General features: G+C 72.4%; 44 protein-coding genes (2 of these 44 running past the window's edge). 9 read left to right on the forward strand and 35 right to left on the reverse strand.

The window, feature by feature from the left end:
- The 9 genes from dxs to acnA all read right to left on the reverse strand — a co-directional run.
- On the reverse strand, positions 1 to 357 hold the start of the coding sequence (dxs, locus tag AMK16_RS06345) for a 1-deoxy-D-xylulose-5-phosphate synthase (RefSeq protein ID WP_073909547.1). 1560 nt of this gene lie to the left of the window's left edge; only the first 357 of its 1917 coding nucleotides appear in the window; the start codon lies at positions 355 to 357; its stop codon lies beyond the left edge, outside the window.
- A 253-nt stretch (positions 358 to 610) separates the two neighbouring features.
- The gene (locus tag AMK16_RS06350) at positions 611 to 1900 is read right to left on the reverse strand and encodes a sugar ABC transporter permease (protein ID WP_073910656.1); all 1290 of its coding nucleotides are present in this window, start codon (positions 1898 to 1900) and stop codon (positions 611 to 613) included.
- Between the two features lie 26 nt (positions 1901 to 1926).
- Positions 1927 to 2715, reverse strand: coding sequence for an ATP-binding cassette domain-containing protein (locus AMK16_RS06355; protein WP_073909549.1), 789 nt, complete (start codon positions 2713 to 2715; stop codon positions 1927 to 1929).
- Between the two features lie 161 nt (positions 2716 to 2876).
- Positions 2877 to 3977: a sugar ABC transporter substrate-binding protein gene (locus AMK16_RS06360; protein ID WP_242438611.1), complete on the reverse strand. Its 1101-nt coding sequence runs from the start codon at positions 3975 to 3977 to the stop codon at positions 2877 to 2879.
- 129 nt (positions 3978 to 4106) lie between these two features.
- The gene (locus AMK16_RS06365) at positions 4107 to 5321 is read right to left on the reverse strand and encodes an ROK family transcriptional regulator (RefSeq protein WP_073909554.1); all 1215 of its coding nucleotides are present in this window, start codon (positions 5319 to 5321) and stop codon (positions 4107 to 4109) included.
- A 424-nt stretch (positions 5322 to 5745) separates the two neighbouring features.
- Positions 5746 to 6681 (reverse strand): carbohydrate ABC transporter permease, encoded by a 936-nt coding sequence (locus AMK16_RS06370; RefSeq protein WP_079191344.1) that lies wholly within the window; start codon positions 6679 to 6681, stop codon positions 5746 to 5748.
- Positions 6682 to 6693: 12 nt separating this feature from the next.
- A complete protein-coding gene (locus tag AMK16_RS06375) occupies positions 6694 to 7638 on the reverse strand; it encodes a carbohydrate ABC transporter permease (RefSeq protein ID WP_073909556.1) in 945 nt (314 codons plus the stop codon).
- A 69-nt stretch (positions 7639 to 7707) separates the two neighbouring features.
- The gene (ngcE, locus tag AMK16_RS06380; protein ID WP_073909558.1) at positions 7708 to 9159 is read right to left on the reverse strand and encodes an N-acetylglucosamine/diacetylchitobiose ABC transporter substrate-binding protein; all 1452 of its coding nucleotides are present in this window, start codon (positions 9157 to 9159) and stop codon (positions 7708 to 7710) included.
- A 331-nt stretch (positions 9160 to 9490) separates the two neighbouring features.
- Positions 9491 to 12208, reverse strand: a complete 2718-nt coding sequence (gene acnA / locus AMK16_RS06385; protein WP_073910664.1) for an aconitate hydratase AcnA — start codon at positions 12206 to 12208, stop codon at positions 9491 to 9493.
- Between the two features lie 428 nt (positions 12209 to 12636).
- Here acnA and AMK16_RS06390 point away from each other — a divergent pair, with 428 nt between their 5' ends.
- A complete protein-coding gene (locus AMK16_RS06390) occupies positions 12637 to 14166 on the forward strand; it encodes a helix-turn-helix domain-containing protein (RefSeq protein ID WP_073909560.1) in 1530 nt (509 codons plus the stop codon).
- Between the two features lie 163 nt (positions 14167 to 14329).
- Here AMK16_RS06390 and AMK16_RS06395 read toward each other — a convergent pair whose 3' ends face one another.
- Positions 14330 to 15394 carry an aldo/keto reductase gene (locus tag AMK16_RS06395; RefSeq protein WP_073909562.1) on the reverse strand — a complete coding sequence of 355 codons (1065 nt, stop codon included), beginning with the start codon at positions 15392 to 15394 and terminating at the stop codon, positions 14330 to 14332.
- A gap of 117 nt (positions 15395 to 15511) precedes the next feature.
- Here AMK16_RS06395 and AMK16_RS06400 point away from each other — a divergent pair, with 117 nt between their 5' ends.
- Both AMK16_RS06400 and AMK16_RS06405 read left to right on the forward strand, forming a co-directional pair.
- On the forward strand, positions 15512 to 16336 hold the full coding sequence (locus tag AMK16_RS06400; protein ID WP_073909564.1) for a helix-turn-helix transcriptional regulator: 825 nt from the start codon (positions 15512 to 15514) through the stop codon (positions 16334 to 16336).
- A gap of 334 nt (positions 16337 to 16670) precedes the next feature.
- On the forward strand, positions 16671 to 18086 hold the full coding sequence (locus tag AMK16_RS06405) for a cytochrome P450 (protein ID WP_073909566.1): 1416 nt from the start codon (positions 16671 to 16673) through the stop codon (positions 18084 to 18086).
- A gap of 32 nt (positions 18087 to 18118) precedes the next feature.
- On the opposite strand, the gene AMK16_RS06410 is transcribed toward AMK16_RS06405, so the two are convergent.
- Complete coding sequence (locus AMK16_RS06410) at positions 18119 to 19594, reverse strand: MFS transporter (RefSeq protein WP_443333539.1); 1476 nt, start codon at positions 19592 to 19594, stop codon at positions 18119 to 18121.
- A gap of 155 nt (positions 19595 to 19749) precedes the next feature.
- Here AMK16_RS06410 and AMK16_RS06415 point away from each other — a divergent pair, with 155 nt between their 5' ends.
- Positions 19750 to 21807, forward strand: coding sequence for a S9 family peptidase (locus tag AMK16_RS06415; RefSeq protein WP_073909568.1), 2058 nt, complete (start codon positions 19750 to 19752; stop codon positions 21805 to 21807).
- A gap of 83 nt (positions 21808 to 21890) precedes the next feature.
- Here the strand turns inward: AMK16_RS06415 and AMK16_RS06420 are convergent, their stop codons facing one another.
- From AMK16_RS06420 to AMK16_RS06490, 14 genes are all read right to left on the reverse strand, one after another.
- Positions 21891 to 22868: an ABC transporter ATP-binding protein gene (locus AMK16_RS06420; RefSeq protein ID WP_073909570.1), complete on the reverse strand. Its 978-nt coding sequence runs from the start codon at positions 22866 to 22868 to the stop codon at positions 21891 to 21893.
- Positions 22865 to 23914 carry an ABC transporter ATP-binding protein gene (locus AMK16_RS06425; RefSeq protein ID WP_073909572.1) on the reverse strand — a complete coding sequence of 350 codons (1050 nt, stop codon included), beginning with the start codon at positions 23912 to 23914 and terminating at the stop codon, positions 22865 to 22867. Before AMK16_RS06425 ends, AMK16_RS06420 begins: the two co-directional genes overlap by 4 nt.
- Positions 23914 to 24900, reverse strand: a complete 987-nt coding sequence (locus AMK16_RS06430; protein ID WP_073909575.1) for an ABC transporter permease — start codon at positions 24898 to 24900, stop codon at positions 23914 to 23916. The genes AMK16_RS06425 and AMK16_RS06430 overlap by 1 nt, the downstream gene beginning before the upstream one ends.
- Positions 24897 to 25901 carry an ABC transporter permease gene (locus tag AMK16_RS06435; RefSeq protein WP_073909577.1) on the reverse strand — a complete coding sequence of 335 codons (1005 nt, stop codon included), beginning with the start codon at positions 25899 to 25901 and terminating at the stop codon, positions 24897 to 24899. The genes AMK16_RS06430 and AMK16_RS06435 overlap by 4 nt, the downstream gene beginning before the upstream one ends.
- 22 nt (positions 25902 to 25923) lie before the next feature.
- The gene (locus tag AMK16_RS06440; protein WP_073909580.1) at positions 25924 to 27666 is read right to left on the reverse strand and encodes an ABC transporter substrate-binding protein; all 1743 of its coding nucleotides are present in this window, start codon (positions 27664 to 27666) and stop codon (positions 25924 to 25926) included.
- Positions 27667 to 27912: 246 nt separating this feature from the next.
- Positions 27913 to 28632 carry a GntR family transcriptional regulator gene (locus tag AMK16_RS06445; protein WP_073909582.1) on the reverse strand — a complete coding sequence of 240 codons (720 nt, stop codon included), beginning with the start codon at positions 28630 to 28632 and terminating at the stop codon, positions 27913 to 27915.
- 55 nt (positions 28633 to 28687) lie between these two features.
- On the reverse strand, positions 28688 to 29635 hold the full coding sequence (locus tag AMK16_RS06450; RefSeq protein ID WP_338014416.1) for an ornithine cyclodeaminase family protein: 948 nt from the start codon (positions 29633 to 29635) through the stop codon (positions 28688 to 28690).
- Positions 29632 to 30669, reverse strand: a complete 1038-nt coding sequence (locus tag AMK16_RS06455; protein ID WP_073909584.1) for a proline racemase family protein — start codon at positions 30667 to 30669, stop codon at positions 29632 to 29634. The genes AMK16_RS06450 and AMK16_RS06455 overlap by 4 nt, the downstream gene beginning before the upstream one ends.
- Complete coding sequence (locus AMK16_RS06460) at positions 30666 to 31670, reverse strand: proline racemase family protein (RefSeq protein ID WP_073909586.1); 1005 nt, start codon at positions 31668 to 31670, stop codon at positions 30666 to 30668. Before AMK16_RS06460 ends, AMK16_RS06455 begins: the two co-directional genes overlap by 4 nt.
- A gap of 11 nt (positions 31671 to 31681) precedes the next feature.
- A complete protein-coding gene (locus AMK16_RS06465) occupies positions 31682 to 32620 on the reverse strand; it encodes a dihydrodipicolinate synthase family protein (RefSeq protein ID WP_073909588.1) in 939 nt (312 codons plus the stop codon).
- A 78-nt stretch (positions 32621 to 32698) separates the two neighbouring features.
- Positions 32699 to 34435, reverse strand: coding sequence for an FAD/NAD(P)-dependent oxidoreductase (locus tag AMK16_RS06470; protein ID WP_079191345.1), 1737 nt, complete (start codon positions 34433 to 34435; stop codon positions 32699 to 32701).
- Positions 34416 to 34727 carry a (2Fe-2S)-binding protein gene (locus AMK16_RS06480; RefSeq protein WP_073909595.1) on the reverse strand — a complete coding sequence of 104 codons (312 nt, stop codon included), beginning with the start codon at positions 34725 to 34727 and terminating at the stop codon, positions 34416 to 34418. Before AMK16_RS06480 ends, AMK16_RS06470 begins: the two co-directional genes overlap by 20 nt.
- Positions 34728 to 34865: 138 nt before the next feature.
- Complete coding sequence (locus tag AMK16_RS06485) at positions 34866 to 36041, reverse strand: NAD(P)/FAD-dependent oxidoreductase (protein WP_073909598.1); 1176 nt, start codon at positions 36039 to 36041, stop codon at positions 34866 to 34868.
- Between the two features lie 80 nt (positions 36042 to 36121).
- Positions 36122 to 38515, reverse strand: a complete 2394-nt coding sequence (locus tag AMK16_RS06490) for a collagenase (protein WP_073909599.1) — start codon at positions 38513 to 38515, stop codon at positions 36122 to 36124.
- A 240-nt stretch (positions 38516 to 38755) separates the two neighbouring features.
- Between AMK16_RS06490 and AMK16_RS06495 the strand changes: the two genes are divergently transcribed.
- Positions 38756 to 40141, forward strand: coding sequence for an aminopeptidase P family protein (locus AMK16_RS06495; protein ID WP_073909602.1), 1386 nt, complete (start codon positions 38756 to 38758; stop codon positions 40139 to 40141).
- A gap of 414 nt (positions 40142 to 40555) precedes the next feature.
- Here AMK16_RS06495 and AMK16_RS06500 read toward each other — a convergent pair whose 3' ends face one another.
- Together AMK16_RS06500 and AMK16_RS06505 are read right to left on the reverse strand one after the other, a co-directional pair.
- Positions 40556 to 40954: a RidA family protein gene (locus AMK16_RS06500; RefSeq protein ID WP_073909604.1), complete on the reverse strand. Its 399-nt coding sequence runs from the start codon at positions 40952 to 40954 to the stop codon at positions 40556 to 40558.
- Complete coding sequence (locus tag AMK16_RS06505; RefSeq protein WP_073909606.1) at positions 40951 to 42102, reverse strand: acyl-CoA dehydrogenase family protein; 1152 nt, start codon at positions 42100 to 42102, stop codon at positions 40951 to 40953. The genes AMK16_RS06500 and AMK16_RS06505 overlap by 4 nt, the downstream gene beginning before the upstream one ends.
- Before the next feature lie 146 nt (positions 42103 to 42248).
- On the opposite strand from AMK16_RS06505, the gene AMK16_RS06510 reads away from it, so the two are divergent.
- From AMK16_RS06510 to AMK16_RS06520, 3 genes are all read left to right on the forward strand, one after another.
- Complete coding sequence (locus tag AMK16_RS06510) at positions 42249 to 43934, forward strand: AMP-binding protein (RefSeq protein ID WP_073909608.1); 1686 nt, start codon at positions 42249 to 42251, stop codon at positions 43932 to 43934.
- A 4-nt stretch (positions 43935 to 43938) separates the two neighbouring features.
- Positions 43939 to 44739 carry a PaaX family transcriptional regulator gene (locus tag AMK16_RS06515; protein ID WP_073909611.1) on the forward strand — a complete coding sequence of 267 codons (801 nt, stop codon included), beginning with the start codon at positions 43939 to 43941 and terminating at the stop codon, positions 44737 to 44739.
- 205 nt (positions 44740 to 44944) lie between these two features.
- Positions 44945 to 45784: a GNAT family N-acetyltransferase gene (locus tag AMK16_RS06520; RefSeq protein WP_073909613.1), complete on the forward strand. Its 840-nt coding sequence runs from the start codon at positions 44945 to 44947 to the stop codon at positions 45782 to 45784.
- A gap of 79 nt (positions 45785 to 45863) precedes the next feature.
- Here the strand turns inward: AMK16_RS06520 and AMK16_RS06525 are convergent, their stop codons facing one another.
- Complete coding sequence (locus AMK16_RS06525; RefSeq protein ID WP_073909615.1) at positions 45864 to 48116, reverse strand: bifunctional salicylyl-CoA 5-hydroxylase/oxidoreductase; 2253 nt, start codon at positions 48114 to 48116, stop codon at positions 45864 to 45866.
- Positions 48117 to 48120: 4 nt separating this feature from the next.
- Entirely contained in the window at positions 48121 to 48948 is an 828-nt protein-coding gene (locus tag AMK16_RS06530; RefSeq protein WP_073909618.1) for an enoyl-CoA hydratase family protein, read from the reverse strand.
- A 211-nt stretch (positions 48949 to 49159) separates the two neighbouring features.
- On the opposite strand from AMK16_RS06530, the gene AMK16_RS06535 reads away from it, so the two are divergent.
- Entirely contained in the window at positions 49160 to 49648 is a 489-nt protein-coding gene (locus AMK16_RS06535) for an ATP-binding protein (RefSeq protein WP_073909620.1), read from the forward strand.
- 69 nt (positions 49649 to 49717) lie between these two features.
- On the opposite strand, the gene argF is transcribed toward AMK16_RS06535, so the two are convergent.
- From argF to mmuM, 6 genes are all read right to left on the reverse strand, one after another.
- On the reverse strand, positions 49718 to 50737 hold the full coding sequence (gene argF, locus AMK16_RS06540) for an ornithine carbamoyltransferase (RefSeq protein ID WP_073909622.1): 1020 nt from the start codon (positions 50735 to 50737) through the stop codon (positions 49718 to 49720).
- A gap of 101 nt (positions 50738 to 50838) precedes the next feature.
- Positions 50839 to 52068 (reverse strand): arginine deiminase, encoded by a 1230-nt coding sequence (locus AMK16_RS06545; protein ID WP_073909647.1) that lies wholly within the window; start codon positions 52066 to 52068, stop codon positions 50839 to 50841.
- A gap of 46 nt (positions 52069 to 52114) precedes the next feature.
- Positions 52115 to 52627, reverse strand: a complete 513-nt coding sequence (locus AMK16_RS06550; protein ID WP_073909649.1) for a hypothetical protein — start codon at positions 52625 to 52627, stop codon at positions 52115 to 52117.
- A 152-nt stretch (positions 52628 to 52779) separates the two neighbouring features.
- Positions 52780 to 55470, reverse strand: coding sequence for a polynucleotide kinase-phosphatase (locus AMK16_RS06555; RefSeq protein WP_079191346.1), 2691 nt, complete (start codon positions 55468 to 55470; stop codon positions 52780 to 52782).
- Positions 55467 to 56945 carry a 3' terminal RNA ribose 2'-O-methyltransferase Hen1 gene (locus AMK16_RS06560; protein WP_073909651.1) on the reverse strand — a complete coding sequence of 493 codons (1479 nt, stop codon included), beginning with the start codon at positions 56943 to 56945 and terminating at the stop codon, positions 55467 to 55469. Before AMK16_RS06560 ends, AMK16_RS06555 begins: the two co-directional genes overlap by 4 nt.
- 38 nt (positions 56946 to 56983) lie before the next feature.
- Positions 56984 to 57671, reverse strand: the 3' portion of a protein-coding gene (mmuM, locus tag AMK16_RS06565; RefSeq protein ID WP_073909653.1) for a homocysteine S-methyltransferase. The gene runs 236 nt beyond the window's last position; only the last 688 of its 924 coding nucleotides appear in the window; its start codon lies off the right edge, out of view; the stop codon is at positions 56984 to 56986.

Raw genomic sequence — 57671 nt, forward strand, 5'->3', positions numbered from 1 at the left:
GCCCAGCACGGTGGAGGCGTGCGAATTCTCGATCACGTCGTGGTCGGACTCGGCGCGCGAGGGGTAGCCCGAAAGGCCTCCCTTGGTGCGCAGGCCGGCGAAGTCCTGGCGGCCCGTGAGCAGCTTGTGGACGTAGGCCTGGTGGCCGGTGTCGAAGAGGACCTTGTCCTTGGGCGAGTCGAAGACCCGGTGCAGGGCGATCGTCAGTTCGACCACCCCGAGGTTGGGGCCGAGGTGCCCGCCGGTCTTGGAGACGGCGTCGACGAGGAAGGACCTGATCTCGGCGGCGAGCTGTTCGAGCTCCTCCTGGCTGAGCCGGTCCAGATCGCGCGGTCCCTTGATGCGGGTCAGCAGCACCCGTGCCTCCTTGCAGTTGCTCGCTGGTCTGTCGAGTCTAATGTTCCGCTCGCGGGTGCGGTCATCGGGCCGTCCCCGGTGGGTCACACCTTTGTCATACATGTGCGCACCACGGCGGGCCCACACCTCACAAACGGGCGTATACCCGCACAGCTGTGCGCACGGATGCACGCACGGATGCCCGGCGCCACACGAAGTGGCGCCGGGCACTGTGACCGGTCTTACCGCCGGATGAAGCCGCTCGGGCGCGCGGTCAGGCGCGTCCGGCCGTCTTCTGGGTCTTGCGGGTGACGGAGTCGATCACCACGGTGGCGAGCAGGACGGCACCGGTGATCATGTACTGGATGGGGGTCGCGATCCCTTCCAGGGCCAGACCGTACTGGATCGAGGTGATGACCATGACGCCGAGGAGGGCGTTCCAGGTCCGGCCCCGGCCGCCGAAGAGGCTGGTGCCGCCGATGACGGCCGCCGCGATCACGTTCATCAGCAGGTCGCCGGCGCCGGCGCTCTGGTTGGCCGCCGCGATCTTGGAGGCCCAGAAGAGGCCGCCGACGGCCGCGAAGGTGCCGGCGATCGAGAAGACCGTGATCCGGACCCGGTTGACGTTGATGCCGGCCCGGCGGGACGCCTCGACGCTGCCGCCGAGCGCGAAGACCTGGCGGCCGAAGGAGGTGCGGCGCAGGAGGAAGTCCGTACCGACCAGGGCCAGCAGGAAGAGCACCACCGCGAGCGGCAGGCCCTTGTACTGGTTGAACACCACGGCGGGACCGAAGGTGAACAGGGCGAGCCCGCCGGTGCGCAGCAGGATCTCGCCGAGCGGCCGGGAGGGGACCCCGGCGGCCTCGCGGCGGCGGGCGTCGAAGAAGGTGGCGAGGAAGTACCCGGCCACCGCGACCGCGGCCAGGCCGTAACCGACGGCCACGTCCGAGAAGAAGTACGTGGTCAGCTGACCGACGACGCCGTCCGAGTCGAGGTTGATCGTGCCGTTGCTGCCGAGGATCTGCAGCATGGCGCCGGACCAGAAGAGCAGGCCCGACAGGGTCACGGCGAAGGCGGGGGCGCCGATCCGGGCGAAGAAGAAGCCGTGGATCGCTCCGATCAGCGCGCCGCCGGCGACGGCGGCGAGGATGGCCAGCCATTCGTTGACGCCGTGCGTGACGGCCAGGACCGCGACGATCGCGCCGGAGACACCGCTGACGGAGCCGACCGAGAGGTCGATCTCGCCGAGCAGCAGCACGAAGATGATGCCGACGGCCATCATGCCGGTCGCGGTCATCGTGATCGCGATGTTGGTGAGGTTCTCCGGGGAGAGGAAGTTCGAGTTCAGCCCCTGGAAGATGCTCCAGATGATGACCAGGCCGATGACGACCGGCAGGGAGCCGAGGTCGCCGGCCTTCATCTTGCGCCCGAACTCGCTGAGGTAGCCCGCGAGGCCCTGCTCGCGCACGAGCAGGCGGGGGTCGACGGCGGGGATGGCGTTCGGCGCGGCGGCCGGGTTCACCGGGTCCACGTGCTCCGCCTGGCCGGCGGCGCTCTTGTCCAGCGGACCGGCGGCAGGGTTGTGGGTGCTCACTTGCGGGCCTCCCCGGTGCGGGCCGCCCGGCGGGTCACGGCGTTGTCCGTGGCACCGGTGATGGCGGAGATGATCTCTTCCTGCGAGGTGTCGGCGACGGTGAAGACGCCGTTGTTGCGGCCGAGCCGCAGGACCGCCACCTTGTCGGCGACGGCCTTCACATCGGCCATGTTGTGGCTGATGAGGATGACGGCGTGGCCGCGCTCGCGCAGCCGCTCGACGAGGTCGAGGACCTGTGCGGTCTGCTCGACGCCGAGGGCGGCGGTGGGCTCGTCGAGGATGACGAGCTGGGGCTCGCCCAGCATGGAGCGGGCGATCGCCACGGTCTGGCGCTGGCCGCCGGAGAGCGAGGCGATCGGGATACGGACGCTGGGGATCCGGATCGACAGGGTGGTCAGGAGCTCGCGGGCGCGGCGCTCCATCTCCACCTCGTCGAGGATGCCGCGGCGCTTGATCTCACGGCCGAGGAAGAGGTTGCCGACGACATCGATGTTGTCGCAGAGCGCCAGGTCCTGGTAGACCGTCGCGATGCCCAGGTTCTGGGCGTCGTGGGGCTTGCCTATGGAGACCGGCCGGCCCTCCCACTCGATGACACCGTCATCGATGGGGTGCACGCCGGCAATCGTCTTGACCAGCGTGGACTTGCCGGCGCCGTTGTCGCCCACGAGGGCGACCACCTCACCGGAGTGGATCTCGAGTTCTACGTCGGTCAGGGCCTGAACGGCGCCGAACCGCTTCGAGACCCCTCGCAACGCCAGCACGGGCGCAGCGGACACATGAACCATCTCCTTCGCCGCCTGACCGGCGGGGATGTCGTGCAAAAGAGCAGGAGCGGGGCGAATGGGGGAAACGTTTCTGCCCGGCGCCGCGCGCATGGCGGGGTGAGAAGGCGCGGAGCGCCGGGCAGGGAACGGGGGGCCGCCTCGCAGCGAGGCGGCGGGGGCCGCTACTTCAGGCCGAGGGTGGTGCAGGCCGCCGCGTACTTCTCGGAGCAGATCTCGTCGGCCGTGTAGACGCCGTCCTTGATGACGGTGTCCTTGATGTTGTTCTTGGTCAGCGAGACCACCGGGATCAGCACGGAGGGCACGGCCTTGGCGGACGGGCTGTCGACCGTCGAGGTGGTGACGCCGTCGAGCTTCTCACCCTTGGCGAGGGCGACGGCCATCTTCGCGGCGGCCTCGGCCTCGGGGGCGTAGGGCTTGTAGACGCTCATGAACTGCTCGCCCGCGACGATGCGCTGCACACCGGCGAGTTCGGCGTCCTGGCCGGTGACGGGGGGCAGGGTGGACAGGCCGGCCGCCTTGAGGGCGGTGATGATGCCGCCGGCCATGCCGTCGTTGGCGGAGTAGACGCCGACGATCTTGTCCTTGCCGAGCGCCGAGAGGGCGGCCGCCATGTTGGTGTTGGCGTTCTCCGGCTTCCACTCGACGGTGTCGTACTCCTTGCCGACGTTCACCTTGCCGTCGAGGACGGAGTGCGCGCCGGACTTGAAGAGCTTGGCGTTCGGGTCGGTGACCGAACCGTTCATCATGACGATCTGGCCGTCCTTGGCCTTGTCGCCCAGCGCCTCCAGCAGCGCCTTGCCCTGGACCTTGCCGACCTCTTCGTTGTCGAAGGAGGTGTAGGCGTCGATCGGGCCTTCGGCCAGGCGGTCGTAGGCCACGACCGGGATGCCGGCGTCCTTGGCCCGCTTGACCGAGCCGGCAATCGCCTTGGAGTCCACCGCGTCGACGATCAGGACGTTCACCTTGTTGGTGATCATCGTGTCGACCTGGGAGTTCTGGGTGGTGGCGTCCTGCTTGGCGTTTGCGTAGACGACCTCGCCCTTGCCGCCGGTGAGCTCGGCGACCTTCTTCTCGATCAGCGGCTTGTCGAACTTCTCGTACCGCGCCGTCTGGTTCTCCGGCAGCAGCAGGCCGACCTTGATCGCGTCGCCCTTGGCGGCGCCGGACTCCTTGGCCTTGTCGCCGGACTCCTTGGCGCTGCCACAGGCGGCGAGGGATACGGCCACGGCGCCGGCGGCAACGGCTACGGCGGCTCTACGCATACGAGTGTTCATTACTTGAACCTCCCTGACGAGGCCGCAACACTGCGGCCGAGGTGGATGTGAGTCAACCCCGGCCGCGTTTTGCCGTCAAGGAGTGAATCCTTAACGAGATGACAACGGTGCCATCCGTTATCTACCTGAAGGCAAGACGGCGGGCATCCGCACTCCACTCCCATGGTCCGACAAAAGCGTCGAATCGCCCATCTCACTGAGCACCAGGGCCAGCGCTCCCAGGACCTCCGCGCGCCCGCCGAGGGACCCCGTGAGGACCGACAACTGCCGGGCCGCGCTCGGGATCGCGTACCTCCCGACTGATTCACGGATGGGGGCCAGCACGAGTTCACCGGCTTCGGCCAGCGAGCCGCCCAGCACCACCCGGCTCGGGTTCAGGACGTTGCAGAGGCTGGCCACGCCGCTGCCGATGTGACGGCCCACGTCCGTGATCACCCGGCGGCAGCCCGGGTCCCCGCCGCGGGCCAGCTCGACCACCCGCTCCATCGTCAACTCCGGCCCGTGCGTGCCCTGGAGCAGGGGCAGGACGTAGCGGGCGGCCGCGAAGGTCTCCAGGCACCCGCGGTTGCCGCAGCGGCAGACCGGGCCCGATTCGTCCAGCGTGATGTGTCCGATCTCGCCCGCGGTGCCACCCGGGCCGCGGTAGATCTGGCCGTTGATCACCAGCCCGGCACCGACACCGCTGGCCACCTTGATGTAGGCCAGGTCCTTGACCCCCCGGCCGCTCCCCCACACGAGTTCGCCGAGGGCGCCGAGGTTCGCGTCGTTGTCCACGTACACGGGCACACCGAGGCGCTGCGAGAGCTCCTGGCGGGGGTTGATGCCCGCCCAGCCCGGCAGGATCGCGGTGGAGCCGAGGGTCCCGGACTCCACGTCGATCGGACCGGGGACACCGAGGCCGACGCCGATGATCTTCTCGCGCTCCACGCCGATGCCCGCGACCAGCCGCCCGACCAGGACTTCTGCCCGGTCGAAGCCGTCCGTCCAGGAGGCGTCGACGTCCAGCGGCTCGGCCTCCTCGGCCAGGACCTGGTGGGCGAGGTTGCCGACCGCCACCCGCAGGTGCGTGTGGCCGAAGTCCACGCCGATGACGATGCCGGCGTCCCCGCTGAGCGAGACGCTGCGGGCCCGCCGGCCGCCCGCCGAGGTGTCGGTGACCTCGACGGTCCCGCCGTCCTTGAGCTCGCGGACGATGTTGGAGACCGTGGCCGCCGACAGTCCGGTGGTGCGGGCGATCTCCGCCTGGGTCAGCGAACCCGAGAGCCGCACCGCCCGCACGACCCGTTCGAGGTTCGCGCGATGCAGCGAAGACTGCGATCCGGGAGTCTGCACGACTCATCCACTCCTGCCCATAAGCGACGGCACGCCGTCGCCCCCCGGCCGGGACATCGCGGTGCCGCGTTGCGAGACCCCGGCGTCTCTCCAACTTGTGAACCTTAAGTCGAGCCTTTGTCCCTCCAGACGTCAAGAGGCTGACGCAGCACGAATCGGCCACTACCGGCCACAAGGGGGAGACAACGGTCGCGGGGATCGTGTCACGGACGCCGGGGCGTCGGTCCTGTGCGGCCTTTCCGGCCGGATCCGGTGCCTTGTGAATGCGGCGCTGCGCCGAGGGGGTGTTCCGGGACGGGTCCCGGTCGGCGACCTCCCGGCGCTCCCGTCGGGTGAGCGTCCGCAGGTTCGGGAGCGGGCCGTGAAAAGCGGCCGAGGGGGGCGGGCATCCGCCCGCCCCCCTCGGCCGCCGGCCGCACCCGCGCTACTTGAGGGTGGCCGAGGTCAGGCCGGCCTGGATCTGGCGCTGGAAGGAGAGGTAGACCGCCAGCATCGGGATGATCGCGATGGTGGCGCCGGCGAACAGCACCGGAAGGTCCGTCTCGTACCCCATCTGCTGCTGGAGCTGGATGAGGCCCTGGGTGAGCATGTAGCGCTCCGGTTCGCCGCTGGTCTGCGGCTGCATGAGCACGGCGGGCAGGATGTACTGGTTCCACTGGCCCAGGACATTGAATATCCCGACGCTGATCAGGCCGGGCTTGGCCATCGGCAGCATCACCTGGAAGAAGATCCGGGTGTCGGAGGCCCCGTCGATGACCGCCGCCTCGTGGATCGCCGTCGGCAGCGTCCGGAAGAAGGAGTGCATGAAGAAGACGGTGAAGGGCATCGAGTAGGCGACGTACACCAGGATCAGGCCCTGGTAGGTGTTCAGCATGTCGAAGCGCTTGACCATGAAGAACAGCGGGACGAGCGCCAGGAAGACGGGGAACATCGCCCCGCTGACGAAGAAGTAGTAGACGGGCCGGTTGCCCTTGAAGGGGTAGCGGGCCAGCACGTACGCGGCCATCGAGCCGAGCAGCATGGTCAGCGGCACCGAGAACACCAGCACGGTCAGCGTGTGTGCGAAGTACCCGCCGATCCCCTTGGTCCAGGCCCGCTCGAAGGCGTCTACGTGCCAGTTGGAGGGCCAGCTCAGGGCCGAGCCGCCGATCTGCGCGTCCGTCTTGAAGGAACCGAGGACGAGCCAGATCAGGGGCAGCACGATCATTATCGCCCAGAGGGCGAGGAAGCCGTGCGAGAAGACGTTGAGGACCGTGCCCTGGGAGCTGCGCCCGTCACGCCCCTTCGCCCCTCCGGGTCCTGCGGACCGCTCCGCGGCCGCTTCGCCCGGAGCCTTGATCACTGTGGTCTCTGCAGCCATCGTGGACTCCGCTCAGAACTCGATGCGCTCGCGGCGGGTGGCGCGCAGCGTGATGACGGAGAGGGTCATGGTCAGGACGAGCATGACCACGCCCATGGCGCAGGCGTACCCGCTCTTGCCGAAGTAGAGGAAGTTGCGCATCAGCACCGTCGCCATGACCTCGCTGTGGTGGTCGGGTCCGCCGCCGAACTGCCCCGATGTCATGGTCGACACCAGGACGAACATGTCCATCGCGGCGATGCCCAGGTAGACCGCGGCGGTCTGCACAGAATCCCACAGCAGGGGCAGGGTGACCTTGAAGAAGGTCTGGGCGCGTCCGGCGCCGTCCAGCAGCGCGGCCTCGTAGATGTCCTTGGGGACGGACTGCATGGCCGCGGAGAACAGGACGAGGTAGAAGCCGACGCCGGACCAGACGACGACGAACAGCAGGCACCAGACGACGAAGCTGGGCTCGTTGAGCCATTCGACGGGGTGCTGCGCGTCGATCGCGCCGAATTTGATCAGGAAGCCGTTGAGCAGGCCGCCCTCGTCACTGCGGTAGACGGCGCCGAAGAGCACCGCGAGGATCGCGAGGGAGAGGACCTGCGGGAAGAAGTAGACGATCTTGTAGAGGCGTGAGCCGGCGACGCCCCGCACCCCGCCGGCCCCGCTGCGCCCTCCCGCGTTCACCATGAAGGCGAAGAAGAGGGCGAGCAGGATGGTGATGACCGGGACGAACACCAGGAGCAGCAGGTTGTGCCACAGGGCGCCGCGGAAGACCTCGTCCTTCAGCAGCGCCGTGTAGTTGTCCAGGCCCACGAAGTCGAAGGTCGGGGACTGGCCGCTCCAGTTGGTGAAGGAGTAGCCGAATGTCTGGATGTACGGCCAGATCACAAAGGTCAGGTACAACGCGAGGGGGGCGATGAGGAAGCCGGCGATGAAGCCGCCCTTCCCCCTCCCCCGGGCTACGTGGCTCATGGTGTCCGTCCCTGGTTCCCCCGGCTACCGCCGGGCGGGGCCCCCACCGGATGACCGGTGGGCGCGGTGTCAGCTGCGCTTGTTGTTCTTGGCGTTCGGGTCCTTCGCAGCCTTGTCTACCGCAGCCTGGGCACGCTTGATCCATTCCTTGGGCTGGATGCGCTGGGCCATCAGCTCATTGGACGCGTTCTCGATCTCGGTGCCCATCTCGCTGTACCACTCGGTGTACAGGTAGTTGAAGGTGTTGTCACCGGCGCCCTTGAGGGCCTCGACCGCCGACTGGGTGCCCGGGCGCAGCTTGACGTTCGGGTCGACGCCGTCCTTGACGACGGTGAGCGAGTTCGCCTGCTGGGCGAAGACCGTGGACCATTCGCGGGACAGCATCGAGCGGAGGAACTCCATGCCCCCGGCCTTGTTGGCGGCCTTCTCCGGGACGATGAAGGGCTCGCCTGCGCCCGCGCGGATGGCCTCGAAGGGGAGCTTGCTGTCGGCCAGCAGCGGTACCGGCAGGAACTTCATGTCGAAGTCCTCCGGGGTCTGCTTCAGCTGCTCGTTCTCCAGCCACGAGCCGGAGGGGATAAAGGCGGCCTTGTACTGGTTCCAGGCGGTCTGGGACTCCGTGTGGGTGAGGCCGTTGGTGCCCGGCATCAGCAGGCCCTTCTCGACGACCTCGTAGACCGCCTCGACGGCGGCGAGGGCCGTCGCGTTGCCCTCGAAGGCGTTCGGCTCCAGGTTGTCGATCGCCTTCATGGCGTCCAGACCGCCCTTCTTGGCGATCAGGTCCATGATGACGACGTTGATGTAGTACGGGAACTTGCCCTGGTGGGCGAGGCCGCCGATGCCCGCCTCCTTGGCCTTGGCGCAGACGGCCAGGAACTCGTCCCAGGTCTTCGGCGCCGTCCAGCCCTTCTCCTTGAAGAGCTTGCCGGAGTACCAGAGCCCGAAGACGGTGTACACGTAGTTGAGGGCGACGAACTTGCCGCCCTGGGTGCCCTGTTGGACGGTTCCCGCGATCAGTGTGTCGCGCACCTTCTTGGCCGGGTCGTCCGGCGAGGGCGCGTCGAGCACGGCGGTGAGGTCGGCGAGCTGGCCGCCCTTGAACAGCACGTCCAGCTTGATCATCTGGGCACCGGCGTCGTCGACGACGTCCGGCGGGTTGCCGCCGTTGAAGCGGGGCTGCAGCTTGGCGGTGATCTCCTGGGTGCCCAGGTGGGAGCTGGTGGTGCCCCACTTCTTGTCGAAGGCCGCTTCCCATGCCTTCGCGTAGTCGTCGCCGAAGCCACCCTTGAAGACGACGACGTCGAGCTTGCCCCCCTTCGTGACGCCGAAGGGGTTCTCGGGGCTCTTCGCCGCCTGGGCGGGGCCGTTCGCGGTCTTCTCCTCGCCGCCGGAGGCGCACGCGGACAGGACGCCCATCGTAGGCACGGTGATGAGGCCGAGTGCCGCGGAGCGCTTGATCAGATCGCGGCGGCCGAGGCCCGCGCCGTCGCTGTTCTCGCCGTGGGCGGAGGTGGATCCCATGCTCAAGTCCTCGCCTTCGTCAGGAGTGTGAAGGAGGCAGGAAGACACGGCAGTTGCCGTACGTGCGGGCAACACCGCAGGTCCCCACCGTCCCCCCGTCCGGGGCCGCTCGTCTCGCGGTGGTCCGGACGGGCACAGGTATAGTCCACTTCCGCTCGCCTGAGCAAGATCGTGCACAAGGATGGACCCCGGCTTTTCCGAGTTGAGACCTCCCTGTCACCTGACCCCGTCCGCGGCGGACACCCCGGACGAGCGAAAGGGCCGTATCCCCTTGATGGGGATACGGCCCTATGGTGCCGATAAGCGGAGCGAGGCTCGGCTTGGCGCGCCCTTAGCCGCGGATGAGGTTGCGGAGCACGTACTGCATGATGCCGCCGTTGCGGTAGTAGTCCGCCTCACCCGGCGTGTCGATGCGGACGACCGCGTCGAACTCCACGCCCGTGTCGGTGGTCACCTTGACGGTGCGCGGCGTGGTGCCGTTGTTCAGCTCCTCCACACCGGTGAAGGCGAAGGTCTCCTCGCCGGTCAGGCCCAGGGAGACGGCGGTGGCGCCCTCCGGGAACTGGAGCGGCAGGACGCCCATGCCGATCAGGTTCGAGCGGTGGATGCGCTCGTAGGACTCGGCGATGACGGCCTTGACGCCGAGCAGCGCGGTGCCCTTGGCGGCCCAGTCGCGGGACGAGCCCGAGCCGTACTCCTTGCCCGCCAGGATGACCAGCGGGATGCCGGCGGCCTGGTAGTTCTGCGAGGCGTCGTAGATGAAGGAGACCGGCGCGTCGGCCTGCGTGAAGTCGCGGGTGAAGCCGCCCTCGGTGCCCGGCGCGATCTGGTTGCGCAGGCGGATGTTGGCGAAGGTGCCGCGGATCATGACCTCGTGGTTGCCGCGGCGGGAACCGTAGGAGTTGAAGTCGCGGCGCTCGACGCCGTGCTCCGTGAGGTACTTGCCGGCCGGGGTGTCGGCCTTGATCGCACCGGCCGGGGAGATGTGGTCGGTGGTGACCGAGTCGCCCAGCTTCGCCAGGACGCGGGCGCCGGTGATGTCGGAGACCGGGGTGGTCTCCATCGTCATGCCCTCGAAGTAGGGGGGCTTGCGCACGTAGGTGGACTGCGGGTCCCACTCGAAGGTGTTGCCGGTGGGGATCGACAGCGCCTGCCACTGGGCGTCGCCCGCGAAGACGTCCTGGTAGGACTTGTTGAACATGTCCTCGCCGATGGCGTTGGCCACGACGTCGTTGACCTCGGCCTCGGAGGGCCAGATGTCCTGGAGGAAGACCGGCTTGCCGTCGGTGTCGGTGCCGATGGCGTCCTTGGTGATGTCCACCTTCATGGAGCCCGCGATGGCGTACGCGACGACCAGCGGCGGGGAGGCCAGGTAGTTCATCTTGACGTCGGGGTTGATCCGGCCCTCGAAGTTGCGGTTGCCGGAGAGCACCGAGGTGACCGCGAGGTCGTGCTCGTTGATCGCCTTCGAGATCTCCTCGTCCAGCGGACCGGAGTTGCCGATGCAGGTGGTGCAGCCGTACCCGACGAGGTTGAAGCCCATCTTGTCCAGGTACGGGGTCAGGCCGGCCTTGTCGAAGTAGTCGGTGACGACCTTCGAGCCCGGGGCCAGGGTGGTCTTGACCCACGGCTTGCGGGTCAGGCCCTTCTCGACCGCCTTCTTGGCCACGAGCGCCGCGGCGACCATGACGTAGGGGTTCGAGGTGTTGGTGCAGGAGGTGATCGCGGCGACGGTGACGGCGCCGTGGTCGATCTCGAAGGAGGAGCCGTCGGCCAGGGTGACCGGCGTCGGCTTCGACGGGGAGCCGTTCGGGTGGTTCGCCGGGGCGTCGGAGGCCGGGAAGGACTCCTTGCCCGCCTCGTCCACGTCGTCGACGTAGTTGCAGACGTCCTGGGCGAACTGCTGAGCGGCGTTCGCGAGGACGATGCGGTCCTGCGGGCGCTTGGGGCCGGCGATGGAGGGGACGACCGTGGAGAGGTCGAGCTCCAGCTTCTCGGAGAAGTCCGGCTCGGCGGCCGGGTCCAGCCACAGGCCCTGGGCCTTGGCGTACGCCTCGACGAGCGCGACCTGCTGGGCGTCGCGGCCGGTCAGGCGCAGGTACTTCAGGGTCTCGTCGTCGATCGGGAAGATCGCGGCGGTGGAGCCGAACTCCGGAGACATGTTGCCGATGGTGGCGCGGTTCGCGAGGGAGGTGGCGGCGACGCCCTCACCGTAGAACTCGACGAACTTGCCGACGACGCCGTGCTTGCGCAGCATCTCGGTGATGGTCAGCACGAGGTCGGTGGCGGTGGTGCCGGCCGGCAGCTCGCCGGTCAGCTTGAAGCCCACCACGCGCGGGATCAGCATGGAAACGGGCTGGCCGAGCATCGCGGCCTCGGCCTCGATGCCGCCGACGCCCCAGCCCAGCACGCCGAGGCCGTTGACCATGGTGGTGTGCGAGTCGGTGCCGACGAGGGTGTCGGGGTAGGCCTGGCCGCCGCGGACCATGACCGTGCGGGCCAGGTGCTCGATGTTGACCTGGTGGACGATGCCGGTGCCCGGGGGCACGACCTTGAACTCGTCGAAGGCGGTCTGGCCCCAGCGCAGGAACTGGTAGCGCTCCTTGTTGCGGCCGTACTCCAGCTCCACGTTCTGGGCGAACGCCTCGTGGGTGCCGAACTTGTCGGCGATGACCGAGTGGTCGATGACCAGCTCGGCCGGGGCCAGCGGGTTGATCTTGGACGGGTCGCCGCCGAGGGCCTTCACGGCCTCACGCATGGTGGCGAGGTCCACGACACAGGGCACACCGGTGAAGTCCTGCATGATCACGCGGGCCGGCGTGAACTGGATCTCCTCGCTGGGCTGGGCCTGCGAGTCCCAGTTGCCGAGCGACCGGATGTGGTCGGCGGTGATGTTCGCGCCGTCCTCGGTGCGGAGCAGGTTCTCCAGCAGGACCTTCAGGCTGTAGGGAAGGCGGGCGGAGCCCTCGACCTTGTCCAGCTTGAAGATCTCGTACGACTCGTCGCCCACCTGCAGCGTGCTGCGGGCGTCGAAGCTGTTCGCCGACACGACAGTCTCCTTCATGCATGAATTCGCGCGTAGTACCGCAATCCTGCCGCGTGGCGCTCTCGCCAATCCGCTGAGGTGAGGCTAAGTTAGGTTACCCTTACCAGCGGGACGGCTGCGGTACGCCTTTGGCAGATATCTCGATGTCGAGATAACTCTAGTACATGTCCGCGCGCGGGGACGAGGCGCGCATGTCCGCTGTGATCCAATCGAGGCGTTCTCGTCGGCCCAGGTCCGCGCGAGGGACCGGACCGCGGCCATTGGCGCCCGCGTACGGACCGAAGCCCTCGCGGGCCCCCGTCTGCGCCGTCTTCGCCGCCTCGCCGGGCATCACCCGCCTACAGGGCCCACCATGGGAGCTGACGGTCGATAACACCCGTATGGCGCACCCCGACGCGATCAACATCTCATATCTGAGATACGGTGCAGCCATGGCAGACGACTACCTCGTACGCATCGGCAAGCTCATCCGTGACGCCCGTCAGCACCGGGGCTGGACACAGAGTCAGCTTGCCGAGGCACTCGGCACCAGCCAGAGCGCAGTGAACCGGATCGAGCGCGGCAACCAAAACATCAGCCTTGAGATGATCGCGCGCATCGGTGAAGCACTCGACAGTGAAATCGTGTCGCTCGGCTACGCCGGTCCGATGCATCTGCGGGTCGTCGGAGGGCGCCGGCTGTCCGGCGCCATCGATGTCAAGACGAGCAAGAACGCCTGTGTCGCCCTGCTGTGCGCCTCCCTGCTCAACAAGGGCCGCACCGTACTGCGGCGGGTGGCCCGCATCGAGGAGGTCTACCGCCTCCTGGAGGTCCTGAACTCCATCGGTGTCCGCACCCGCTGGATCAACGACGGCGTGGACCTGGAGCTGATCCCGCCGGCCCGCCTCGACATGGAGGCCATGGACGCGGACGCGGCCCGCCGCACCCGCAGCATCATCATGTTCCTGGGCCCCCTCCTGCACCGCATGGACCACTTCCGCCTGCCGTACGCCGGCGGCTGCGACCTCGGCACCCGCACCATCGAGCCGCACATGATCGCCCTGCGCCGCTTCGGGCTGGACATCACCGCGACCGAGGGGATCTACCACGCGCAGGTCGAGGCCGGGGTCTGCCCCGACCGCCCGATCGTGCTGACCGAGCGCGGGGACACGGTCACCGAGAACGCCCTCCTGGCCGCCGCCCGGCACGACGGCGTCACGGTCATCCGCAACGCCTCCTCCAACTACATGGTCCAGGACCTGTGCTTCTTCCTGGAGGCGCTGGGCGTCGAGGTCGAGGGCATCGGCACCACCACCCTGACCGTGCACGGCATCCCGAACATCGACGTCGACGTCGACTACTCCCCCTCCGAGGACCCGGTAGAGGCGATGAGCCTGCTGGCCGCCGCGGTGGTCACCGAGTCGGAGCTGACCATCCGCCGGGTCCCGATCGAGTTCATGGAGATCGAGCTCGCGGTCCTGGAGGAGATGGGCCTGGACCACGACCGCTCGGCGGAGTACACCGCCGACAACGGACGCACCCGGCTGGTCGACCTCACGGTCCGCCCCTCCAAGCTCGAAGCCCCGATCGACAAGATCCACCCGATGCCCTTCCCCGGGCTGAACATCGACAACGTCCCGTTCTTCGCGGCCATCGCGGCCGTCGCCCAGGGCCAGACGCTGATCCACGACTGGGTGTACGACAACCGGGCCATCTACCTCACCGACCTCAACCGCCTCGGTGGCCGCCTCCAGCTCCTGGACCCCCACCGCGTCCTGGTCGAGGGCCCCACCCGCTGGCGCGCGGCGGAGATGATGTGCCCGCCCGCCCTGCGCCCCGCGGTGGTGGTCCTCCTCGCGATGATGGCGGCCGAGGGCACCTCGGTGCTCCGCAACGTCTACGTCATCAACCGCGGCTACGAGGAACTGGCCGAGCGCCTCAACTCGGTGGGCGCCCAGATCGAAATCTTCCGCGACATCTGATCGGCGGAGTGTCGTGCCCCTGGGAGACGAGGGGCACGACACTCCCCAATGCTTGCGGATCCGGAGCCTTGCCCGATCAGAGCACGTGCGGTCGGTTGTACTGTGCCCGCCCGTGTTACGCCGTCCATAGGCGTCCGGCCCCCTATGGCCGCGGTTCTGACTGTCAGCGGCGGGTTTCGACCTTCAAGTCGCCGTGGGTCACCGCGCGCATCCTGTCACTGGCGAGCATGTCGTGCGGGAAGCCGAGTCCGATCGCGCCGGCCTCGTCGAGGCGGGCCAGCTGGGGGGCCGTGAACTCGACCTCCAGGGCGCCCAGGTTGTCCTCCAGCTGCGCCAGAGTGCGGGCGCCGATGAGAGATGCCGCCACATCCGGGTTCTGCAAGGTCCACGCCAGCCCGACCTGGGCGGTTGTGCGGCCCAGCTCGGTGGCGACCTCCTTCACGACGTCAGCGATGTCCAAGTTGCGTTCGGTGAGCCCGCCGTTGGCGATGTTGAAGTTCTTGCGGGTGCCGTCGTCGACCGCGGCGTTCGTCGCGGTCAGGTCGTCGCGACTGTACTTACCGGTGAGCACCCCGCCGGCCAGTGGCGAGTACGGCACTACGCCCAACCCCATCTCGCGTGCCATGGGGATCAGGTCACGTTCCCCGGTACGCTCGATCAGGTTGTATTCGATCTGCAGGGCGACCAGCGGCGACCAGCCGCGCAGGTCCGCGATCGCCTGCATGCGCGACACCTGCCAGGCCGGGGCGTTGGAGATCGCCACATACAAGACCTTGCCCTGCCGGACCAGATCGTCCATGCCGCGCAGGATCTCCTCGACCGGTGTCGTGAAATCCCACACGTGCAGGTAGAGCAGATCGATGTAGTCCGTATTCAGCTGTCGCAGACTGGCTTCCACCGACGCGAACAGGCTCTTGCGGTGAGGGCCCCCGGAATTCGGGTCGCCGGGCCGGCGCAGCGTGGTGTATTTCGTTGCCAGCACCAGGCTTTCGCGGTTGTCGCGAGTGAATTCGCCCAGCAGGCGCTCGGAGCTGCCATTGGTGTAGGTATTGGCGGTGTCGATGAAATTGCCGCCGCGCTCGACGTAAAGGTCGAACAGCTTGCGCGCCTCGTCCTGCTCGGCGCCCCAGCCCCACTCGGTGCCGAAGGTCGCCGCGCCCAGCGCCAGCGGCGAGACCCGCAGCCCGGAGCGGCCCAGCAGCCGGTAGGTGTCCAGGGTGAGCGACATCGTGTCCTCCTGTGCTTGTGATCCGTCATCGGGAACAAGACTGTGACCGCCGCGAGCCGGGGATAAGGGAAAGAAGTTCCTGGGAACACCAGTCCTACCCTGGCTGTTGGACCAGACATGACGACCCGCACCGTGGACACGACACAGGAGCTGGCCGCGTTCCTTCGGACCCGGCGCGAACGCCTGGACCCGCGCGATTTCAACCTGCCGTCGCGTCAGCAGGCGCGGCGGACCCCGGGACTGCGCCGCGAAGAGGTCGCCGAACTGGCCGGGGTCAGCATCGACTACATCGTGCGGCTGGAACAGGCACGCGGGCTGCGGCCCTCAGCGAACGTGGTGGAGGCGCTGGCGCGGGCGCTGCGCCTGGCCCCGAACGAGCGCGCCTACCTCTTCAACCTGGCCCAGCAGCGCCCCCGCAACGCCGACAGGGCCGCCACCACTGCAGCGCCGCCGCTGGCCCGGCTGGTCGCCGACCTGTCGCCGTTGCCGGCCATGCTGATGAACCACCGCTACGACATCCTGGCCTGGAACGGTGAAATGGCGAGGCTGCTGCTGGATTTCGACAGCCTGCCGCCGTCGCAGCGCAATGCGATGTGGCTGTGCCTGGTACACCCGGAAATACGCGAGTTCTATGTCGACCGCGAACGCGTCGTTCGGGAGGGAATCGCCCACCTGCGCGCAGCCTGGGCCGCGCACCCAGAGGATCAGGCATTGACCCACCTGATCACTGAATGCACCACCCATAGCGAGGAATTCGCGCGATTGTGGGCCGAGCAGGACATCGAGATCAACGGCCGCGGACACAAGGTGTTGCGGCATCCGGGCGCCGGTGTGATCGCCGTGCACTTCGAAGTACTGATGCCACTCCAAGATCCGGACCAGCGGTTGATGATCTGCCGCGCCGCGGACGATGAGAGCCAGTCGGCATTGGACCGGTTATGAGCACGGCGACGTCGAACCGTCCATTCGCGTCACCTGATGCCTTCACCCCGCTGCGCGAGCAGGATCCGACGGCCGCCGGCCTCAGCCAGGGCGCTTGACCGCCCCGGAGGCTTCTTCCTCGTGTGCACCGGCCGTCCAGTCGAGGCAGTGTCCGCCGCACGACGAGCCCCCGTCACTCCCCCCGCCCGGGAGCACCGGGGGCTCCGGCGTGTCCCGGGGCGCGCGCTCGTCGGGTGGTCACCGGCGGGATCCGGCCTGATGGCGCGGGAATCCTCGCCAAATGGGGCCCGTGGCCCGGAGAATCGGGGCATCGGTACGGAGCGAGGGGGCGGCCATGGCAGTCGAGACGAGCGCTGGTGTCGGAGCGGAGGTGCCCGTCCTGGCGGGGGCGCCGTTGCTGGGGTCGCTGTTCGACCTGAAGTCCGACTCGCTCGGCACCTACCTGCGGGCCCAGCAGCGGCACGGGGACGTCGTACGGATCACGGCCGGTCCGCCCGGGCTGCGGGCCGAGCTGTACTGCGTCTTCTCCCCGGAGGGGGCCCAGCAGGTGCTCGCCTCCCAGGCGGCCAACTTCCGCAAGGACAACCCCTTCTACCAGGAAATCCGCGACTCCTTCGGCAACGGTCTGCTGACCAGCCAGGACGAGGACTACCTGCGCCAGCGCCGGCTGGTGCAGCCGCTGTTCACGCGGCGGCGGGTGGACGGCTACGCGGGGGCCGTCGCCGCCGAGACCGCGTCGGTCGTCGACTCCTGGTCGCAGGCGCCCGGCGGCGTCGTCGACGTCACCGAGCAGATGATGCACCTGGCGCTGCGCGCGGTCGCCCGGATCCTCTTCGGCACCGACGTGGAGGCGACGGTCGACGTCGTGGACCGCTGCTTCCCCGTCATCACGGAGTACGTGCTGCGGCGCGGCTACTCCCCCGCCAACGTTCCGCGCAGCTGGCCGACCCCGGCCAACAGGCGGGCGGCCGCCGCACTGGACGAGCTCTACGCCGTCTGCGACAGGATCATCGCGCAGCGGCGCACCGCGGCCGCGGGCGGTGGTGGCGGCGAGGACCTGCTGACGCTGCTGGCCGCTGCGGGCAGCTCGCACGACGGGGAGTTCGACGCCGGCGAGCTGCGCGACCAGGTGCTGATCTTCCTGCTCGCCGGGCACGAGACGACCGCCACCTCCCTCGCCTTCGCCCTGCACCTGCTGGCCCGCCATCCGGCGGAGCAGCGCCTGGCGCGCGAGGAGATCTCCCGGGTGCTGGGCGACCGTACGCCCGAGGCGGCGGACCTGGACCGCCTCCCCTACCTCACGCAGGTCCTCAAGGAGGCGATGCGGCTCTACCCGGCCGCCCCCATCATCGGCCGCAAGGCGGTCGCCGCCACCGAGGTCGGCGGGCACGCCATCCCCGCCGGCGCGAACATCATCCTCGCGCCGTGGGTGACGCACCGCCACCCGCTGCACTGGCCGGACCCGGACCGTTTCGATCCCGGCCGCTTCGCCCCGGAGGCGGAGGCAGGGCGCCCGCGCTACGCCTGGTTCCCCTTCGGCGGCGGACCGCGCGCCTGCATCGGGCAGCACTTCTCGATGCTGGAGTCGGTGATCGCGCTGGCGATGATCCTGCGGGCGTACGAATTCGAGGCCGTGGACACCGACATCCCCGTCAGCGCCGCGATCACGCTGCGGGCGGAGGGTCCGGCGCGCTGCCGGATCCGTCGCGCGGACGGCCCGGGGTCCTCGCGGCGGCCCGGCACCGCCTGACCGGCGCGCCACCGCGGTCGGCTCCGCGCGGGTCAGACCGCCGCGGGGGTGTGGTGGCCCTTGAGGCGTTCCAGGTCCGAGGGCCGGACCTGGATCACGAACAGCGCGATCAGCGCCGTGAGCAGGGTGAAGGCCGCCCCCGCGATGAAGGCCGCGGTCACGCCCGAGGTGAGGACCTGGTCGCTCCACGGCTTGGGGAACTGCTTCGTCCGGGCGAGGAAGGCCTTCTGCTCGGGGGTGGCGGTGCGCAGGAAGGCGCCGGCCTGGTCCTTGGCCTCGGTGCGGCTGGCGGTGCCGTAGACCGTGACCAGGATGGACAGGCCCAGCGAGCCGCCGACCTGCTGCATGGAGTTCAGCAGGCCGGAGGCCGCGCCCGACTCCCGGTCGGGGACGTTGGAGAGGGCCATCAGCGTCAGGGAGACGAACTGCATGCCCATGCCCGCGCTGAACAGCAGCATCGGGCCGAGGATGCTGCCCGGGTACGTCGAGTGGACGTCGATCTGCGTGAGCCAGGCCAGCCCGCCTGCCGAGCAGAGGGAGCCGGTCACCATGAAGGGTTTGGGCCCGAACCGGGGCAGGAGTTGCGAGGTGATCCCGGCGGTGACCGCGATCATGGCGCTGATGGGCAGGAAGGCCAGCCCGGCGCGCAGCGGGCTGAAGCCGAGGACGTTCTGCACGAAGAGGGTCAGGAAGAAGAACATGCCGAAGATCGCGCAGGCGAACAGGAGCATGATCGCGTACGTCCCCGCCCGGTTGCGGTCGGCGAACATGTGCAGCGGGGTGATCGGCTGGGGGGAGTGCCGCTCGTTCAGGACGAACAGGGTGAGCAAGGCCACCGCAGCGCCGAAGGAGCCCAGGGTCAGCGGGTCCGTCCAGCCCTCCTGGGAGGCGCGGATGAAGCCGTAGACGAGGGCGACCATGCCGAGGGTGGACAGCAGCGCGCCCGCGGCGTCGAAGTGGCCGGGGTGGCGCTGGGATTCGCGGATGACCCGCGGGGTGGCCAGGGCGATCAGCACGGCGATCGGCACGTTGACGAAGAGGACCCACCGCCAGTTGAGCCACTCGACCAGGATGCCGCCCGCGAGGAGCCCGATCGCGCCGCCGCCGGCCGAGACGCCGGCGAACACGCCGAACGCCCGGTTTCGTTCGGGGCCTTCGCGGAAGGTGGTGGTGATCAGGGCGAGCGCGGTCGGGGAGGCGACGGCGCCGCCGACGCCCTGGAGGGCGCGGGCCGCCATCAGCTGGCCGGCGTTCTGGGCGAATCCGCCCAGCAGCGAGGCCAGGCCGAAGAGCAGGACGCCGAAGACGAAGACGCGTCTGCGGCCGAGGATGTCGCCGGCGCGTCCGCCCAGCAGCAGCAGTCCGCCGAAGGTCAGGGTGTAGGCGTTGACGACCCAGGAGAGGCTCTCGGTGGAGAAGCCGAGTGCGGTCTGGATGTGCGGCAGCGCGATGTTCACGATGGTGATGTCGAGAACGACCATGAGCTGGCAGGACGCGATGACGAGCAGGGCAAGCCCGTGTCCGCCGCCTCGGACCGTGCCGCCGGTCCCGGTGGTGCTCGGCTGTGCGTTCGGGTCCACCTAGTCGACGCTAAGCCCGCGCTTCGGGGGTCACCACTCGAACAGTCTAGGCAATGTGATATGTCACATGCCAGACTGCGATCATGGACGACTTCCTCAGGCTCTCCGCGGCCACGGCCCGGTTCACCCACGGGGCCCCGCGCGCCTTCGCTTTCGGCGACGGCGGCCGGCTGCTCTGGTTCCTGCGTTCCACCGGTCCCACCGATGCCTCCGACAGCCTCTGGGTCCTCGACACCGCGACCGGCGCCGAGACCCGCCTCGCCGATCCCCGCGAGCTGTGCGCGGAGCCCGGAGAACTGCCCGTCGCCGAGCGCAGGCTGCGCGAGCGGATCCGCCTCGTCGCGGCCGGGATCGGCTCGTACGCGCTCTCCGGCGACGGCCGGCGCGCCGTCTTCGCGCTCTACGGGCGCCTGTACGCGGTCCGCGCCGACGGCAGCGGACCGCCCGAGGAGCTTCCGGCGGCCGGACCCGCCCTGGATCCCCGGCCCGACGCCGACGGCACCCGCACCGCCTACGTCACCGCCGACGCCCTGTACGTCACCCCGGGCGGCCGGGTCAGCCCCGACGACGGGGCCCGCTGGGGCGTCGCCGAATTCGCCGCCGCCGAGGAGCTGGGCCGCGCCCGGGGCCATTGGTGGTCACCGGACGGGGTGAGCCTCCTGGCCGCCCGCGTCGACGAAAGCGCCCTGCCGCGGCGCCACTTCACCGACCCCGCACACCCCGAGCTCCCGGCCGAGGACTTCGCGTACCCCGAGGCGGGCGGCCCCAACGCCGAGGTCCAGCTGTGGGTACTCGGACCCGCCGGGGAACGGATCCGCCTCGACTGGGACGCGCAGGCCTACCCGTACGTCTCGGACGCGTCCTGGGAGTCCGCCGGGGAGATCCTGCTGACCGTCCAGGACCGGCTCCAGCGCACCGTCCTGCTGCTCAGCGCCGACCCGGCCACCGGCCGCACCCGCGAGCTGTCGCGCACCACGCACCCCCAGTGGGTGGACCCGATGGTGCCCGGTACCCCGGCCCGCCTCCCGGACGGGCGGATGCTGACCGCCGTCGACACCCCGGGCGGCGCGGCCCGCGCCCTCGCGCTCGACGGACGGCCGCTGACCGGCGACGGGGTCCAGGTGCGCGCCTTCGCCGGGGTCCACGACGGCCTGCTGCTGATCGAGGCCGGGCTGCGCGACCCCGCCGAACAGCAGGTGCTCCTGCTGGATCCGGCGACCGGGGAGCACACCCCGCTCGCCGACGGGCCCGGCGTGCACGCCGTGCAGGCCTCGGCGGGGACGCTGCTGCTGACCTCCGCCGACGCCGACGGGATCCGGCGCACCGTCCGCACCCCCGACGGCCGGGAGTTCACCCCCGGCGACCTCTCCCAGCCGCTGCCCTACCGGGTGGTCCCGGTCCTGGAGCGGGTCACCGAGCACGCGGTCCCCACCGCCCTGGTGCTGCCCCGCGGGCACGTCCCCGGCCGCCGGCTGCCCGTACTGCTGGACAGCTACGGCGGCCCCGGCTTCCAGGACGTGTCCGCCGAGCCGCGCCGCTGGCAGGCCCGCCAGTGGTGGGCCGACCAGGGCTTCGCCGTCGTCACCATCGACAACCGGGGCACCCCTTACGTCTCGCCCGCCTTCACCCACGCCGTGTACCGCGGCTTCTGCGACGTCACCCTGGAGGACCAGGCCGCCGCCCTGCGGGCCCTCGGCGCGCGCCATCCGGACCTGGACCTCGGCCGGGTCGGCGTCCGCGGCTGGTCCTACGGCGGCTACCTGTCGGCGATGGCCGTACTGCGCCGCCCCGACCTCTTCCACGCGGCGGCGGCCGGCGCCGCGCCCACCGACTTCCGGCACTACGACACGGCGTACACCGAGCGGTACCTCGGGCTGCCGCAGGACCATCCCGAGGTCTACGAACGGAACTGCCTGATCCCGGACGCGCCGCGGCTGACCCGGCCGCTGCTGCTGGTCACCGGCCTGGCCGACGACAACGTCCACCCCTCCCACACCCTGCGGCTGTCGCAGGCGCTGACGGACGCGGGCCACCCCCACCAGCTGCTGGCACTGCCCGGTGTCACCCACATGACGCCCGGCGGGATCCGGGAGAAGGTGATGGCGCTGGAACTGGAGTTCTTCCGCCGCGAACTGGCCTGAAGCCGGGCAGGGACCGAGGCGGTCCACTCCGCGCGCGGGGGCCCGCGGACGCCGTTGTCCGCGGGCCCCCGCGCCCCGGGCCTCTAGACCAGGTGGCAGGCCACCTCGCGGCCGGCGGCGAGCCGCAGCAGCGGCCGCTCCGCGCGGCAGATCTCCCGCGCCTCCGCGCAGCGCGGGTGGAAGGTGCAGCCCGGGGGTGGAGCGGCCGGGCTCGGCGGGTCCCCGAGCAGCACGATCCGCTCCCGCCGCCGCTCCGCCACCGGGTCGGGCAGCGGTACGGCGGACAACAGCGCCCGCGTGTACGGGTGCCGGGGGTCCTCGTAGAGGGACGTCCGGTCCCCGATCTCGACGATCCGGCCGAGGTACATGACGGCCACCCGGTCGCTGACGCGTTTGACCACCGACAGGTCGTGCGCGATGAACACGTAGGCCAGACCCAGCTCCGCGCGCAGCCGCTCCATCAGGTTGACGATCTGGGCCTGTACGGAGACGTCGAGGGCGGAGACGGGTTCGTCGGCCACGATCAGCCGGGGACTGGTGGACAGCGCGCGGGCGATCCCGATGCGCTGGGCCTGCCCTCCGGAGAACTCGTGCGGGTAGCGGTCGATGTGCTCGGGGATCAGGCCGACCAGCTCCATCAGCTCGGCGGCGCGCCGGCGGGCGGCCCCGGCGCTCCAGCCCTGCACCAGCATGGGGTCGCAGATGATCCGGGCGACGCTCTGGCGGGGGTTGAGGGAGGAGTGCGGATCCTGGAAGACCATCTGGATGTCCTTGCGCAGCGGCCGCAGCGCACTCTGGGACAGCCGGCCGATCTCCCGGCCGTCGAAGGCGATCCGCCCGGAGGTCGGCTCCAGGAGGCGCACCAGCATCCTGCCGGTGGTGGACTTGCCGCAGCCCGACTCCCCGACCAGGCCGAGGGTTTCTCCGGCCGCCAGGTCGAAGGAGACCCCGTCCACGGCGCGCACGGGCGCCCCCCGGCGCCCGGTCGCGGAGCGCTTCCCGGGGAAGGCCATCGTCAGGTCGTGGACGGACAGCAGGGGCCCGGGGGCCGTGGTGGTCATCGGGTCGCCTCCTCGGCGGTGCGGGTGCCGGCGAAGTGGCAGGCCACGCTCCGGGCCGGGCCGCCCCCGCCGGGGGCCACTCCTGTGGCCGCGGCCCCGTGCCCGTTCCCGTAGGCCGTGAGTTCCGGACGACGCTCACGGCAGCGGGCGGCGGCGCGCGGGCAGCGGGGGGCGAAGGCGCAGCCGGGAGCGGGTGCGAGCAGGGACGGCGGGGAGCCGGGGATGAAGGGCAGCGGTTCGTCGTCGGCGGTGTCGAGGCGGGGCAGCGAGTCGAGCAGGCCCCGGGTGTACGGGTGGGCGGGATCGGCGAACAGGTCGTCGACGGGCGCCTGTTCGGCGGCCCGGCCCCCGTACATGACCAGCACTTCGTGGGCGACGCGGGCGACCACCCCGAGGTCATGGGTGATCATCACGACGCCGAGGCCGCGTTCCTGCTGGATCCGTGCGATCAGTTCCAGGATCTGGGCCTGGACGGTGACGTCCAGGGCGGTGGTGGGTTCGTCGGCGATCAGCAGGTCGGGTTCGCAGGCCAGGGCCATGGCGATCATCGCGCGCTGGCGCATGCCGCCGGAGAACTGGTGCGGGTACTCACCGGCGCGGCGGGCCGGTTCCGGGATGCCGACCTCGCCGAGCATGTCGACGGCGCGCCTGCGGCCGGCGGCCCGTCCGGCCCCGAAGTGCACCCGGTAGTGTTCGGCGATCTGCTCGCCGACCGTGTAGTAGGGGTGCAGGCTGGAGAGGGGGTCCTGGAAGATCATGGCCATCCGGCGGCCGCGGACCCCGGCCAGTTCCCGTTCGGACAGGCCCGCCAGCTCCCGTCCGGCGAGGGTGACGGAACCGGTGACCTCGGCGCCGCGGTGCAGGCCCATGACGGCCAGTGAGGTGACCGACTTGCCCGAACCGGATTCGCCGACGATCCCGAGGGTGCGTCCGGCCTCGACGGTGAAGGCGAGCGAGTCGACGGCCCGCACGGGGCCGCGCGGGGTGGTGAAGGTGACGCGCAGGTCGCGCACGTCGAGGAGCGGAGCGGTCGGCGCTGCGGCCATCAGTACCTCACCCTCGGGTCGATGACGGCGTACAGGAGGTCGACGACGAGGTTGGCGACGACGATGAAGAAGGCGGCGAGCAGGGTGACCCCGAGGACCACCGGCTGGTCGGAGCTGACCAGGGCCCCGTAGAAGAGCCGCCCGACGCCTGGGAGTCCGAAGATCGACTCGGTGATCACGGCTCCGGCGAGCAGCCCGCCGAGGTCCATCCCGAAGAGGGTCAGGATGGGGGTCATCCCGGAGCGCAGGCCGTGCTTGACGACGACCGTGCGTTCGGGCATGCCTTTGGCGCGGGCCGTGCGGATGTAGGGCTCGGCCATGGCCTCGATCATCGAACCGCGGCTCTGGCGCGCGTACATGGCGGCGTACAGCAGCGCCAGGGCGGTCCAGGGCAGGAGCAGGTTCGAGGCCCAGGCGAGCGGATCCTCGGTGAAGGGCCGGTAGGCGGGATACGGCAGGAGGCCGGCGATGCGGATGACGCCGTGGATGAGCATGACGGAGGTGAAGTAGACGGGCAGCGAGGCGGCGGCGACCGCGCCGACCATCAGTGCCTTGTCGGTGGCGGTGCCCTTGCGCAGGGCCGCGGTGACACCGGCGCCGAGGCCGAGGACCAGCCACAGTACGGCGGCGCCGACGGCGAGGGACGCGGAGACCGGGAGGCGGTCGGTCAGCAGGTCCCACACGGGCAGGGAGTTCTCGTAGGAGTAGCCCAGGCAGGGGAAGCCGCAGCGGACGGCGTACTGGCCGGTGCCGAGGGTGCGGCCGGTGAAGATGCCGGTCAGGAAGTCGGCGAACTGCTTCCACAGGGGCTCGTCGAGGCCGAGGTACTCCCGTACGTCCGCCAGCCGCTCGGGGCTGCAGGTCTTGCCGCAGGCGGCGGCCGCCGGGTCGGAGGGCAGGACGTGGAAGATAAGGAAGGTGACGGCGGCGATGGCGAGGAGCACGCCGGCGAGGGCGAGCAGCCGCCGGGCGAGGTAGAGGATCACGTGCGGCCGCCCCTCGGGTCGAGGATGTCGCGCAGGGCGTCGCCGAGCAGGGTGAAGGCGAGCACGGCGAGGAAGAGGAAGACGCTCGGGATGGCGAAGTAGGTGGGGTCGGTCTCGTAGAAGGCGACGGACTCGGCGATCATCTGGCCCCAGGAGGGGGTGGGCGGCCGGACGCCGACGCCGAGGTAGCTCAGGGCCGCCTCAGTGCTGATCATGCCGGGGACGAGCAGGGTGGTGTAGGCGATGACCGGGCCCGAGACGCCGGGGAGGATGTCGCGGGTCAGGATGCGCCAGGGGGTGCTGCCGCCCACGCGGGCGGCGTCCACGTACTCGCGGTGCTTGAGGGAGAGGGTTTGGCCGCGCACGACGCGGGCGACGCCGGGCCAGCCGAAGACGCCGATGACGGTGGTCATGAGCAGGATCCGGTTGACGTCCTTGGCCACGGACAGCATCGCGATCATGAAGATCAGCGACGGGAAGGACATGGTCACGTCCATGAGCCGGGACAGGACCGCGTCGGTGCGGCCGCCGAAGTAGCCGGCGGCGATCCCGGCGGCGGTGCCTGCGCCCACCACGATCGCGGTGGCGGCGAAGGCGATGAGGAGGGAGACCTGGGCGCCGTGGACCACGCGGGCGAACAGGTCGCGCCCGGTGACGGGTTCGACGCCGAGCCAGTGCTCGGGGCTGATCCCGCCGAAGGAGCCGAGCGGCCGGCCCCCCAGGTAGGGGTCGACGGCGGCCTTGTCGAACTCCTCGGGGGCCCACCCGCCGAGCGCGCCGAGCCAGGGGGCGGTGGCGGCCATGAGGACGAAGAGGAGGACGAGGCAGAGGCTGACGCGCACGGCGGGGCGGCGGCGCAGTTCCCGGCGGGCGAGCTGCCAGGGGCTGCTGCCGGTGGCTGCCGCCGCGGGCGCGTCCTCGGCGGTGTCGGGGGCCGGTGTCCCGTCCGGAACGGGAGGCGGGGCCGCCTGGCCGCCGGCGCCGGGTGCGGTGGTGGTCATGGTGTCGGTGGCTCCCTCGTCCTCAGCCCTGGCTCTTCGAGGGGTCCTTGAGGCCGACCGTGCCGTAGTCGATGGTGCCGGTCCACACGGGGTGGCCGAAGGCACCCGCGATGTTGGGGCCGACGAGCAGCGGTTTGCGCTCCAGGAGGATCGGGACGGACGGGGACTTCTTCATGAGTTCCGCGTCGAGGTCGATCCAGGCCTGGCCGGCCTGCCTGGCGTCGGCCATGGCGTTGATCTCGTCGATGCGCTTGCTGGTGGCCTCGTCGCGGAACTGGCTGTAGTTGCCCTGGTTGCCCTTGTCCTTGATGGTGCGGCCGTCGAAGACGAAGGGGATCCAGGTGGATCCGGAGGGGTAGTCGGGGCACCAGCCGGTCAGCGTCATGTCGGGGGTGGTGGAGAGGTCGCCGATGACGTCGTAGTAGGCCCCGGGGTCGACGGTGTCGACGACGACCTCGATGCCCGCCCGGGACAGGCCCTGCTGGAGGGCCTCGGCCTTGGCCTTGTCGCCGGTGGACACGGACAGGGAGACCTTCATCTTCTCCTTGCCCGCGGCCTTGAGGAGTTCCCTGGCCTTGGCCGGGTCGCCGGCGGGGGCGATCTTCAGGGTGTCGGCCTGCTTGCCGCCCGAGAGGGCCGGGGGCAGGTAGGCGGTGGCGATCTCGTTGAGCGCGGGTCCCCCGCCCGCGGTGATGACGGCCTCCTTGTCGACGGCGTACTGCATGGCCTGGCGCACCCTGGGGTCGTCGAAGGGCGCCCGGGAGTTGTTGAGGTACAGCATCTCGGTACAGCCCTGGGATTCGGCCAGCAGCCGTGCCTTGACGGCGGGGGCGGGGAGCACCTTGGAGGCGCTCTCGGGGCGCATGTCGGCGTACTGGACGGTGGAGGCGTCGGCGCCCTCGCCGGCGATGATCCGGTCGTCGATCTGCCCGCCCCCCAGGCCCATGACGACCACGAACCTGTCGGGGTATGCCTTGCGCACGGTGTCGGTGCCGGGGTCCCAGTGCTCGTTGCGGACCAGGACCAGCTTCTTGTCGCGGTCGTAGGACTCGATCTTGTACGGGCCGGAGGAGAAGGGGCGGGCGTCGTACCGGGTGCCCTTCTCCTGGCCCTGCGGTACGGGGGCGAAGGTCGGCAGGGTCGCGGTCGCGGAGAACTCGGCGACGGGCCGCGCCAGTTCGAAGACGATGGTCCGGTCGTCGGGGGTCTTGACGGAGTCGAGGTGCTTGCCGCCCAGGGGGCCCTTGTAGCCCTCGGTGCCGGCCAGGTACCGGGCGGCGTAGTCGGGGCCGCCGGTGAGGTCGGGGGCGAAGGAGCGCTCGACGTTGTACTTGACGTCCTGGGCCCTGACCGGCGAGCCGTCCTCGTACTTCACGCCGTCCTTGAGGGTGAAGGTCCACGTGCGGCCGCCGTTGGTGGGGGTTCCCAGGTCGGTGGCGAGGTCGGGGACCAGTTCGCTGCCCGCGGCGCCGGGCTCGGCCTTGAAGGTGACGAGGGTGCGGTAGAGGAGCCGGGTGGCGAAGTCCATGGTCGGCATGACCCAGTTGCGGGCGGGGTCGAGGTGCGCGAAGTCCTGGTTGGACAGGACGGTGAGGGTGCCGCCCTTGACGGGGGCGCCGCCGAGGACCTTGCCGGCGCTGCCCGCGGCCGGGTTGGGGGCGCCCGCGGCCGCCGCGTCCTTCTTCGGGTCGGAGCAGCCCGACGCACCGAGTGCGAGAGCGGCCACCAGGGTGGTGGCGAGGGCGAGTGGGGCGCGCTTGGTCATGGGTCACTCCAGTGCAGGGCCGGACGGGGCCGGGGACGGGCCTGGGGAAGGGTCCTGGAGGCTGGACAGGACGCCCTACGATGTGACCGGTAACATAGTAATGTGAAATTGCACTGACAAGGGGTGGGGCCCTCCGTTATCCACCCGTGTCCACTTCCCACCGCGGCCGCTTCCCCGGACACGAAAGACAGCCGGGGCCCGGACCGTACGGTCCGGGCCCCGGCGGAGCGGGCGGGTTCAGCCGGTTCAGCCCTTGGCGGAGCCGGCGCCCAGCCGGCTGGCGGGACGGCCCACCGGCTCGTCGCGGCCCTGGGCCCAGAGCGAGCGGACGTGGCCGAGGTGGCGCATCATGCACGCCTCGGCGGCTTCCGCGTCTCCCGTGAGCATCAGGTCGAGGAGCTCGATGTGCTCCTCGGCGGAGGAGACCAGCTTGCCGGCCTCGTCCAGGCCGGTGAGCCCGTACAGGCGGGAGCGCTTGCGCAGGTCCCCGACGGTTTCGACGAGGCGGTCGTTGCCGGCGAGCCCGAGCAGCCCGAGGTGGAAGCGGCGGTCCGCCTCCAGGTAGCCGATGAGGTTGTGGTCGCGGGCGCTGGTGACGATCTCCTGGGCGATGGGGCGCAGGGCTTCGAGCTGCTCGGTCGTGGCGGTCTTGGTGATCCGCCCGATGGTCGGCACCTCGATCATCGTGCGCAGTTCGGTGTACTGGTCCAGGTCGCGCTCGCTGACCTCGGTGATCCGGAACCCTTTGTTGCGGACGGGTTCCACCAGGCCCTCCCGGGCCAGGTCGAGCATGGCCTCGCGCACCGGGGTGGCCGAAACGCCCAGCTCGGCTGCGAGCCCGGGGGCCGAATAGACGCTCCCGGGGCGCAGTTCACCCGCTATCAGCGCGGCTCGGAGGGCGTGGCCGACCTGGTCGCGAAGCCTTTCCTGCGCCTTGATGAGACTGTGCTGCTTCAGGTCACCCACTGCTTTTCCTCCGAGCCCCTCACACCACCGGCGTGCAGGGCAACAGCGTACAATGTCACGTTTCGCTGTGTGCCCCGGCGGCCTGGAACAGCGCGACCGCCACGGCAAGATCCTCCCAGGCCATGCCCACGCTCTTGAAGAGCTGTGGACAACCGCTCCGGCCGCCCGCGGGCCGCCGGCCCGCGACGAGGTCCGCGAGGGTCCCCGCGATGTGGCCCGGACCGATCAGGCCCTCCTCCTCCGGGACCAGCAGGTCCCCCGCCTCGCGCAGGGCCGCCGCGCGCGACTCCACGTACACGGCGGACCGCCGTACGAGCGCCGAGTCGGTCTCGCGGGCCCCCGGCTCGTGCGAGCCGACCGCCACGACGGTGGCACCCGGAGCCACCAGTCGGCCGTCGAAGAGCGGCTCCCGGGCGGTGGTGCAGCACAGGACCAGGTCCGCGCCGGCCACGTCGCCGGGAACGCCGGTCCGCGCCCGCAGGCCCAGGGCGCGGGCGTGCGCGGCGAGTTGCCCGGCGCCCCGGGCGCTTCGTCCGACGACGACCAGCTCCGCGGGCTCGCGCACCGCGAGGACCGCGTCCAGGTGCCCGTACGCCTGCGGCCCCGAGCCGAAGAGGACCAGCCGCGGCGCTCCCGCCCCCGCCGGGAGCAGGTGGCGCAGCGCCAGCGCGGAGACCGCCGGGGTGCGCAGGGCCGTCAGGGCCGCCCCGTCGAACAGGGCGAGCGGGCGCAGCGTGGGGCCGTCCAGCAGCAGGTAGGTACCGGTGATCCGGGGCAGCCCGCGGCCCGGGTTGCCGTGCGCCACCCCGGCGATCTTGACCCCGGCGTACGCCCCGTCGGCGGCCGGCATCATCAGCAGTTCACCGCCCGGCACGGGGAGGCTGGTGCGCTGCGGGCAGGCTTCCGGGTCCAGCCCGGCCCGCAGCGCGGCGGCCAGGGCGTCGGCCGCCGCGGCCGGGGAGAGCAGCCGGGCCGTCTCCTCGGGGCCCCACTGCGGTATCACCAGGCGAATCCGGCGCCGAGGGCGTCGTACGGGTCGCTCACGAAGGTGTGCTCGCCGGTGCGGTGGGCGCTGCCGCTGATCTCGGTGACCGCGCCGGGCAGGATCCGCCCGGTGAAGACCGTGCCGGTCACCGACTCGTGCAGCAGGTCCTCGCCGGGGCCGAGCCGCCCGTCCTCGCCGAGCAGCGCGAGGCGCGCGGACGTGCCGGAACCGCAGGGCGAGCGGTCGACCTGCCCGTCGGCGAAGACCGTGACGTTGCGCTGGTGCGGCCCGGAGGGGGTGTCGGGACGTTCCTCGTGGAGGATCACGCCGTAGACCCCGGAGAGCAGCGGCCCGCCGGGGTGCCAGGTGGCGGGGTGGGCGGCCAGCGCGGCCCGGACCTCCCGGGCGGCCCGCACCAGGGCGGGCAGCGAGCCGCGGGAGACGTCGAGGCCGAGGTCGCGGGCGGCGAGCGAGGCGTAGCAGGCTCCGGCGTGCGCGATGTCGACGTCGGCCAGGCCCAGTGAGGTGGCGACGGGCACCTTGCGGGCGCTCACCCGGGCCGGCACGTTGCGGAAGGTGACGCCGGTGGTGCGGCCGGCGTCCCGGTGCACGGTGGCGGTGACCCGCCCCGACGGCACGTCGATGCGCACCTGCGCGTCCCCCTGGTCCGGGGCGGTGACCCGGCCGGTGTCCACGGCCCAGACGCCCAGTGCCATGGTGCCGTGGCCGCAGGCGGTGGAGTAGCCGTCCTTGTGCCAGAACAGCACCCCGAAGTGGGCCCCTTCGTCGTCGGGCGGGACGACGAACCCCCCGTACATGCCGGCGTGCCCGCGCGGCTCCTGCACCAGCAGGCGCCGTACGTCGTCCAGGGCGCCCGGGCGGGGGGCCGACGCGGATCCGCCCGGTCCGACGGCGGTGGCGCAGCGCTCGGCGACGGTGTCGCCGGGGACGGGCGGGAAGGCGTCGGCGCCGTCGGTGGTGTCGACGATCCGGAAGGGCTCCCCGGCGGTGTGGTAGTCGGTGGTGCGCACCGGGAAGCGGGGGCCGTTCACAGGAGGAAGCCGGCGGGGAAGGGGTCGGCCGGGTCGAGGAAGTACTGGGCGGTGCCGGTGATCCAGGCCCGTCCGGTGATGGTGGGCACGAGGGCGGGGAGTCCGCCGACGGTGGTCCGTGCGACCAGGCGGCCGGTGAACTCGGTGCCGATGAAGGACTCGTTGACGAAGTCCGCGCCCAGTTCCAGCAGGCCCCGGGCGTGCAGCTGGGCCATGCGCGCGCTGGTGCCCGTCCCGCAGGGCGAGCGGTCGAACCAGCCGGGGTGGATGGCCATGGCGTGCCGGGAGCGGTGGGCGTCGGAGCCGGGTGCGGCGAGGTAGACGTGCTTGACCCCGGCGATGGAGGGGTTCTCGGGGTGGACGGGCCGGTCGCCGGAGGCGTTGACCGCCGCCATGACGGCGAGTCCGGCGGCCAGCAGGTCGTCCTTGCGGGCGCGGTCGAAGGGGAGCCCGAGCGCGTCGAGTTCGACGATGGCGTAGAAGTTGCCGCCGTAGGCCAGGTCGTAGGTGATCGTGCCGTAGCCGGGGACCTGCGCCTTCAGGTCGAGCCCGACGCAGAAGGAGGGCACGTTGGTGAGGGTGACGGCGGTGGCCGCCCCGTCCTCGACCCGGACGTCGACGCTGACCAGGCCGGCCGGGGTGTCGAGGCGCACGGTGGTGACCGGTTCGACGACGGGCACCATGCCGGTCTCGACCAGGACGGTGGCGACCCCGATGGTGCCGTGCCCGCACATGGGCAGCAGGCCGGACACCTCGATGTACAGGACGCCGAAGTCGGCGTCGGGGCGGGTGGGCGGCTGGAGGATGGCGCCGCTCATCGCGGAGTGCCCGCGCGGCTCGTACATGAGCAGGGTGCGCAGGTGGTCGGCGTGTTCGATGAAGTGGAGCCGTTTGTCCGCCATGGTGGCGCCGGGGATCACGCCGACTCCCCCGGTGATCACCCGGGTGGGCATGCCCTCGGTGTGCGAGTCCACCGCGTGGTAGACGTGGCGCGTGCGCATGGGGTTCTCCCTTAGACGAGGCCCTCGGCGAGGGCCTTCTCGGTGGCTGCGCGGACGGCGGCCTCGGTCTCGCCGGTCAGCGGGAAGCGCGGCGGGCGGGTGGCGCCGCCGGGGCGGCCCGCCAGGTCCATGGAGAGCTTGATGGCCTGGACGAACTCGGTCTTGGAGTCCCAGCGCAGCAGGGAGTGCAGGGACTTGTAGAGGGGCAGGGCGGTGGCGAGGTCTCCGGCGACGGCCGCCCGGTAGAGGGTGGCGCAGGATTGCGGCAGCGCGTTGGGGTAGCCGGCGATCCAGCCGACCGCGCCGGCGAGGGCGAGTTCGAGCAGGACGTCGTCGGCGCCGATGAGCAGGTCGAGGCCGGGGGCGAGTTCGGCGATCTCGTAGGCGCGGCGCACGTCGCCGCTGAACTCCTTGACGGCGACGACGGAGCCGTCGGCGTGCAGCCGGGCGAGCAGGGAGGGGACCAGGTCCACCTTGGTGTCGATGGGGTTGTTGTACGCCACCACGGGCAGTCCGGCGCGGGCGACCTCGGCGTAGTGGGCGCGTACGGTGCGCTCGTCGGCCCGGAAGGCGTTGGGCGGCAGCAGGAGGACGGAGCCGGCGCCCGCCTCGGCGGCCTGGTCGGCCCAGCGGCGGGCCTCGGCGCTGCCGTAGGCGGCGACGCCGGGCATGACGCGGGCGCCGTCGCCGGCGGCCTCGACCGCGGTGCGCACGACGCGCGCCCGCTCTTCGTCGGTGAGGGTCTGGTACTCGCCGAGGGAGCCGTTGGGGACGACCCCGTCGCAACCGGAACCGATCAGCCAGGCCACGTGTTCGGCGTAGGCGTCGTAGTCGACGGTGAGGTCCTCGCGCAGCGGGAGCGCGGTGGCGACCATGATGCCGTGCCAGGGGCGGCTGCGGGGGGCCGGGTGCTGCGCCGGGTCCGGCGCGGGGGTGTGCGCGAGGGTCATGTGGACTCCTAGAGTGGTGTGTGACATTTTACTAGTGGGTGCGAGTCGGCCACAAGGGCCGGGACGCCCCGATCGGGCTCAGGCCGGGGGAAGTTCGGCGAGATGGCGCAGCGGGACCGGGCAGGACAGCGGCCGCCGGCCGGCTGCGGGCTCCTCACCGGCGAGGGCGGCGACGGCCGGACCGCACATGCGGCCCTGGCACCAGCCCATGCCGGCGCGGGTGAGCAGTTTGACCGTACGGGCGTCCCGCGCGCCGAGGTCCTCGGCGGCCTCCCGGATCCGGGAGGCCGGCACCTCCTCGCAGCGGCAGACGACGGTGTCGTCCCGGAGCCACCCGCTCCAGCCGGGGCCGGGCCGGTGGGCGGCGGCCATCGCCCCGGCGAAGGCGCGCAGCCGGGAGCGGCGGCGCAGCAGCACGGCGGGTACCGGCCGGCCGGCGATGGCGTGCGCGGCGATCTCCCCCTCGGTGAAGGCGAGTCCGGCGCCGCCGATGCCGCCGGTCTCCCCGGCGGCCCAGACGCCGGGGACGGTGGTGCGCTGCCCGGCGTCCAGCACCAGGGCGGGCGTGCCGTCGAGGTCGCGGCCGGTGGCGCAGCCGAGGCCGGTGGCCAGTTCCAGCTGGGGCACGAGCCCGTGGCCGACGGCGAGGGCGTCGCAGGGGATCCGGCGGGCGGTGCCGGGCAGCGGGCGCCAGTCGCGGTCGAGCCGGGCGACGGTGACGGCCTCGACCCGGTCGGCGCCGTGGGCCTCGGTGACGGCGTGCCGGGTCAGGAGGCGGACCCGGTGGCGCAGCAGGGAGCCGCCGTAGACGGCGCCCTCGCCGAGCTTCGCGGGGTTGCGCAGCAGGGCAGGGGCGTTCGGGACGTACGCCGTGTAGGCCGCGGCCTCCACGACCGCGGGGACGGTGGCTCCGGCGGCGGCGAGGGAACGGACCGCCGCGAGCAGCAGCGGTCCGCTCCCGGCGACGACCACCCGCCGGCCGGGGAGCACCAGGCCGCCCTTGAGCATGGCCTGGGCTCCCCCGGCCCCGATCACTCCGGGGAGGGTCCAGCCGGGGAAGGGCAGTTGCCGCTCGTGGGCGCCGGTCGCGATGAGGACGGCGCGGGCCGGGACGCCGGCGGCGCGCTCCCCGGGGCCGTGGCCGGTGACGGCGTGCAGGCGCCAGCCGTCCCCCTCCGGGAGCACCGACCAGACGTGGTGGGCCGGGAGGTAGCGGATCCGGCCGGCCGCCACGTGGGCCCGCAGGCCGGCCTCGCGGGCGGCGAAGGCGGCCCAGCCGTGATGGAGGGCCTCGGGCCGGGCGGCGCCGAGGCCGGGCGCGGGGCGGCGGTAGTACTGCCCGCCCGGCTGCTCCCCCGCGTCGAGGAGCGCGACCCGCAGCCCGTGCCCGGCGGCGACGACGGCGGCGGCCAGCCCGGCGGGCCCGGCGCCGACGACGGCCAGATCCACCACGTCACCGGCGGCCCGCCGGGCCCCTGCGGGGGGCTCGACGGCGCCAACCGGACCCCCTGCTGCGGGACCGGCGGCATCGGCCGGGACCCCTGGGGCGGACTCGGCGGGGCTGGCCGGGGTGCCCGCGCCGGGGCCGACGAGAGGGCCCCCGGCCTGCCCGGCCGCCACGCCTGCGGCAGATCCGACGCGTCCGGCGGCCTCAGCCGGAGCCCCTGCGGCGGACTCGGCGGGGCCGGCCGGGGTGCCCGCGGCAGATCCGACGGGCACGGCGGCGGCGCCCCGGGCCCCTGCGGGGGGCTCGACGACATCGTTCGGGGTGTCGGCCGCGGTGGGGTCCGCGGGGTCAGACGGTGAGGTCGGCATGGCCGTCTCCTTCCTGCGTGGTGACGGTGTCCCCGGGGCGGGCGGGGATCAGGCAGGCCCGTTGGTTGGGGCGGCCGTTGACGGTGACCAGGCAGTCGTAGCAGGTGCCGATCCCGCAGAACACGCCGCGCGGGGCGCCGGTGACGCGGGTGGTCCGCCAGGCGAGGATCCCGGCGGACCAGAGGACGGCGGCGACGGACTGGCCTTCCTGCGCGGACAGTTCACGGCCGTCGAAGGCGACCGTGAACTGCCCGGCCGGACTGCCGCCGACCAGTGAGCGGGGGCTGCGCATCGGGGGTCCTCCTCGGGGTGGGGCCGGTTCCGGCACCGGACCGGAGGGTCGTGGCGTCGTGGCGTCGTGGCGTCGCCCTCAGCCGCGTGCCGCCACCACTCCGCGGGCGGGGCGGCCGGCGCCGAGGTTGTGGCGGGGTCATGGGCGCGGGCCCTCGCTCCGCACCGCAGCGGGGCGGTCGAAGCGGGCCGGGACGAAGGGGGACGGGTCCAGCGGCGGCCGGGAGCCCGTCAGGGCGGCGGCGATCAGCAGGCCCGTCGCCGGGGCGAGCCCGATGCCCGCGCCCTCGTGACCGCAGGCGTGCAGGAGCCCGGGGACGCGAGGGTCCGGGCCGATCGCCGGGAGGTGGTCGGGGAGGTAGGGCCGGAAGCCGTGGTAGGCGCGGATCACCCGGACATCGGCGAGCACCGGGAAGAGGGCGGCCGCCTGGGCGGCCAGCCGGCGCAGGGCCTCGGCGGACAGGCCGCGGTCGAAGCCGACGCGCTCCCGGGTGGCGCCGATCAGGACCGGGCCCGACGGGGTGCCCTCCACCACCGCCGAGGACTGCAGGGCCGCCGATCCGCTGGCGACGTCCGCGATGTAGTCGGCGGCGTAGACCTTGTGCCGCACGACGCGCGGCAGGGGTTCGGTGACCAGGACGAAGCCGCGGCGCGGCAGGACGGGCAGTCGCACCCCGGCGAGGTCCGCGACGGATCCGGCCCAGGTTCCCGCCGCGTTGACCACCGCCGGGGCGCTGATCTCGCGCCGGGTGGTGCGGACGCCCCGCACCGCGCCCGCGGCGTCCCGCAGCACGGCCGTCACCTCCTCGCCGAGGTGCAGCGCGGCGCCCGAGGCTGCCAGCAGCCGGGCTGCCGCCTGGGCGGGATGGACCTGGGCGTCCTGCGGGTAGTGGAAGCCGCCCGCGAGGCCCGGGGCCAGATGGGGCTCCAGGGCGCGCAGGTCCCGGGCCCCCGCCTCGGCCGCCTCGACTCCGGCCTTGCGCTGGCCTTCCGCGAAGCTCCGCAACGCCTGGAGCGAAGCCCCGTCCGGGGCGACGACGAGGCCGCCCTTGGCTTCGTACTCGATTTCCTGCGGGAGGGCGGCGGCCAGCTCGCGCCACAGCCGCGCCGACAGCAGGGCGAGGTCGAGTTCCGGGCCGGCCTCCTTGTCGGAGACGAGCAGGTTGCCCTCGCCCGCGCCGGTGGTGCCGCCCGCGACGGGGCCGCGGTCGACGACGGCCACGGAGAGGCCGGCGCGGGCGGCGTGGTACGCGCAGGCCGCGCCGACGACGCCGGCGCCGATGATCACGACGTCCCAGGGATGTCTCTTGAGCACGGCAGTAATATGTCACATTCTTTTAGGGCTGCCCAGACCCGTCCCGCCCCCCTCGGGCGGCGGGACGGGTCCGGTGGGGATCAGCTGCGGAGCGGGCCCTCACAGGTGTAAGGCGACGTGCCCGCCTTCTTGTTGGTCCAGATCTCCACTGGCCCGAAGGAGCAGTTCATGTCGGCCAGGTTGTTGGAGGCCGCGCCCGCCCGGTCGAGGATGAAGTAGTCCACCGTCTCGGACATGTCCTTGAAGTTCTGGTCGTCGCTGCGCCAGTTCTTCAGGTTCGCGCTGATCCGGCCGGTGCAGGTGAAGCGGCGCTTGCCCGCGTCCCCGTTCTCCACGCAGTCCGGTGTGTTGTACGTGGCCGCGGCGAAGGCCGCCTTCACGGGGCCGAGGGTCGCCTCTCGCAGCCGGTCGTTGGGGGTGAAGGAGGTGTTCGGCACGTAGAGCTGGGCGACCTTGGCGATCTGCGCGCTCAGGAAGCGGTCGTAGTCGCGCTGGAGGTAGGTGTCCGCACCCGTCCGGTGGCGCCACTCGTCGTACCCCGCCACGTCGTTGGTGCGCAGGTGGGTGTACATCTCGCGCAGCAGGCTGGGCTTCTCGGTCCACAGGAACTCGAAGAAGGTGCCGGCGTAGCTGTAGAAACGGAAGCCGTCGCCGTCGTAGGTGGCGTTCAGCAGCTGCTCGACGCTCATGCGCGGGCCGCCGCCGGAGGTGTCGCTGATGATGCTCTGCACCAGGGACTTGCGGACGGCGATGCCGTTGTCGCGGGTGGACCCGTCGAAGAACTCGGCGGTGCCCTCGTCCATGGCGGTCGTGCGGTCCCCCTCGTACCAGGGGCCTTCGCCGAAGGAGCCGGGGACGGCGTAGCGGCCGTTGAGGTAGTGCGTGTACTCGTGGCGGAAGAGCTCCTCCAGGGTGAGGGAGGAGTCCTGCGGGACGCGGCGCTGGTAGGTGTAGAAGGTGGCGCCGTCCTCGATGTAGATGCCGCCGTTGTTGGTGCCGTAGCCGGTCAGGATCGGGTGGTAGTTCTCGTAGTCGGCGCGGGAGGCGTAGAGCACGATGTTCAGCGTGGTGTTGGGGTCGCCCGCGAGCGGCTGGTCGGTGCCGAGCACGCGGTGGAACTGCGACTTGACCTGCTTGCTCGCGTAGTAGAGCTGGTCGACGGTGGCCTGGTCGAGGGCGGTGCGGACCTTGATGCCGCCGTTGTCGTAGGAGTAGGTGTGGGGGAAGAGCTGCTTCTCGATGTCCTCCTTGCACACCGCGTACGGCTTGCAGGCCCCGTAGAAGTTCAGCCAGGAGACGAGTTTGGCCCAGGGCTCGCTGCCCAGGCCCGACTTGACCGGGGCCAGGAGTGCGCCGAGGTCCGCGACGACCTGGTCCCGCAGGCCGGCGACCTGGCCGAAGCGGCCGTATTCGGCCAGGGCGTCGCGGGCCACCCAGGCGTTGCCGGTGCCCGCGAGGTGGGTGTAGCCGGAGAAGGCCTTGAAGGCCGCGCGGTACGCGGGGTCGGCGGCCACCGCCGCGTGGAAGGCGGCGTCCTGGTTGCCCGGGTAGACGCCCAGGTAGTTGACGGAGAGGGCGGCCAGGGCGGCGCCCGCCCAGCCGGAGTCCAGGTGGGTGGCCGGGTGGGCCGGGTCCATGGTGGCCAGGACCTTCTTGATCAGGCCGAGCTGGTGCTGGCGCAGGCCGGGCGCGCTGGCGGCGTAGAGGGCTTCGCGCAGGCTGTTGGCGTTGGTCCGGGTCACGTCGAAGGACCGGGCGGCGGCGCCGAAATCGGCGACGGCCTGACGCATGGCGTTCACGGTCGGGGCGTCGGTGACGTCGATCTCGGAGCGGGAGTAGTCGTGGTAGGCGACCGCGTGCAGGTAGGTGAACATCTCCTCCAGGTGGGAGGAGTTGCGGCCGTCGTGGGCGGCGGCCAGGCCGGATATCCGGCGGGACACGGCCTGGACGTGCGCGTCGGACATGACGGGCGCGAGGCGGGCGTCCCAGGTCCACAGGAGTCCCCTCAGACACCCGTCGGCGAGGACGGCCGGGTCGGCGAGGAAGTCCGCGAACTGTTCGGGGGCGAGGCCCGTGATCCCGTCCAGGGTGCAGGGGACGCCCCCGGCGACGCTCCGCGCGACGGGGGCCGCCTGGGCGGCGGCGCTGCGGCTCTTCTCGGTGCGCTCGGCCGGGGCGGTGGCGGCCGTGGCGGCGCCGGGGACCCTGCCGGAGGCGGCCTGGCCGGTTCCGGGGGCCGGGGCGGGTGCGGGGGTGTTGTCCGGCGCCGCGGCGAGGCGGTCGACCTCGTCGAAGGGGTTCGGCGCGCCGGGAGCGCCGGCGGAGAAGGTGGCGGGCGCCTGGCCGCCCGGCGCGGTGGCGACGGAGGCCCCCGGGTCGGCGGCCCGGGCCACGGCCTGGCCCGCGGTGGCGAGGAGGGTGACGGCGACGGCGGCGGAGAGGAGGGACGTACGCACAGCTCTGTGCTGGAACACCAAGGACTCCTGAGGGGAGGGGAGGTGGGGGACATGGTGCGTGAGGTGCGATGGGTGCCGTTGGTGGCCTGCGGAGGCCCGGACGCCCGGGCGGCGGGACACGGGGAGGCCAATTGCCGTGCGCAACACGGCGTTTGACGGGGATTAACGTGGCGCGGTGTGAGCTGTAACATAGTAATGTGAAATTGCACTGACAAGCCCTGTGCGCCCCTCAGTTCGCATCTTCCTGAAGGAGCCCCCGTGACCGACGCACCCTCCCCCCTCCACATCGGCAGTCACGACCTGCCGGTGTCCCCGGAGTTGTCCCGGTTCATGGCGGGGAGCTGGGCACCGTCCCCGCTGCCCGACTCCGCACGCGTTCCCGCCCGCGCCGTCACCCCGGCCCGCCGCGCCCGGCTGTCGGCGCGCTTCCCCGGCGAGCGGCTGATCGTCCCGGCCGGCGAACTGAAGGTCCGCAGCAACGACTGCGACCACCGCTTCCGCCCGCACAGCGCGTACGCGTGGCTGACCGGTCTGACGGGTGAGGACCAGGTCGGCCACGTCCTGGTCATGGAGCCGTCCGGCCCCCACGCGCACGAGGCGGTGCTGTACCTGAGGCCGCGCTCGCCGCGCCGCGAGGGCGACGAGGCGTTCTACCGGGACCGCCGCCACGGGGAGTTCTGGGTGGGCCGCAGGCCGGACGTCGCCGAGACGGAGCGTCTCACCGGCATCCGCTGCGCACCCCTGGAACAGCTGGGGTCACCGACGGGCCGCGATGCCGGCAGCGACGGTGAACTGGCGACGGTCCTGTCGGAGTTGCGGCTGGTCAAGGATGTCTGGGAGGTCGAGCAGCTCCAGCTGGCGGTGGACCACACGGTGGCCGGTTTCGAGGACGTCGTACGGGCGCTGCCGCGCGCCCTGGCGCACCCGCGCGGGGAGCGGTGGATCGAGGGGGTCTTCGCCCTGCGCGCGCGGGCCGAGGGCAACGGCACCGGGTACGAGACGATCGCGGCGGCCGGCGCGCACGCCTGTGCGCTGCACTGGACCCGCAACGACGGCCGGCTGGAGGCGGACGAACTGCTCCTCCTGGACGCGGGCGTGGAGACCGACACGCTCTACACGGCGGACGTCACCCGCACGCTCCCGCTGTCGGGGCGCTTCTCCCCCGTCCAGCGGCAGGTCTACGAACTGGTCCTGGCCGCCCAGGAGGCGGGCATGGCGGCGCTGCGACCGGGAGCGAGCTTCCGGGACTTCCACCGGGCGGCCATGCGGGTGATCGCGGAGGGGCTCGCGCAGTGGGGCGTGCTGAAGGACGCGCGGGGCGACCTGCACCGGCGGTACACGCTGTGCAGCAGCGGGCACATGCTGGGCTTGGACGTGCACGACTGCGCGAAGGCCCGGGCGGAGAGCTACCTGGACGGGATCCTGGAGGAGGGCCAGGTCCTGACGGTGGAACCGGGCCTGTACCTCCAGCCGGACGACGAGACGCTCCCGGCGGAGCTGCGGGGCATCGGGGTGCGCATCGAGGACGACCTGGTCATCACGGCCACGGGCGCGCGGCTGATGTCGGGCGCGCTGCCGCGCACGGTGGCGGGCGTGGAGGAGTGGATGGCCGCCCTGCTGGACGGCGGCCCGGCCCCACACTGACGACCCCCGGCCGACCCCGACCCGACCCGCGGGCCCGGACGCGAGTCCGGCAGGGTCCGAACGTGCGGCCCCACACTGACGACCCCCCGGCCGACCCTGACCCGCCGGCCCGGACGCGAGTCCGGCAAGGTCCGGACATGCCACCCCGCTGGACGGCGGCCCGGACCCGCACCGACCACCCCCGGCCGACTCCGACCCGACCGGCCCCGACCCGGACCCGACCCGGCCCCGACCCGCCGGCCCCGGACGCGAGTCCGGCAAGGTCCGGACGTGCCACCCCGCTGGACGGCGGCCCGGACGCACCGACCCGGACGCCGACCCGGACCCTGCCCGGCCGGCCGGATCCGGCCCGGCCTGCCCGCCGATCCGTCCGCCGATCCCCCGCCCGGCCGGCGGCGGCGGGCCCGGTCCGTGCTACGGCAGGACGGCCACGCCGTCCAGTTCCACCAGGGCCCGGTCGTCCCAGAGGCGGGTCACCCCGATGACGGCCATCGCCGGGTAGTCGCGGCCCGCCAGCCGCCGCCAGATCCGGCCGAGTTCGCCGGCGCACGCCCGGTACGCGGCCACGTCGACGGCGTAGACCGTCACCCGCGCCAGGTCCGCCGGGGCTCCGCCGGACGCGGCCAGTGCGCTCAGCAGGTTCGTCAGCGCCCGTTCGAACTGCTCCGGGAGGCCGTCGCCCACCACCTCGCCCGCGCCGTCCAGCGCGGTCTGCCCCGCCAGGAACACCAGGCGGGAGCCCGTCGCCACCACGGCGTGCGAGAAGCCCGTCGGCGGCGACAGCTCCGCCGGATTGATCCGCTCGGGGCTCACCGCGCCGCCGTCTTCCCGGCCGGAGCACCCGGCAGGTCCCCGTACAGCTCCCTCGCGATGATGGTGCGCTGCACCTCGCTGGCCCCCTCGTAGATCCTCGGCGCCCGCACCTCGCGGTAGAGGTGCTCCAGCAGGTGCCCCCGCCGCAGCGCGACCGCCCCGTGCAACTGCACCGCGTGGTCCACCACGTACTGGGCGGTCTCCGTCGCCAGCAGCTTCGCCATCGCCGCGCGGCGCGGGACGTCCGGCGCGCCCCGGTCGTAGGCTCCGGCCGCCGCGTACACCAGCAGCCGCGCCGCCTCCGTCCGGGTCGCCATCTCGGCGACCCGGTGGGCCACCGCCTGCAGATCGCTCAGTTTCCCGCCGAAGGCGGCCCGCTGCGCCGTGTACGCGAGCGTCGCGTCGAGCGCGGCGCGGGCCATCCCCACGGCGAACGCGCCGACGCTCGGCCGGAAGAGGTTCAGCGTGTCCATCGCGACCCTGAAGCCCCGGCCGGCCTCCCCGAGCAGGTCCTCCGTGCCGACGCGGACGCCGTCGAAGGCCAGGGAGCCGATGGGGTGCGGGGAGAGCATGTCGAGGGGCTCACCGCTGAGCCCGGGACGGTCGGCCGGGACCAGGAAGGCCGAGACCCCCTTGGCCCCCGCTCCCTCACCCGTCCGGGCGAAGACGGTGTAGAAATCCGCTTCTGGGGCGTTGGAGATCCAGCACTTCTCCCCGCTCAGCCGCCATCCGCCCCCGGGCGCGGGCACGGCCGCCAGTGCCAGCGCCGCCGCGTCCGAACCGGCGCCCGGCTCGCTCAGCGCGAAGGCGGCCACCACCCGCCCGGCGCGCACCCCCGCAAGCCAGCGCTCGCGCTGCTCCCCGCTCCCCGCCCGCAGGACCGGATACGCGCCCAGGCCCTGGAGGGCGAGGGCCGTCTCGGCCTCCGTGCAGCCGTAGGCGAGGGACTCGCGCAGCAGGCACAGCTCCAGCGCGCCGGAGGTGAACACCCGCTCCAGCAGGCCCAGCTCGCCCAGCGCCGCGAGCAGCGGCCGGTTGACCCGCCCCGGTTCCCCCTTCCGCGCCAGCGGCTCCAGCCGGTCCGCCGACAGTGCGCGCAACCGCGCGCACCCTTCCTCCTGGTCCACCCCGAGCGCGAATCCGGTCATCCGAACATCCCCGCTTCTATCGCGTGCTGTTGACTGCCGTCACCATCACGATACGCTCCACGTGCACCCTCGCGGCGGTGACCGGGAGGGGGCCGTACGGCCGGCTCCACCCCACCCCCGGACCGTCGCAAGGGGGCGTACCCGCCTTGGACCTCAAGCCTTCCGCTCACGCCGACACCTTTGCCCGCGACCACCTCCCGCCCGCGGACAGCTGGCCGGACCTCGTCTTCGAACTGCCCGAACTGGCCTACCCGGACCGCCTCAACAGTGCGGCGGAGCTGCTCGACACCACCATCGCCCGGTTCGGGCCCGACCGCCCGGCCTTCCGCAGCGGTGCGGGCGAGGTGTGGACGTACGGCGCGCTGCGCGAGCGCGTGGACCGCCTCGCCCACGTCCTCACCGACGACCTCGGGGTGGTTCCCGGCAACCGGGTGCTGCTGCGCGGACCGACCGGCCCCTGGCTCGCCGCCTGCTGGCTCGCCGTGGTCAAGGCCGGTGCGGTGGCGGTCACCGTGCTGCCGCAGCAGCGCGCCCGGGAGCTGGCCACGGTCTGCGCGATGGCCCGGGTGGGACACGCGTTGTGCCACGCGGACGTCCTGGAGGACCTGGTCAGAGCCCGGGTGCCGGGTCTGCGCGTCACCCCGTACGGGGGCGGGGGGCCGGACGACCTGCTGCACCTCGCCGAACGGCACGCGGGCCGGGCGTTCCCCGCCGCGCCGACCTCCTGCGACGACGTCGCCCTGATCGCCTTCACCTCCGGCACCACGGGCCGGCCCAAGGGCTGCATGCACTTCCACCGCGATCTGCTCTCCGTCGCCGACACCTTCTCCCGGGGTGTGCTGCGCCCCCGCCGCGACGACGTCTTCGCGGGCAGCCCGCCGCTCGGCTTCACCTTCGGCCTCGGCGGCCTGGTCCTCTTCCCGCTGCGGGCCGGCGCCTGCGCCCTGCTGCTGGAGGAGGCGGGACCGCGCCACCTGCTGCCCGCGCTGGCCGAGCACCGGGTGACGGTGCTGTTCACGGCGCCCACCGCCTACCGGGCGATGCTGGACGCGCTGGGCCCCCGCGACACGGGCACCCACGACCTCTCCGCGCTGCGCCGCTGCGTCTCGGCCGGGGAGAACCTGCCCGCCGCGACCTGGCAGGCCTGGTACGAGCGCACCGGCCTGCGGATCATCAACGGCATCGGGGCCACCGAACTGCTGCACATCTTCATCTCCGCCGCCGACGAGGACATCCGGCCGGGCACCACCGGGCGGGTGGTGCCCGGCTGGCAGGCGCGGGTGGTGGACCGCTCCGGGCGACCGGTCGCCGACAACGAGCCGGGGCTGCTGGCCGTGCGCGGCCCGGTGGGCTGCCGCTACCTGGCCGACCCCCGGCAGGGGGACTACGTACAGGACGGCTGGAACCTGACCGGCGACACCTACGTGCGCGATCCGGAAGGCTACTTCCGCTACGTCGCCCGCGCCGACGACATGATCATCTCGGCGGGGTACAACATCGCGGGCCCTGAGGTCGAGGAGGCCCTGCTGCGCCATCCGGACGTGGTGGAGGCGGCGGTGGTGGGCCGCCCGGACGAGCGGCGCGGGCAGGTCGTGGTGGCGTACGCCGTCACGCGCGAGGGCGTGGTGCTCACGGAGGAGGACCTGCGCACCTTCATGCGGAGTGAGCTGGCCCCCCACAAGTGCCCCCGCTCCTTCGTCTTCCTCCCCGCCCTCCCCCGCACCATCACGGGCAAGCTCCAGCGCTTCCGGCTGCGCGAGGAAGTCCCGGTCTGGCCGGCCGGACCGCAGACCCCTCGCCCGGACCGTCCGGCGCGACAGGTCCTAGAGTGAACCCGTGGCCGAGCAGCACACCCCGCGATCCCTGATCGTCACGTTCTACGGCGCCTACGGGCGGGCCTTCGAGGGCCCGGTCCCCGTGTCGGCGCTGGTCCGCCTGCTGGGCGCGGCCGGCGTGGACGCCCCTTCGGTCCGCTCGTCGGTGTCCCGGCTGAAGCGGCGCGGCTTCCTGCTGCCCGCGCGCGCGGCGGACGGCTCGGCGGCCTACGAGCTCTCCGGCGAGGCGCGGCAGCTCCTGGAGGATGGGGACCGCCGGGTCTACGGGGGGCGGCAGCCCTCGGGCGAATGGCTGGTGGCGGTGTTCTCCGTCCCCGAGCAGGAGCGGCACAAGCGGCACCTGCTGCGCTCCCGGCTGGCCGGACTGGGATTCGGCTCGGTGGCTCCGGGCGTGTGGATCGCGCCGGCCGCGCTGTACGAGGAGACCGGGCACACCCTGGAGCGCCTGCGCCTGACCTCGTACGTGGAGCTGTTCCGCGGCGGCCACCTCGGCTTCGCCCCGACGGCCGAGGCGGTGGCCCGCTGGTGGGACCTGACGGCCCTGGCCAAGCAGCACGAGGAATTCCTCGACCGGCACGAACCCGCCCTGCGCGCCCTGCAGTCGGGCCCGGATCCGACCCCGGAGGACGCCTACCGCGGCTACCTCCTCGCGCTGGACAGCTGGCGCCGCCTGCCGTACGCCGACCCGGGCCTGCCGCGCGAGCTGCTCCCGGCGGACTGGCCGGGCGACCGCGCGGAAGCGGTCTTCGCGGAACTCCACGCGCGGCTCCGGGAGACGGGCGCGGAGTTCGCCGGGCCCTGAGGCAGGACCGCCGGCCGGGCGGGGCCGCGGACGCGGCAGCGGGGGGCGAGGCCACACCGAGGCGGAGGCCGGGTCGGTTGCGGTGGCGGTGGCTGGTGGCCCGGCCGGTGACCGTGATGGCCGTGATGGCCGTGATGGCGGTGGCTGTGACTGTGGCGGTGGAAACTCGCATGCGCGGTCTCCCGTCCGCGCGGCAGGATGGGCCATGACCTGGACCTTCACCTCAGACCTGGCCGCCTTCCTCGGTGCGGCGCTGCCCGCCGTGGCCGCGCAGCCCGTATCGAACACCATCCTGCTGACCACCGCCGACACGCTGGAGCGGCGCGGGCCCCATGCCTACGGCGCCGCCGATCCCCTCTTCGGCTGGTGGACCGGGACCAACGGGACCGTCGCCGGTGGCCTGCTGTGCACTCCGCCGTACCCGGTGCTGGTCGGCTCCCTGCCACCGGAAGCCGTCCGCGCGCTGGCGGTCTGCCTCGCCACCGAACCGCTGCTCGCCGGGATCAGCGGGTTCAACGCCCGCCGGCCGGACGCCCAGACGCTCGCCGGCGCCTGGGAGCGCCCCTCCCGGGTCGCCGAGGAGAACCGGCTCTACCGCCTGGCCGCACTGCGCGCACCCGATCCCGCCCCGGAGGGGCGGCCGCGGCTCGCCGCGGCCGCGGACCTTCCCCTGCTGCTGGAGTGGATCGAGGCGTTCAACGCGGAGACCGGCCAACCCGGCAGCCCCTCCGAAGACGCCCTGCGGGACCGGATCTCCTACGGCGGCGTCCTGCTCTGGGAGCACGCCGGGACCCCCGTTTCGCTGGCGTCCTTCTCCCGTCCGATCGGTTCGGCCTCCCGCATCGGGCCCGTGTACACCCCGCCCGCCGTCCGGGGCCGCGGGTACGCGGCGGGGGTCACCCATGCGGCCAGTACGGCGGCGTACGCGGCGGGCGCCTCGGAGGTCCTCCTCTTCACCGACCTGGCCAACCCGACCAGCAACGGCATCTACCTGCGCCTGGGCTACACCCCGGTCGAGGACCGCACCGAAGTCGTCCGGGCCTGAACGCCCGGCCCCTGCGGGCATCCGGCCCGGCCCCGGACCCCCGCCCCGCCCGGCGTACCGGGACCGGGTCCCGCCGGCCCTACGCGCCGCGGCCCGTCGGCGGTCTGCGGCTGCCCGCCCGGTAGGGGAGCGGCCAGGGGGCGGCCGGCCCCTCGTACGCCTGGTCGGCGGCCGCGTGCAGGGTCCAGTGCGGGTCGAACAGGTGCGGGCGGCCCACGGCGCACAGGTCCGCGCGCCCGGCCAGGAGCAGGGAGTTCACGTCGTCCCAGGAGGAGATGGCGCCGACGGCGATCACCGGGATCCCCAGGGCGTTGCGGATGCGGTCGGCGTAGGGCGTTTGGTACGAACGCCCGTACTCCGGGGTCTCGTCCGCGACGACCTGGCCCGTCGAGACGTCGATGGCGTCGGCGCCGCGCGCGGCGAAGGCCGCCGCGATCCGGACCGCCTCCTGCGGGGACGTACCGCCCGGGGCCCAGTCGGTGGCCGAGAGGCGGACCGTCATGGGCCGGTCCCCGGGCCAGACGGCGCGGACCGCGTCGAAGACCTCCAGCGGGAAGCGCAGGCGGTTCTCCAGGGAGCCGCCGTAGGCGTCGCTGCGGCGGTTGGTCAGCGGCGAGAGGAAACCGGAGAGCAGGTAGCCATGGGCGCAGTGCAGTTCCAGCAGGTCGAAGCCGCAGTCGGCGGCGCGGACCGCCGCGGCCGCGAAGTCGGAGCGCACCTTGGCCATGTCCGCCTCCGTGAGGGCGCGGGGGACGGCCGAGACGCCCGGCAGGTAGGGCAGTTCCGAGGCGGCCGTCAGCGGCCAGTTGCCGTCCGGGAGCGGTTCGTCCATCCCCTCCCACATCACGCGTGTGGACCCCTTGCGTCCCGAGTGGCCGAGCTGGACTCCGAGCGCGGTGCCGGGAGCGGAGGTGTGCACGAAGTCGGTGATCCGTTGCCAGGCAGCCGCCTGCTCGCGGGTGTACAGGCCGGTGCAGCCGGGGGTGATGCGGCCCTCGGCGCTGACGCAGACCATCTCCGTCATCACCAGGCCGGCCCCGCCGAGGGCCCGGGCGCCCAGGTGCACGAGGTGGAAGTCCCCCGGCACGCCCTCCCGGGCCGAGTACACGTCCATCGGGGACACCACGACCCGGTTGCGCAGGGTCAGGCCGCGCAGGGTGAAGGGGGTGAACATGGGCGGGGTGTCCTCGTCCGGGCAGCCGAAGTCCCGTTCCACCGCCCGCGCGAACCGTTCGTCGCGCAGCCTCAGGTTCTCGTGGGTGACCCGGCGGCTGCGCGTGAGCAGGTTGAAGGCGAACTGCCGGGCGGGCTGGCCGGCGTATCCGGCGACCTCCTCGAACCAGCGCATGCTGGCGGCGGCGGCCCGCTGGGTGCTGGCCACGGCGGGCCGGCGGGCCGCCTCGTAGGCGGCGAGGGCGCGGGGCACGCCGTCCTGCCCGGCCAGGGCCCCGGCCAGCGCGAGGGCGTCCTCCACCGCGAGTTTGGTGCCGGACCCGATGGAGAAGTGCGCGGTGTGCGCCGCGTCCCCGAGCAGGACCACGTTGCCGTGCGACCAGCGGGAGTTGACGACGGTGTGAAACCGGTTCCAGGCCGAGCGGTTGCCGTGGAGCGGCCGTCCCCGCAGGGCCTCGCTGAAGATCTTGGCGCAGCGGTCCGCGGACTCGGTCTCGTCGCAGAGGTCGAAGCCGGCCCTGCGCCACACCTCCTCCCGCATCTCCACGATCACGGTGGAGGCGTCGGCCGCGTACGGGTAGGCGTGCAGCTGCATCACACCGTGCCCGGTCTCCGCGATCTCGAAGCGGAAGGCGTCGAAGGCGAAGTCGGCGGCGAGCCAGATGTAGCGGCACCGGCCGCTCGTCACGGTCGGCCCGAAGTGCGCGGCGCCGGCCTGCCGGGTCGCGCTGTGCACGCCGTCCGCCGCGACCACCAGGTCGTGGGAGCCGGCGAGCGCGGCCGCGTCCACCGGCCCGGTGCGAAAGCGCAGCCGCACTCCCAGCCCGGCGCATCGCTCGTGCAGGATCTCCAGCAGCCGGCGGCGTCCGAGGGCGGCGAAACCGTGGCCTCCGGAGGTCAGGAGCCGGCCGCGGTGCACGATGTCCACGTCGTCCCAGCGCACGAACTGCGAGCTCAGGGCGGCGTGGACGACGGTGTCCGCCTGCTCGATGCCGCCGAGGGTCTCGTCGGAGAGGACCACGCCGAAGCCGAAGGTCTCATCCGGCGCGCCCCGTTCCCAGACCTCGACGCCGTGGCCCTGGCGGGCCAGCAGGGCGGCGGCGTACAGCCCGCCCGGTCCGCCGCCGACGACGGCGACCCTGAGGGCGCCCGCTGACATGCGGCTACCTGCCCTTCCACCGGGGCTGGCGCTTCCCGGTGAAGGCCGCGTGGAACTCCGCGTAGTCCTGTCCGTTCATGAGCAGCGCCTGGGTGTTGGCGTCCAGCTCCACGGACGCGGCCAGCGGCATGTCCAGTTCGGCGGTGAGCAGCGCCTTGGTCTGGGCGTGGGCGAGGGCGGGTCCGGCGGCGAGGTGCGCGGCCAGTTCGGCGGCCCGCTGGTGCGCCTTGCCCTCCTCGGTGAGTTCGCTGAGCAGGCCGATCCGCTCTGCCTCCGGGGCGCGTACGGGCTCTCCGAGCATCAAGAGCCGGGTGGCGTGGCCGAGGCCGACGACGCGGGGCAGCAGGTAGGCGGCGCCCATGTCCCCGCCGGAGAGGCCGACGCGGGTGAAGAGGAAGGCGAAGCGGGCGGTGGGGTCGGCGATGCGGAAGTCGGCGGCGAGGGCGAGGACGGCTCCGGCGCCGGCGGCCACGCCGTGGACGGCGGCGATGACGGGGAAGGGGCATTCCCGGATGGCGCGGACCACCTGGCCCGTCATCCGGTTGAAGTCGAGGAGCTGGGCGGTGTCCATGGCGAGGGTGGCGCCGATGATCTCGTCCACATCCCCGCCGGAGCAGAAGCCGCGCCCCTCGCCGCCGAGGACGAGGGCGCGTACGGAGCGTTCGCGGGACAGTTCGGCGAGCAGGTCGCGCAGGTCGGCGTAGGCGCTGAAGGTGAGCGCGTTCAGCTTCTCGGGGCGGTCGAAGGTGACGGTGGCCACGCCGTCCTGCCGGGTCACCCGGAGGTGGCGCCACCGTTCGGTCGCTGCTGTGGAACCGGTGAAGGGGCTCACACCGACCAAGCTATCACCGCCCCGTGACTGCCGTCACAGAAACGCGACAAGCGGCGGGGCGGGATGGCCGCCACGAGCGCCGGAAGCCCTCGTGGGGCCGGTGGCCGTGGCCCCGCGCGGCGGCGACGGGGGGTGCCCCACGCGGCGACGGTTCCACTTCGTATCGTTGAAAGCGGGATTTCTCTTGTCCCTGCACGCCCCCGGGGGAACCATGCCGCGATCCCCGCCGGTACACCCCTGCCACGACCCCCGGAACGGACCGACTGCCGTGCCCGACGCTTCCGCCTGGCGGATCGCCCTGCCCCACTCGGCAGCCGCCGTGCCCATGGCCCGCGCCCTCGTCCGTACGGCCCTGGCCGAGCTCGACACCGCCCCCGACACCGCCCCCGACAGCGACACGGCGGAGCTGCTGACCGCGGAACTGGTCGCCAACGCCGTGGAACACACCCGCCCCGGCGCCCCGGTCGAGCTGGTCGTGGAGCTGCCGGCGAGCGGCTGCCGGGTGGAGGTCCACGACGGCGACCCGCGGCCGCCGGGAGACCTGGCGAGCCGCCTCGACGACACCCACCCCGACCCCTGGCAGGAGCACGGCCGCGGACTGCTGCTGGTCCGGACCCTGAGCTCGGGCTGCGGCCACCACCCCACCCCGCACGGCAAGGCGGTGTGGTTCACCCTGGCGGGGCGGCCCGCCGTCGGCTGAGGCCGTACGCCGGTACGGCCAGGTGCGGTGCCGGTGACCTTGCGGCTCGGCGCGGGCGGGGCCCGGCGCCTAGGCGCGGGCGGGGTCCGGCGCGCCGAGGGTGGCGACCAGGACGGCCTTGATCGTGTGCAGCCGGTTCTCGGCCTCGTCGAAGACGACGGAGTGCGCCGATTCGAACACCTCGTCCGTCACCTCCAGCGACTCCAGCCCGTGCCGCTCGTGGACCTCCCGCGCGACCGCGGTGCCGAGGTCGTGGAAGGCCGGCAGGCAGTGCATGAACTTCACGTCCGGGTTCCCGGTGGCCCGCAGCACGTCCATGGTCACCGCGTACGGGGACAGGGCCGCGATCCGCTCGTCCCAGACCTCCTTGGGCTCGCCCATCGACACCCAGATGTCGGTCACGACGAAATCGGCCTGCGCCACGCCCTCGGCGATCTCCTCGGTCAGCGTGATCCGGGCGCCGCTGCGCCCGGCGAGGTCGCGCGCCGCCGCCACCACCGGCTCGGCCGGCCAGTAGGCCCGGGGCGCCACGATCCGTACGTCCATGCCCAGCAGCGCGCCGGTCACGAGGTAGGAGTTGCCCATGTTGAAGCGGGCGTCGCCGAAGTAGGCGAAGGCGATCCGCTCCAGCGGCTCGGCGCTGTGCTCGGTCATGGTGAGGACGTCGGCAAGCATCTGGGTCGGGTGCCAGTCGTCGGTGAGGCCGTTGAAGACGGGCACACCGGCGTGCGCGGCGAGCTCCTCGACGGTTTCCTGGCTGTTGCCCCGGTACTCGATCCCGTCGAACATCCGGCCCAGCACCCGGGCGGTGTCCTTGACCGACTCCTTGTGCCCCATCTGGGAGCCCGAGGGGTCGAGGTAGGTGGTGCGGGCCCCCTGGTCGGCGGCGGCGACCTCGAAGGCGCACCGGGTGCGGGTCGAGGTCTTCTCGAAGATCAGCGCGATGTTGCGGCCCTGGAGCCGCGGCCGCTCCGTCCCGGCCTTCTTGGCCGCCTTCAGTTCGGCGGCGAGCTCGATCAGGCCGCGGAACTCGGCGGCGGTGAAGTCGAGCTCCTTGAGAAAACTGCGGCCGGCGAGGTCGGTGGCCATGGCGTCGCTCCAGCGTCACGGTGACAGGGGAAGCTGGAAGTATATACGAGCTACTGTATTGATATACAAAGGTGTGTTCGAGGTGGCGGACCGCGGCGGGCTCAGGCCACCGCATCCCGCTCGACCGGACAGCTCATGCAGCGCGGACCGCCCCGGCCCCGCCCCAGCTCGCTGCCGGGGATCTCGATCACCTCGATGCCCTCCTTGCGCAGGTGGGTGTTGGTCGTCACGTTCCGCTCGTAGGCCACCACCACCCCCGGCTCCACGGCCAGCACGTTGCAGCCGTCGTCCCACTGCTCGCGCTCCGCCGAGTGCACGTCCTGCGTCGCGGTCAGCACCCGGATCGCGTCCAGCCCCAGCGCCGCCGCGATGGCCCGGTGCATGTGCTCCGGCGCGTGGTCGCTCACCCTCAGCTCGCCCGGTCCGTCGCCCGGTTCGATCGTGTAGGAGCGCAGCATGCCCAGGCCCGCGTACTGGGTGAACGTATCTCCGTCCACCATCGTCATCACCGTGTCCAGGTGCATGAAGGCCCGTCGCTTCGGCATGTCCAGCGCCACGATGGCGGTCGCCGAGCCGGCGGCGAACAGGCCCCGCGCCAGCATCTCCACCGCCTGCGGGGTGGTCCGCTCGCTCATGCCGATGAGCACCGCGCCGTTCCCGATGACCAGGACGTCACCGCCCTCGATGGTCGAGGGGTAGTCGACCTGGCCCTGCGACCAGTAGTGGAACGCACCGGACGAGGTGAACAGCGGATGGTGCCGGTAGATCGCCTCGAAGTGCACCGTCTCGCGCTGCCGGGCCGGCCAGCGCATCGCGTTGACGGACACCCCGTCGTAGATCCAGGCCGAAGTGTCGCGGGTGAACAGGTGGTTGGGCAGCGGCCCCAGCAGGAAGCCGTCCAGCTCCAGTGCGTGGAAACGCACCGAGAGCGGCTCGGCGTGCCGTTCCAGGAACTCCCGCTTGGTCATCCCGCCGACCAGCGCCTCGGCCAGCGCGGCCGAACCCAGCCCGTCGAAGGCCGACCGCAGGTGGTCGGTCGCGAGCGGCCCGTACTCCTTCTCGTCGAACACCCGGTCCAGTACGAGGTGCCTGGCCTCCGGAATGTCGAGGACCTCACGCAGCAGGTCGCCGAAGAGGTGGACCTCCACACCCCGGTCGCGCAGGACGTCCGCGAAGCCGTCGTGCTCCTGGCGGGCCCGTCGCACCCACAGCACGTCGTCGAAGAGGAGCGCGTCCTTGTTGCTCGGCGTGAGCCGCTTCAGCTCCAGGTCGGGCCGGTGGAGGATGACGCGGCGAAGCCGCCCGGTCTCGGAGTCGACGTGGAATCCCATGCCGTACACGTTCGCAGACCGGGCGGCTTTTTGACGTGGCGTCTGCTCAGCGGGGCACACCGAGGCCGAGAAGCGCCGTCGGGGCGCCGACGAGCTCGGGGGCGGTCAGGCCCAGCTTCGGGACGGTCAGGTTCGGCAGACCGAAGTTGGATCCGTCGGGCATCGTCAGCGGGGCGCCGACGACCGCCCCGGGGGTGCGGGCGCGCATCGTGGTGGCGGGCGCGTCCACGGATCCCTCGCCGTCCGTCTCCGGGCGGCCCAGCAGGTTCGGCACCGGGGAGGTGACGAGGGTGTCACCGAGCTCGGTGCCGACCGGGATCGCCGGGAGCAGGGGAGCCGGGAGCAGGTCCCCCGTGTGGTGACGGGGCACCTCGGGCGCTCCGACGACCGGCACCGGCACTCCGGTGGCCACGCGCGGGGCCGGCACGCCCAGCGTGGTCTCCACCGCCTCCAGGGGAACGCCGACCGGCACCGAGTCGGCCAGCGCCGGGGTGGCCGCGCCGGCCGCCGCCATACAGGTCATGAGCGCCGCAATGCTTCCGCGCGCGGTCGTCTTCATAGGTGATGTTCCGTCCTTCCAGGGTCGCGGACGTTCCGCTGCTCTGGATGAACGATCCCGCCGGTGGTTTTCCCGGAGTTCTCCGCCAAAGTTCCCCCATACGACCTAATTCGCGGCCGTACGGGGGTCCCTGCTTTACGCGGCGGGCGCCGTCACAGGCGGGGGTCGACCGGCTCCGACTCCAGGGCGAGCACCGCGAACACGGCCTCGTGGACCCGCCACAGCGGCTCGCCCGCCGCCAGCCGGTCCAGCGCCTCCAGCCCGAGCGCGTACTCGCGCAGGGCGAGCGAGCGCTTGTGCCCGAGGTGCCGCTCCCGCAGCCGCTCCAGGTGGCCGGGGCGCGTGTACTGCGGCCCGTAGACGAGGCGCAGGTACTCGCGCCCGCGCACCTTCACACCGGGCTGGACCAGCCGGCCCTTGCCGTCCCGGGCGTAGGCCTGGAGCGGCTTGACGACCATGCCCTCGCCGCCGGCCTCCGTCAGCTCCAGCCACCAGTCGGTGGCCGCCCGTACGGACTCCTCGTCCGCGGTGTCCACGAGGATCCGGCCGGTGCGGCGCAGCAGCCCGGCGCCCGCGGCCCCGTCGGCGGCGACCAGCCGGTCAAGCCAGAACAGCTGCTCGTCGTGCGGCACCGCGGCCAGCGACCGCCCGGCCGTCGCCAGCAGCTGGAAGGGGGCGAACCGTACGCCGTCCAGGCCGTCGGTGGTCCAGCAGTAGCGGCGGTAGGCGTCGGTGAACGCCGCCGCGTCGGCGGCCCGCCCGCGCTGGCGCTCCAGCAGGGCGCCGGTGTCGGTGCCCCGGGCGGCGGCCGCCTCCAGGGCGGCGAGCGCGTCGGGGAACACGGCGCCGGCGGCGGCGCCCACGGCGGCGTACTGGTTGTGCAGCAGGCCGGCGGACTTCAGGGACCAGGGCAGCAGCTCCCCGTCGAGCAGCAGCCAGTCGCTCTCGGCGCAGGGGCCGTCGGAGCCGGTCAGCTCCTCCCAGAGGCCGGCGTCGGTGATCGCCGAACGGAGCCGGGCGAGGAACGCCTCGGTGACCTCGGGGTCCTTGAAGAAGGGCCGCCCGGTGCGGGTGTAGACGGAGCCGGTCGGCCCTTCCCCGCCGCCTTCGGCGTGGGAGGCGCCCCCGACGCCGAACCGCTCGCGCGCCGCGCCGGCGTCCCGGCAGACCAGGACGGTGGCGCGGGAGCCCATGTGCTTCTCCTCGCACACCACCTGGGCGATGCCGTCCCTGCGGTACTGGGCGAAGGCTTCGGCCGGGTGCTCCAGATAGCCCTCCTCGCCGGAGGTGGCCGTGGGGGCCATGGTCGGGGGCAGGTAGGGGACCAGCCGGGGGTCGACCGCGAAACGGCTCATGACCTCCAGGGCGGCCGCGGCGTTCTCCTCGCGCACGGTGATGTTGCCCAGGTGCCGGGTCTCCACGATCCGGCGTCCGTGGACGTCGGCCAGGTCGAGGGGACGTCCGTCGTGGCCGCCGGGCGCCTCGGAGGCAAGCGGCCGCAGCGGCTCGTACCAGACCTTCTCGGCCGGTACGTCGACCAGTTCGCGCTCCGGCCAGCGCAGGGCGGTCATCTTGCCGCCGAAGACCGCTCCGGTGTCGAGGCAGAGAGTGTTGTTGATCCAGGTGGCGTCCGGGACCGGGGTGTGGCCGTAGACGACGGCGGTCCTGCCCCGGTATTCCTCCGCCCACGGGTAGCGCACGGGCAGCCCGAACTCGTCCGTCTCCCCGGTGGTCTCCCCGTACAGGGCGTGCGAACGGACCCGGCCGGAGGTGCGACCGTGGTACTTCTCGGGCAGCCCGGCGTGGCAGACCACGAGCCTGCCGCCGTCGAGTACGTAGTGGCTGACCAGGCCGGTGATGAACTCCCGCACCTCGTGCACGAACTCCTCGGATTCGCCCGCCAGCTGCTCGATGGTCTCGGCGAGGCCGTGGGTCCGCCGGACCTCGGAGCCCTTGAGGTGGCGGCCGAGCTTGTTCTCGTGGTTGCCGGGCACGCACAGGGCGTTGCCGGACTTGACCATGCCCATGACGCGGCGCAGGACGCCGGGGCTGTCGGGGCCGCGGTCGACGAGGTCGCCGACGAAGACGGCGGTGCGGCCGCCGGGGTGGACGCCGTCCTCGTAGCCGAGCGTGGCGAGCAGGGTCTCCAGTTCGGAGGAGCAGCCGTGGACGTCGCCGATGATGTCGAAGGGGCCGGTGAGGTGGGTGAGGTCGTTGTAGCGCTTCTCCAGGACGACCTCGGCCTGCTCGGCCTCCTCGGCGGTGCGCAGCACGTGCACCTTGCGGAAGCCCTCGCGCTCCAGCCCGCGCAGCGAGCGCCGCAGGTCGCGGCGGTGGCGCTGGATGACGGCGCGGGGCAGGCCGGCCCGTTCGGGGCGGGCGGCGTTGCGCTCGGCGCAGAGCGCCTCGGGCATGTCCAGGACGATGGCGATCGGCAGGACGTCGTGGCGGCGGGCGAGCCGGATAAGTTCCCTGCGGGCTTCGGCCTGGACGCTGGTGGCGTCGACGACGGTGAGGCGGCCGGCGGCGAGGCGCTTGCCCGCGATGTGGTGCAGGACCTCGAAGGCGTCCTTGCTGGCGCCCTGGTCGTTCTCGTCGTCGCTGACCAGCCCGCGGCAGTAGTCGGAGGAGAGCACCTCGGTGGGCTTGAAGTGCTTGCGGGCGAAGGTGGACTTGCCCGATCCGGTGGCCCCGATCAGGACGACGAGGGACAGGTCGGTGACGGGAAGCACGCGGGGGTGGTGGGTGTCGGTGGTCGCGGTGTCGGTGGTCGCGGTGGTGTCGGTGGTCGCGGTGTCGGTGGCATCGCTGGCATCGCTGGCATCGCTGGCATCGCTGGTCATGCTGCCGCGCCCTCCTTCGGGGTGTCGACGGTGGTGAAGACGGCCATCTGGGTCGGCGGCCCGACCTCGGGGTCGTCGTCCCCGACGGGGACGAACTCGACGCCGTACCCGTGCCGCAGGGCGATCCGCCCGGCCCAGGCGCGGAACTGTCCGCGGGTCCACTCGAAGCGGTGGTCCCCGTGGCGGACCTGATCAGCAGGCAGGGATTCCCAGCGGACGTTGTACTCGGCGTTCGGAGTGGTCACCAGCACCGTGCGGGGCCGGGCCGAGCCGAACACCGCGTACTCCAGCGCGGGCAGCCGCTCCGGGTCCATGTGCTCGATGACCTCGCTGAGCACGGCGGCGTCGTAGCCGGCCAGCCGTTTGTCGGTGTAGGCGAGCGAGCCCTGCACCAGCCGGACGCGGTCGCTCTGCCGCTCCCCCATCCTGTCCAGCCGCAGCCGCTTGGCGGCGAGGTGCAGGGCGCGCACGGACACGTCCATGCCGACGATCTCGGTGTACGCCGGGTCCTTGAGCAGGGCCTGCACCAGCCGGCCCGGTCCGCACCCGAGGTCGAGGACGCGGGCGGCCCCGGACGTGCGCAGGGCCGCGAGGATCGCCTCGCACCGCTGCACGGCGAGCGCGACCGGCCGCTCCTGGGTGTCAGGCCCCTCGTCGACGGCGTTGTCGAGCTCCTCGACCTCGGTGCCGTCTGTTTCGGCGAGACGCACCAGCTCCAGCCGCTCCAGAGCGTCGCGGGTGAGCCGTTCGTGGCGGGCGAGGTAGCGGGAGCTGATCAGGCCGTTCTCGGGGTGGGCCGCAAGCCAGCCGTCTCCGGCGCGCAGCAGCTTGTCGACCTCGTCGGGGGCGACCCAGTAGTGCTTGGCGTCGTCGAGCACGGGCAGCAGGACGTACAGCTGGCGCAGGGCCTCGGACAGCCTCAGCCCGCCCTCCAGGACGAGCCGCACGTAACGCGAGTCCCCCCACTGCGGGAACCGCTCGTCGAGCGGCACCGGTTCGGCCGCTACGAGGTCCCAGCCGAGCGGGTCGAACAGCCGGTGCACCAGCTCCGTCCCGCCGCGCGCGGGCAGCGCCGGGATCACGACGCGCAGTGGCCGCGCCTGCTCCGCCAGCTCCGGGCGGGCGGCGCACCGGCCCGCCAGCGCGCTGCGGAACACCGCGCCGAGCGCGACGGCGAGCAGCGAGGAGGCGGCGTACGGACGGTCGTTGACGTACTGCGCGAGCGCGGCGTCGGGAGCTGCGCCCCGGCCCCTGCCCTGACCCTTGCCCCGGCCGCGCCGTACGAGGGCGACGGGATCCACCTCCAGCAGCAGGGCCGCCGTGCACCGTCCGGCCGTGGCCTCGGGGTAGAACACGTGGGCGGTGCCGTGGGAGGTGGAGAACGCCTGCGCCCTGCCGGGATGCTTGTGCAGCAGGTGGCCCAGGTCGGTCGCGGGTCGTTCGGGGGATCCGGTGGTGGAGATCGTCAGGAACACACGGCCGATTGTTGCCGGTCACCTCCCTGCCCTGCCCCCTATTTTCCGGCGGCCGGAGCCTGGGGCAGTTCGGCGGCAAGGGCGGCGATCCGGGTGGGGCCGATGCGGCAACAGCCTCCGACGAGGCGGGCGCCGGCGCGCAGCCAGGCGCCGGTGGGCCAGGGGACGGGGGCGGGCGGGGGGTGCCAGGTGGAGGCGGGCGCGTCCCAGACGGATCCGTCGTTGGGGTAGGCCAGGAGGGGTTTGCCGGTGACGGCTGCCGCGCTTTCGAGGGCGGGCAACACCTCGGCCGGATCGCAGCAGTTGACACCGACCGCGATGACCTGCGGGGCCGCCGCCGCGAGGGCGAAGGCTTCGGCGAGCGGGGCGCCGGAGCGGGTGCGGCCGTCGGCGACGGTGTAGGAGAGCCAGGCCGGGGCGCCCGTCTCGGCGAGGACGGTGAGCAGGGCTTCGGCTTCGTCCGGGTCGGGGACGGTCTCCAGCGCGAGGACGTCGGGGCCCGCGGCGAGCAGCGCCTCGATGCGGGGCCGGTGGAAGTCCGCGAGCGCGCGCACGCTCAGGCCGTACCGGCCGCGGTACTCGGAGCCGTCCGCCAGCACCGCGCCGTACGGGCCCACGGAGGCGGCCACCCACACCTCGTGGTCGGCGGCCTCGGCCGCGCGGGCCGCGAGGGACACGCTGCTGCGCAGCAGGGCGTCGGCGGCGGCGCGGTCGTAGCCGTGGGCG

It is taken from the genome of Streptomyces sp. CB00455, from assembly GCF_001905445.1.
GTDB lineage: Bacteria > Actinomycetota > Actinomycetes > Streptomycetales > Streptomycetaceae > Streptomyces.

What these genes read in the sequence shown, in the direction of transcription:
- AMK16_RS06355 (WP_073909549.1), bottom strand. Translation starts at nt 2,715, where the DNA reads ATGGTTCATGTGTCCGCTGCGCCCGTGCTGGCGTTGCGAGGGGTCTCG.
- AMK16_RS06360 (WP_242438611.1), bottom strand. Translation starts at nt 3,977, where the DNA reads ATGCGTAGAGCCGCCGTAGCCGTTGCCGCCGGCGCCGTGGCCGTATCC.
- AMK16_RS06370 (WP_079191344.1), bottom strand. Translation starts at nt 6,681, where the DNA reads ATGGCTGCAGAGACCACAGTGATCAAGGCTCCGGGCGAAGCGGCCGCG.
- AMK16_RS06375 (WP_073909556.1), bottom strand. Translation starts at nt 7,638, where the DNA reads ATGAGCCACGTAGCCCGGGGGAGGGGGAAGGGCGGCTTCATCGCCGGC.
- ngcE (WP_073909558.1), bottom strand. Translation starts at nt 9,159, where the DNA reads ATGGGATCCACCTCCGCCCACGGCGAGAACAGCGACGGCGCGGGCCTC.
- AMK16_RS06390 (WP_073909560.1), top strand. Translation starts at nt 12,637, where the DNA reads ATGGCAGACGACTACCTCGTACGCATCGGCAAGCTCATCCGTGACGCC.
- AMK16_RS06395 (WP_073909562.1), bottom strand. Translation starts at nt 15,394, where the DNA reads ATGTCGCTCACCCTGGACACCTACCGGCTGCTGGGCCGCTCCGGGCTG.
- AMK16_RS06400 (WP_073909564.1), top strand. Translation starts at nt 15,512, where the DNA reads ATGACGACCCGCACCGTGGACACGACACAGGAGCTGGCCGCGTTCCTT.
- AMK16_RS06405 (WP_073909566.1), top strand. Translation starts at nt 16,671, where the DNA reads ATGGCAGTCGAGACGAGCGCTGGTGTCGGAGCGGAGGTGCCCGTCCTG.
- AMK16_RS06415 (WP_073909568.1), top strand. Translation starts at nt 19,750, where the DNA reads ATGGACGACTTCCTCAGGCTCTCCGCGGCCACGGCCCGGTTCACCCAC.
- AMK16_RS06420 (WP_073909570.1), bottom strand. Translation starts at nt 22,868, where the DNA reads ATGACCACCACGGCCCCCGGGCCCCTGCTGTCCGTCCACGACCTGACG.
- AMK16_RS06425 (WP_073909572.1), bottom strand. Translation starts at nt 23,914, where the DNA reads ATGGCCGCAGCGCCGACCGCTCCGCTCCTCGACGTGCGCGACCTGCGC.
- AMK16_RS06435 (WP_073909577.1), bottom strand. Translation starts at nt 25,901, where the DNA reads ATGACCACCACCGCACCCGGCGCCGGCGGCCAGGCGGCCCCGCCTCCC.
- AMK16_RS06440 (WP_073909580.1), bottom strand. Translation starts at nt 27,666, where the DNA reads ATGACCAAGCGCGCCCCACTCGCCCTCGCCACCACCCTGGTGGCCGCT.
- AMK16_RS06460 (WP_073909586.1), bottom strand. Translation starts at nt 31,670, where the DNA reads ATGCGCACGCGCCACGTCTACCACGCGGTGGACTCGCACACCGAGGGC.
- AMK16_RS06465 (WP_073909588.1), bottom strand. Translation starts at nt 32,620, where the DNA reads ATGACCCTCGCGCACACCCCCGCGCCGGACCCGGCGCAGCACCCGGCC.
- AMK16_RS06470 (WP_079191345.1), bottom strand. Translation starts at nt 34,435, where the DNA reads ATGCCGACCTCACCGTCTGACCCCGCGGACCCCACCGCGGCCGACACC.
- AMK16_RS06480 (WP_073909595.1), bottom strand. Translation starts at nt 34,727, where the DNA reads ATGCGCAGCCCCCGCTCACTGGTCGGCGGCAGTCCGGCCGGGCAGTTC.
- AMK16_RS06505 (WP_073909606.1), bottom strand. Translation starts at nt 42,102, where the DNA reads ATGACCGGATTCGCGCTCGGGGTGGACCAGGAGGAAGGGTGCGCGCGG.
- AMK16_RS06520 (WP_073909613.1), top strand. Translation starts at nt 44,945, where the DNA reads ATGACCTGGACCTTCACCTCAGACCTGGCCGCCTTCCTCGGTGCGGCG.
- AMK16_RS06525 (WP_073909615.1), bottom strand. Translation starts at nt 48,116, where the DNA reads ATGTCAGCGGGCGCCCTCAGGGTCGCCGTCGTCGGCGGCGGACCGGGC.
- AMK16_RS06535 (WP_073909620.1), top strand. Translation starts at nt 49,160, where the DNA reads ATGCCGCGATCCCCGCCGGTACACCCCTGCCACGACCCCCGGAACGGA.
- argF (WP_073909622.1), bottom strand. Translation starts at nt 50,737, where the DNA reads ATGGCCACCGACCTCGCCGGCCGCAGTTTTCTCAAGGAGCTCGACTTC.
- AMK16_RS06545 (WP_073909647.1), bottom strand. Translation starts at nt 52,068, where the DNA reads ATGGGATTCCACGTCGACTCCGAGACCGGGCGGCTTCGCCGCGTCATC.
- AMK16_RS06550 (WP_073909649.1), bottom strand. Translation starts at nt 52,627, where the DNA reads ATGAAGACGACCGCGCGCGGAAGCATTGCGGCGCTCATGACCTGTATG.
- AMK16_RS06555 (WP_079191346.1), bottom strand. Translation starts at nt 55,470, where the DNA reads ATGACCAGCGATGCCAGCGATGCCAGCGATGCCAGCGATGCCACCGAC.